At 63.8% G+C, this 48,683-nt stretch carries 42 protein-coding genes, 1 tRNA gene and 2 pseudogenes; 25 read left to right on the top strand and 20 right to left on the bottom strand.

The features are described 5' to 3' along the window. From L981_RS17575 to L981_RS17555, 5 genes are all read right to left on the bottom strand, one after another. Positions 1-445, bottom strand: a 445-nt coding sequence (locus tag L981_RS17575; RefSeq protein WP_043618910.1) for an aldo/keto reductase, incomplete at its 3' end; no start/stop codon positions are given. 165 nt (positions 446-610) lie between these two features. Beyond that, positions 611-1,195 (bottom strand): YigZ family protein, encoded by a 585-nt coding sequence (locus L981_RS17570; RefSeq protein WP_043618907.1) that lies wholly within the window; start codon positions 1,193-1,195, stop codon positions 611-613. 348 nt (positions 1,196-1,543) lie between these two features. Continuing rightward, positions 1,544-5,251 (bottom strand): trifunctional transcriptional regulator/proline dehydrogenase/L-glutamate gamma-semialdehyde dehydrogenase, encoded by a 3,708-nt coding sequence (putA, locus tag L981_RS17565; protein WP_043618904.1) that lies wholly within the window; start codon positions 5,249-5,251, stop codon positions 1,544-1,546. Positions 5,252-5,437: 186 nt separating this feature from the next. Beyond that, entirely contained in the window at positions 5,438-5,752 is a 315-nt protein-coding gene (locus L981_RS17560; RefSeq protein WP_043618902.1) for a YkgJ family cysteine cluster protein, read from the bottom strand. Positions 5,753-5,793: 41 nt separating this feature from the next. Further along, positions 5,794-6,600 (bottom strand): phosphodiesterase, encoded by an 807-nt coding sequence (locus L981_RS17555; RefSeq protein ID WP_043618899.1) that lies wholly within the window; start codon positions 6,598-6,600, stop codon positions 5,794-5,796. A gap of 200 nt (positions 6,601-6,800) precedes the next feature. Here L981_RS17555 and L981_RS17550 point away from each other — a divergent pair, with 200 nt between their 5' ends. Beyond that, positions 6,801-7,835, top strand: a complete 1,035-nt coding sequence (locus tag L981_RS17550) for a proline racemase family protein (protein WP_043618895.1) — start codon at positions 6,801-6,803, stop codon at positions 7,833-7,835. 87 nt (positions 7,836-7,922) lie between these two features. Here L981_RS17550 and L981_RS36045 read toward each other — a convergent pair whose 3' ends face one another. Together L981_RS36045 and L981_RS36040 are read right to left on the bottom strand one after the other, a co-directional pair. Then, positions 7,923-8,261 (bottom strand): tetratricopeptide repeat protein, encoded by a 339-nt coding sequence (locus tag L981_RS36045; RefSeq protein WP_371258883.1) that lies wholly within the window; start codon positions 8,259-8,261, stop codon positions 7,923-7,925. Further along, positions 8,238-8,783: pseudogene (locus L981_RS36040) on the bottom strand (sel1 repeat family protein); the annotation flags it as partial. The pseudogene L981_RS36040 and the gene L981_RS36045, both read right to left, overlap by 24 nt. 215 nt (positions 8,784-8,998) lie before the next feature. Here L981_RS36040 and L981_RS17540 point away from each other — a divergent pair. Further along, entirely contained in the window at positions 8,999-9,622 is a 624-nt protein-coding gene (locus L981_RS17540; RefSeq protein ID WP_043618921.1) for a FecR family protein, read from the top strand. Between the two features lie 35 nt (positions 9,623-9,657). Here the strand turns inward: L981_RS17540 and L981_RS17535 are convergent, their stop codons facing one another. Next, a complete protein-coding gene (locus tag L981_RS17535; RefSeq protein WP_043618893.1) occupies positions 9,658-11,520 on the bottom strand; it encodes a CHASE2 domain-containing protein in 1,863 nt (620 codons plus the stop codon). A 5-nt stretch (positions 11,521-11,525) separates the two neighbouring features. Further along, a complete protein-coding gene (locus tag L981_RS17530) occupies positions 11,526-12,230 on the bottom strand; it encodes a Crp/Fnr family transcriptional regulator (protein ID WP_043618891.1) in 705 nt (234 codons plus the stop codon). A 263-nt stretch (positions 12,231-12,493) separates the two neighbouring features. On the opposite strand from L981_RS17530, the gene L981_RS17525 reads away from it, so the two are divergent. Next, positions 12,494-12,916 (top strand): DoxX family protein, encoded by a 423-nt coding sequence (locus L981_RS17525; protein ID WP_043618888.1) that lies wholly within the window; start codon positions 12,494-12,496, stop codon positions 12,914-12,916. Positions 12,917-13,105: 189 nt separating this feature from the next. Here the strand turns inward: L981_RS17525 and L981_RS17520 are convergent, their stop codons facing one another. Further along, positions 13,106-13,534: an RbsD/FucU family protein gene (locus L981_RS17520; RefSeq protein WP_043618885.1), complete on the bottom strand. Its 429-nt coding sequence runs from the start codon at positions 13,532-13,534 to the stop codon at positions 13,106-13,108. Then, on the bottom strand, positions 13,534-14,766 hold the full coding sequence (locus tag L981_RS17515; RefSeq protein WP_043618879.1) for an ROK family transcriptional regulator: 1,233 nt from the start codon (positions 14,764-14,766) through the stop codon (positions 13,534-13,536). The genes L981_RS17520 and L981_RS17515 overlap by 1 nt, the downstream gene beginning before the upstream one ends. 341 nt (positions 14,767-15,107) lie before the next feature. Here L981_RS17515 and L981_RS17510 point away from each other — a divergent pair, with 341 nt between their 5' ends. The 7 genes from L981_RS17510 (at position 15,108) to L981_RS17480 (ending at position 21,883) form a co-directional block, all read left to right on the top strand. Continuing rightward, positions 15,108-16,133 carry a sugar ABC transporter substrate-binding protein gene (locus tag L981_RS17510; protein WP_043618919.1) on the top strand — a complete coding sequence of 342 codons (1,026 nt, stop codon included), beginning with the start codon at positions 15,108-15,110 and terminating at the stop codon, positions 16,131-16,133. Between the two features lie 201 nt (positions 16,134-16,334). After that, entirely contained in the window at positions 16,335-17,420 is a 1,086-nt protein-coding gene (locus L981_RS17505; protein WP_043618877.1) for an ABC transporter permease, read from the top strand. Then, the gene (locus L981_RS17500; protein WP_043618874.1) at positions 17,420-18,202 is read left to right on the top strand and encodes an ATP-binding cassette domain-containing protein; all 783 of its coding nucleotides are present in this window, start codon (positions 17,420-17,422) and stop codon (positions 18,200-18,202) included. The genes L981_RS17505 and L981_RS17500 overlap by 1 nt, the downstream gene beginning before the upstream one ends. Beyond that, positions 18,199-18,819, top strand: a complete 621-nt coding sequence (locus L981_RS17495) for a nucleoside triphosphate hydrolase (protein WP_043618871.1) — start codon at positions 18,199-18,201, stop codon at positions 18,817-18,819. Before L981_RS17500 ends, L981_RS17495 begins: the two co-directional genes overlap by 4 nt. 186 nt (positions 18,820-19,005) lie before the next feature. Next, the gene (gene pyrC, locus L981_RS17490) at positions 19,006-20,043 is read left to right on the top strand and encodes a dihydroorotase (RefSeq protein ID WP_043618869.1); all 1,038 of its coding nucleotides are present in this window, start codon (positions 19,006-19,008) and stop codon (positions 20,041-20,043) included. A 128-nt stretch (positions 20,044-20,171) separates the two neighbouring features. Continuing rightward, entirely contained in the window at positions 20,172-20,864 is a 693-nt protein-coding gene (locus L981_RS17485) for an orotate phosphoribosyltransferase (RefSeq protein ID WP_043618867.1), read from the top strand. 92 nt (positions 20,865-20,956) lie between these two features. Next, entirely contained in the window at positions 20,957-21,883 is a 927-nt protein-coding gene (locus L981_RS17480) for a carbohydrate kinase (RefSeq protein ID WP_043618865.1), read from the top strand. A 3-nt stretch (positions 21,884-21,886) separates the two neighbouring features. Here L981_RS17480 and L981_RS17475 read toward each other — a convergent pair whose 3' ends face one another. From L981_RS17475 to L981_RS17455, 5 genes are all read right to left on the bottom strand, one after another. After that, a complete protein-coding gene (locus L981_RS17475) occupies positions 21,887-22,099 on the bottom strand; it encodes a helix-turn-helix transcriptional regulator (protein ID WP_034797229.1) in 213 nt (70 codons plus the stop codon). Between the two features lie 3 nt (positions 22,100-22,102). Continuing rightward, positions 22,103-22,657 carry a DUF2975 domain-containing protein gene (locus tag L981_RS17470; RefSeq protein WP_043618863.1) on the bottom strand — a complete coding sequence of 185 codons (555 nt, stop codon included), beginning with the start codon at positions 22,655-22,657 and terminating at the stop codon, positions 22,103-22,105. Between the two features lie 135 nt (positions 22,658-22,792). Beyond that, the gene (locus L981_RS17465) at positions 22,793-23,260 is read right to left on the bottom strand and encodes a hypothetical protein (RefSeq protein ID WP_043618860.1); all 468 of its coding nucleotides are present in this window, start codon (positions 23,258-23,260) and stop codon (positions 22,793-22,795) included. A gap of 159 nt (positions 23,261-23,419) precedes the next feature. Beyond that, the gene (gene pgi, locus L981_RS17460; RefSeq protein ID WP_043618857.1) at positions 23,420-25,045 is read right to left on the bottom strand and encodes a glucose-6-phosphate isomerase; all 1,626 of its coding nucleotides are present in this window, start codon (positions 25,043-25,045) and stop codon (positions 23,420-23,422) included. A 138-nt stretch (positions 25,046-25,183) separates the two neighbouring features. Further along, on the bottom strand, positions 25,184-26,884 hold the full coding sequence (locus L981_RS17455) for a long-chain fatty acid--CoA ligase (protein ID WP_043618855.1): 1,701 nt from the start codon (positions 26,882-26,884) through the stop codon (positions 25,184-25,186). Between the two features lie 339 nt (positions 26,885-27,223). On the opposite strand from L981_RS17455, the gene L981_RS17450 reads away from it, so the two are divergent. The 8 genes from L981_RS17450 (at position 27,224) to L981_RS17410 (ending at position 38,115) form a co-directional block, all read left to right on the top strand. Beyond that, a complete protein-coding gene (locus L981_RS17450) occupies positions 27,224-28,447 on the top strand; it encodes an MFS transporter (protein ID WP_043618852.1) in 1,224 nt (407 codons plus the stop codon). Positions 28,448-28,635: 188 nt separating this feature from the next. Continuing rightward, entirely contained in the window at positions 28,636-29,796 is a 1,161-nt protein-coding gene (locus tag L981_RS17445; RefSeq protein WP_043618916.1) for an AI-2E family transporter, read from the top strand. Positions 29,797-30,122: 326 nt separating this feature from the next. Next, positions 30,123-30,209 (top strand): K(+)-transporting ATPase subunit F, encoded by an 87-nt coding sequence (gene kdpF / locus L981_RS36035; protein WP_043618850.1) that lies wholly within the window; start codon positions 30,123-30,125, stop codon positions 30,207-30,209. A gap of 85 nt (positions 30,210-30,294) precedes the next feature. Continuing rightward, the gene (kdpA, locus tag L981_RS17430) at positions 30,295-32,004 is read left to right on the top strand and encodes a potassium-transporting ATPase subunit KdpA (protein ID WP_043618847.1); all 1,710 of its coding nucleotides are present in this window, start codon (positions 30,295-30,297) and stop codon (positions 32,002-32,004) included. Between the two features lie 13 nt (positions 32,005-32,017). Further along, positions 32,018-34,135 (top strand): potassium-transporting ATPase subunit KdpB, encoded by a 2,118-nt coding sequence (kdpB, locus tag L981_RS17425; RefSeq protein WP_043618844.1) that lies wholly within the window; start codon positions 32,018-32,020, stop codon positions 34,133-34,135. Positions 34,136-34,137: 2 nt separating this feature from the next. After that, positions 34,138-34,707: a potassium-transporting ATPase subunit KdpC gene (kdpC, locus tag L981_RS17420; RefSeq protein ID WP_043618840.1), complete on the top strand. Its 570-nt coding sequence runs from the start codon at positions 34,138-34,140 to the stop codon at positions 34,705-34,707. 22 nt (positions 34,708-34,729) lie between these two features. Then, positions 34,730-37,426, top strand: coding sequence for a sensor histidine kinase KdpD (locus L981_RS17415; protein ID WP_043618836.1), 2,697 nt, complete (start codon positions 34,730-34,732; stop codon positions 37,424-37,426). Then, positions 37,423-38,115, top strand: a complete 693-nt coding sequence (locus L981_RS17410; RefSeq protein WP_043618834.1) for a response regulator — start codon at positions 37,423-37,425, stop codon at positions 38,113-38,115. The genes L981_RS17415 and L981_RS17410 overlap by 4 nt, the downstream gene beginning before the upstream one ends. A 31-nt stretch (positions 38,116-38,146) precedes the next feature. Here L981_RS17410 and L981_RS17405 read toward each other — a convergent pair whose 3' ends face one another. Next, the gene (locus L981_RS17405) at positions 38,147-39,424 is read right to left on the bottom strand and encodes an alpha/beta hydrolase (protein WP_043618914.1); all 1,278 of its coding nucleotides are present in this window, start codon (positions 39,422-39,424) and stop codon (positions 38,147-38,149) included. Between the two features lie 190 nt (positions 39,425-39,614). Then, positions 39,615-40,787: a class C beta-lactamase gene (gene ampC, locus L981_RS17400; protein WP_043618831.1), complete on the bottom strand. Its 1,173-nt coding sequence runs from the start codon at positions 40,785-40,787 to the stop codon at positions 39,615-39,617. 549 nt (positions 40,788-41,336) lie between these two features. Between ampC and L981_RS17395 the strand changes: the two genes are divergently transcribed. The 6 genes from L981_RS17395 (at position 41,337) to L981_RS17370 (ending at position 46,798) form a co-directional block, all read left to right on the top strand. After that, positions 41,337-41,588, top strand: coding sequence for a glycine zipper 2TM domain-containing protein (locus L981_RS17395; protein ID WP_043618828.1), 252 nt, complete (start codon positions 41,337-41,339; stop codon positions 41,586-41,588). 17 nt (positions 41,589-41,605) lie between these two features. Then, positions 41,606-41,956 (top strand): EF-hand domain-containing protein, encoded by a 351-nt coding sequence (locus L981_RS17390; RefSeq protein WP_043618826.1) that lies wholly within the window; start codon positions 41,606-41,608, stop codon positions 41,954-41,956. Between the two features lie 399 nt (positions 41,957-42,355). Continuing rightward, the gene (locus tag L981_RS17385) at positions 42,356-43,717 is read left to right on the top strand and encodes a DUF3300 domain-containing protein (RefSeq protein ID WP_043618822.1); all 1,362 of its coding nucleotides are present in this window, start codon (positions 42,356-42,358) and stop codon (positions 43,715-43,717) included. A gap of 21 nt (positions 43,718-43,738) precedes the next feature. Beyond that, positions 43,739-44,695, top strand: coding sequence for a DUF2950 domain-containing protein (locus tag L981_RS17380; protein ID WP_043618818.1), 957 nt, complete (start codon positions 43,739-43,741; stop codon positions 44,693-44,695). 4 nt (positions 44,696-44,699) lie between these two features. Continuing rightward, a complete protein-coding gene (locus L981_RS17375) occupies positions 44,700-45,932 on the top strand; it encodes a hypothetical protein (RefSeq protein ID WP_245281653.1) in 1,233 nt (410 codons plus the stop codon). Positions 45,933-46,126: 194 nt separating this feature from the next. Beyond that, complete coding sequence (locus tag L981_RS17370) at positions 46,127-46,798, top strand: VOC family protein (protein ID WP_043618815.1); 672 nt, start codon at positions 46,127-46,129, stop codon at positions 46,796-46,798. Positions 46,799-46,878: 80 nt separating this feature from the next. On the opposite strand, the gene L981_RS17365 is transcribed toward L981_RS17370, so the two are convergent. Continuing rightward, positions 46,879-46,954, bottom strand: a tRNA-Thr gene (locus tag L981_RS17365). Positions 46,955-47,030: 76 nt separating this feature from the next. Further along, positions 47,031-48,041 carry a nitronate monooxygenase family protein gene (locus L981_RS17360; protein WP_043618812.1) on the bottom strand — a complete coding sequence of 337 codons (1,011 nt, stop codon included), beginning with the start codon at positions 48,039-48,041 and terminating at the stop codon, positions 47,031-47,033. Between the two features lie 341 nt (positions 48,042-48,382). Between L981_RS17360 and L981_RS17355 the strand changes: the two are divergent. After that, positions 48,383-48,683, top strand: a pseudogene (locus L981_RS17355) (biotin transporter BioY); the annotation flags it as partial.

Here is a 48,683-nt window from a genome sequence, read left to right as displayed (position 1 = left end):
GGCGGATCTTGCCCTTGGCGACGAGCCGGTCGAGCGCACCGAACAGCTCCGGCCGATAATAGACCTCGGTCGGCGGGCAATGCAGCTGCACGAGATCGAGCGTCTCGACGCCGAGATTGGTTAGGCTGCGGTCGATGAAGGCTTCGATGTTCTCGCCCGTATAGCCTTCGGTCACATGCGGACTCAGCCGGCGGCCGGCCTTGGTCGCGACGAAGGGCTTGTCGCCACCGCGTTCCTTCAGCACCGCCGCGATGATCTTTTCGGAGCGGCCGTCGCCATAAACGTCGGCGGTGTCGACGAAGGTCACGCCGGCGTCGAGCGCGGCATTGAGCGCCCGCTTGCCGTCCGCCTCGCTGACATCGCCCCAGGAGCCGCCAATTTGCCAGGCGCCGAAGCCGATCTCGGATATGGTTGCGCCGGTCTTGCCAAGAACTCTCGTCTGCATCGTGCTGTCTCCTGTTGTGCGTCGCGGATCATACGCTGGCTGGGGCGCTTCTAGTATGACTGTTTGGATCGAGTAAATTAGCGTGAGATGTGACGCAGAGATCCGCGCACATCTTTTGGTCGTTCCGATCGGTGCGGCGTCGCGAGGTTTCTCGGACCCGAGAGGCTAGTCGTCTAGCGAAACCACCGCCTTGCCGCGGCTGAGGTCGACGACCATGGCGAGGATCGCTTCTGCCTCGTCCTTGCGCAGCTCGACGGTCAGTAAGGGCCCCTTGTCGGTGAAGCTTTCGCTATTGATCGCCACATCGCGCGCGAGAAGCCGCGCCTTGATTAGCGCCATGTCGGAAAAGTCGAGGCCAACGGTGGCGCGTACGGTCTCGATCATCTCGACCTTTTCCGCGGCCCTGAGGCACAGCGCCGCCGTGCCGCCATAGGCGCGCACCAGGCCGCCGCTGCCAAGCAGGATGCCGCCGAACCAACGGGTGACCACGACAGCGACGCGGTCGAGTTCCTGGCCGTCTATGGCTGCAAGGATCGGCTTGCCGGCCGTACCGCTCGGCTCGCCATCGTCACTGAAACGATAGGCCTGGCCGATGCGCCATGCCCAGCAATTGTGGTTCGCGTTGGGATCGGAATGGGAGGCGAGGAAGTCTTTCGCAGCCTGTTCGTCGGCAATGGGCGCGGCAAAGGCCAGAAAGCGGCTTTTCTTGACGTCCTGGTTTGCCGTTTCGATGCGCTTGAGGGTGAACATGGCTGCTTCCGTTTCTTGAGAAGCTGATAGCGGATTGTTGGGGGCGCCGCCACAATGGTTTGGATCAGCGCCGGGTCTGGCGCGGCGCTGTAATTGAGGCCGCGTGGCTCCCACCGTCATTCCTGTGCTTGTCACAGGAATCCAGTCACGGCGCGTCTGCGCCGTGGGAAGACTCATTTTTGTTGAGACATTCTTTCGCGCCGCCGACGCGGCGCGGCTGGATCCCTGTGACGGGGCACAGGGATGAGGTGGTGTGGACGTGGTTGCCTCCCCCCGCACCGACGGTGGGGGGAGGAGAAGTTCCAGTGCGCCCTCTTGAGTAGGGAAGGCGTGCGTCGAGCTGTGGTTTTAGCCGATCGCCATCAGGCTGGCATTGCCGCCGGCAGCCGCCGTGTTGATCGAGGTCGAGACTTCCTCGAGCAGCCAGTTCAGGCAATAGGCGTCGGGGTTCTTGCCGATCTCTTCGCTCGAGGCTGCCTGGACGAGAACGAGCGGGCCCGGCAGGCCGGCGATCGTCTTGCTGACCTCGCGCACCCGGGCACCGTCACCTTCGACAAGCGCGCCGGCGAACGGACCATCGGCTGCCCAGTCCTTGGACCAGGAGAGGCGTGCGGAGACGCTCGCCGGCAGGTCCTTCAGCGACGCCTGCAGGCCGGAAGCCGCGTCGACGACGACGGTGTTGCCGGTGGCAAGGGCGGCACCCAGCTGGTGGTAGAGACCGGTTTCCGTCGCCGGAACTAGCAGCACGCGGCCACGCGGATGCAGCGCATAGAGGTTGCGCTCGCCGACCGGGCCCGGAAGCTCGGAGGCAAGGCCGAGGGCCGAGTTGCTGCCGGCGGTGCGGGCGGCTTCGGCTTCCGCCTTGGCACCCTTGCCGTCGAGCCACTTGGCGAAGTCGAGCAGAACGGGATCGGTATGAACCGAGCTGTGCTGCGGCGGCACCGGGGCGGTGGCGACGAGACGGCCGAGATAGAGCGGGCCGCCGGCCTTCGGGCCGGTACCGGAGAGGCCACGTCCGCCGAACGGCTGAACGCCGACGACGGCGCCGATGACGTTGCGGTTGACATAGAGGTTGCCCGCCTTCACCCGCGAGGTGACGTGGGCAATCGTCTCGTCGAGGCGCGTGTGCAGGCCGAAGGTCAGGCCGTAGCCGGTGGCGTTGATGTCGTCGATCAACCGGTCGAGATCATCGCGGCGGTAGCGAATGACATGCAGCACCGGGCCGAAGACTTCACGCTTCAAGTCCGAGAGCTTGTCGAGCTCGATGATGGTCGGCGGCACGAAGGTGCCCTGCTCGGTGCCGGAGGCAGGGCCGATCTGCTCGACCTTGCGGCCGAGGCCGCGCATCGTCTCGATGTGCTTTTCGATGATGCCCTTGGCTTCCGCGGTGATGACGGGGCCGACGTCAACCGAGAGCCGGTCGGTACGGCCGATCTTCAGCTCGTGCAGCGCGCCCTTCAGCATCGAAAGCGTGCGGTCGGCAACGTCTTCCTGAAGGCAGAGCACACGCAGCGCCGAGCAGCGCTGGCCGGCGCTGTCGAAGGCCGAGGCGATGACGTCTCCGACGACCTGTTCGGCAAGCGCCGAGCTGTCGACGATCATGGCGTTCTGGCCGCCGGTCTCGGCAATCAGCGGGATCGGCCGGCCGGAAGGCGACAGCCGGTCGGCAAGCTGCGCCTGGATCAGGCGCGCGACCTCGGTCGAGCCGGTGAACATCACGCCGGCGATCTCGGGGGCGGCAACCAGGGCCGCGCCGATGCGGCCGTCACCGGGCAACAGCTGCAGCGCGTCGGCGGGAATGCCGGCCTCGTGAAGGATGCGCACGCCTTCGGCGGCGATCAGCGGCGTTTCCTCAGCCGGCTTTGCCAGCACCGGATTGCCGGCAACGAGTGCGGCGGCAATCTGGCCGGCGAAGATCGCCAGCGGGAAGTTCCACGGGCTGATGCAGACGATGGGTCCGAGCGCCTTGTGGGCCGGGCCGAGCGTGCGGCGCGTCTGTTCGGCATAGTAGCGCAGGAAGTCGATCGCCTCGCGCACTTCGGCGATCGCGTTCGGCAGCGACTTGCCGGCTTCGCGCGAGATCAGGCCGAGCAGGGTCGGCATACGCGCCTGCATCAGGTCGGCGGCACGCATGAGGCACGCGGCGCGCTCGGCTGGGGAAACGGCAGCCCAGCTGCTGGCCGCCTTGGCGGCAAGGGTTGCGGCCTGGCGGGCGTCGGCTTCTGAGGCTTCGGTGACCGATCCGACGACATCGCGGTGGTCGCCGGGGTTGACGACGGCACGCGTTTCGCCGGAGGCGGGGCCGGTTGCCAGCTGCGGCACGGCCTTCCAGTCGACGGCAGCACTTGCCTGCAGTGCGGCAGTCAGCGAGGTGAGGCCGGCTTCGTTGGAAAGGTCGAGGCCGGCCGAGTTGCGCCGCGTGTCGCCGAAGAGGTTGTCGGGAAGCGCGATCTGGTCGTGCGGCGCGCCGACGACCGGCATGGCGCGGACGATCTCGACCGGATCGGCGATCAGCTCGTCGACGGACACCTTCGGATCGGCGATGCGGTTGACGAAGGAGGAGTTCGCGCCGTTTTCGAGCAGGCGGCGAACGAGATAGGCGAGCAGCGTCTCATGGGTGCCGACGGGGGCGTAGATGCGGCAGGGACGGTCGAGATTGCCCTTGCCGACGACTTCGTCATAGAGCGGCTCGCCCATGCCGTGCAGGCACTGGAACTCGTACTTGCCGACCTTGAAGTCCTTGCCGGCCATTTCGTAGATGGTCGCGAGCGACTGGGCGTTGTGGGTGGCAAACTGGGGGAAGATCACGTCGGTCGCGGCCAAGAGCTTCTTGGCGCAGGCGATGTAGGAAACGTCGGTGTAGATCTTGCGCGTGTAGACCGGGAAATCTTCCAGGCCGTCGAGTTGGGCGCGTTTGATCTCGGCATCCCAATAGGCGCCCTTGACGAGGCGGACCATGACGCGGCGTTCGGCGCGGCGGGCAAGGTCGATGATGAAGTCGAGCACGTAGGGGCAGCGCTTGCCGTAGGCCTGGACGACGAAGCCCATGCCGGCCCAGCCGGCGAGGTCCTTGTCGAGGCACAGCTCTTCGAGCAGGTCGAGCGAAAGTTCGAGACGGTCGGCTTCCTCCGCGTCGATGTTGAGGCCGATGTCATACTTCTTGGCGATGACGGCGAGCGCCTTCACCTTCGGCAGCAACTCTTCCATGACGCGCGCGGCCTGCGAGCGGGCATAGCGCGGGTGAAGGGCCGAAAGCTTGATCGAGATGCCGGGGCCTTCATAGATGCCGCGGCCGGCCGATGCCTTGCCGATGGCGTGGATCGCCTGCTCGTAGTCGCGATAGTAGCGCTCTGCATCGGCAGCCGTAGTCGCCGCTTCGCCAAGCATGTCGTAGGAGTAGCGGAAGCCCTTCTGTTCGAGCGCACGCGAGCGGCGCAGCGCCTCGTCGATGGTCTCGCCGGTGACGAACTGTTCGCCCATCATGCGCATCGCCATGTCGACGCCGCGGCGGATGACCGGCTCGCCGCAACGGGCGATCAGGCGGGTGAGGGCGGCGGAAAGGCTGCGGTCGTTGACGGTCGAGGTCAGCTTGCCGGTAACGACGAGACCCCAGGTGGCGGCGTTGACGAACAGCGAGCGGCCGCCGCCGATATGCGACTTCCAGTCGCCGTCGGCGATCTTGTCACGGATCAGCGCGTCACGGGTTGCCGTGTCCGGGATGCGCAGCAGCGCTTCGGCCAGGCACATCAGCGCCACGCCTTCCTGGCTCGACAGCGAATATTCCTGCACCAGTCCTTCGACGCCCGAGCCCTTGTGCTTGGCGCGCAGCGCCTCGATCAGCTTGCGGGCGGTCTTGGCGGCGGCGGCACGGGTGGCCGCGTCGAGCGTTGCAGCTTCGACCAGTGCCGGCAGTGCTTCCGTTTCCGGCCGGCGGTAGGCGGCGGTGATCGCCTGGCGCAGTGTGCTCTGCGGTCGAACCGGCGGGGCGAATTCGGCAAAGGGAGCCTGAGACGCGCCGGTCTCTGCAGTGGTCTTGTGAAGCGGTGTCTGGCTCATCGAGCGCTATCCTCCGGGAAGCGGTTTGAAGGGCGCAGCGCGCGCCCGATCGTGGCCGGAAAATACGCTTCCTTTCGCCGTACATCCATCCGGCAAATTTGATCTTTCGCGGAATGTTTCACCGTCCGGTGCGTGCGGCGCCGCAGAGGATGCGGAATGTTCGCAAAATCACCGGATGATCCGGTGTTATGCGGCCTTGCCGAAGTGCTTCTCGCGGGCCATCAGGCACTCGTCGTCGCCGGGCATGCAGGTGCGACAGACGATCGGCCGGATCGCGTAGATCTTGCAGCCGACATGGTCGCCGAGCTTGCCGCTGAGCGCCAAGCAGCGATCGTCCTCGCAGCGCATGCCGCCGAGGTCGGCGGACACATATTCCGCCGGGATCAGGTCGAGTTCCTCGTCCGTCTCCAGCGAGAAACGCGGCCAGTCGGCCGAATAGGCGCAGCAGGCGCCGCAGCTCTGGCAATCGAAGCTTTCGTCGAGGGATACGGGTTCGGTCATGGCCTCAAACTAGCATGAAGGTCCGCGGTCTGAAATGGCCCTTACGCGATGGCGGCGTCGCGGCGGGCGATCTCGTAGTCCTCCGTATGCACCAGCACGCCATCGTCGGTCACGACGGCGATGCCATAGGCGGCCGGCTCGTCGACCGACAGCGAGGCGTCGGGTGCATCGAAGGGCATCGGCTGCTGGTGTACAGGGCTCTTGAAGACCGAAAACGGGATGCCGCGGCAGGAGCCACCGATCGTCCGGTGCACATGGCCGGCGAAGATGTGCCGCACATTGCCGTGCCGTTGGACGAGGTCGTAAAACTCCGTCTCGTTGGCGAGCCGGATCATGTCCATGCCGCTAAAGCCCGTCCTGTGCGGCGGATGGTGCATGAAGATGAGCACCGGCCGGTCGCCGGCATCGGCCAGTTGCCTGTCGAGCCAGGCGAGCCGATTGGCGCACAGCACACCCGCATGGCTGGTCGGATAATCATAGGGCGGGGCAAACAGCGTATCGAGCAGGAGGATACGGCAGTCGGCAAAATCGATTGCCTGCTGCACGAAACCATTCTCGTCGGTCGCCGCGTCGGCAAAGACCTCGCGGAACACCTCGCGCCGGTCATGATTGCCGATAGTGATGGCGACCGGCGGCGTCAGCTGATCGATCAGCCGTTTCAGGCGCTGGTAGGACGCATGGTCTGCATGGTGGGTGAGATCGCCCATGAAGACCACCCGGTCCGCATCCGCATGGTAGCGGTTGACATGGGCAATGCCGTTGGCCAGCCGCTGATACGGATCGAGGCCGATGATCGTCGTGCCCTCGGGCACCATGTGCAGGTCGGTAAAGATGATCAGCTTTGTCATGGAGTTCCAGAGGGTTGCGTCCGATTGGCCCAAGCTGTCGTGCGGGCGGACTTGCGTCAAGCCGCATCTTTGGGCTCGACAGACGAACAGCGGCTCGCGGTTTTTCTTGCGGGCGCCCGCGGAAAGCGGTAATGCAGGCGCATCTGATATATCAGCCATGATCGCCGTTGAGGCGATGGCAAACGCGTTGGAGAAACGGCATGCGGTGGAAGCGCACGATCCAGTTGCTGGACGTTCATTGCGAGGGCGAAATCGGCAAGGTCGCGATCGGCGGCGTGCCGAAGATCCCGGGCAACTCGATCGCCGAGCAGCTCAACCACATCAATACGGTCGACGACAGCCTGCGCCGGTTCCTGTGCCTGGAGCCGCGTTCCGGCTCGATCGGCTCGGTCAACTTGCTGGTGCCGCCGAAGCGGCCAGAAGCCGACGCCGGCTTCATCATCCTGCAGGCCGACCAGGCGCACGCCATGTCGGGCTCGAACTCGATCTGCGTCACGACCGCGCTTCTGGAATCCGGCATCATCGAGATGAAGGAACCCGAGACCGTCGTCATGCTCGACACCGCCTCCGGCCTCGTCAAGGCAACCGCCACCTGCCGCGACGGCCGCTGCGAGAAGGTCAAGCTGACCATGGTGCCGTCCTTCGTGCATGAGCTCGACGTCGAGGTCGACACGCCGAAGTGGGGCAAGATCAAGCTCGACCTCTGCTATGGCGGCATCTTCTACGCCCTGGTCGATGTCGGCCAGATCGGCACGACGATCGACAAGGCAAACGCCCGCGAGATCGTCGAGGCCGGCATGATCCTCAAGGACCTCGTCAACCGCACGATCCCCGTCGTCCATCCAGAAATCCCCGAGATCAAGGGCGTCGCCTACGTCATGTTCCGCGATGTGGAGCCGGACGGAACGATCCGCACCTGCACCACCATGTGGCCGGGTCGCGTCGACCGCTCGCCCTGCGGCACGGGCAGCTCGGCCAACCTCGCAACGCTGCATGCGCGCGGCAAGGTCAAGGTCGGCGACGTGCTGAAATCGCGCTCGATCATCGGTTCGGAGTTCGAAGTCGGCCTCGAAGGTGTGACGACGGTTGCTGGCCGCGAGGCGATCATCCCGACGATCGCCGGCCGAGGCTGGACCTTCGGCCTGCACCAGGTGGCGCTCGATCCGTTCGATCCGCTGGCCGACGGCTTTGCGCTCACCGATACCTGGGGACCTCAGGCAGGCGAAATCCGCTAGTCGGCTCTTAGGGGCTGTTCCAAACGAAAACGCGGGCCGAAGATCATGGGATCTCCGACCCGCGTGGCCCTTGGGAGGCGTGTTCTATTACTTGACGCGGCTGGCCTTGGGCAGCATGGCTGTCTCAAATCCGTCGCTGACGCTGTGTTCGGCGAGCTTCTGGCCGGCAAACGCATCGCCTTCATTGGCCGCCTTGCGGAAGATTTCCCGTGCCGCGGGGATATCCTTGTTGATGCCTTCGCCGTTCTCGAGCATCAGGCCGAGATTGACCATGGCATCGACGTTGCCGCGGTCTGCGGCCAGCCGGTAGAACTTCGCGGCCTTGGCGTTGTCCTCGGCGACCAGCTTTCCTTCATCCAGGATGACCGCGAGATTGAAGGCGGCGACCTCGTCGCCGGCGAGCGATGCCCGTTCGAACCATGCGATCGCCAGTTCGCCGTTGACCGAGGTTCCCATGCCGTCGCGATAGGAGACGCCGAGATTGTAGGCGGCAAGAATGTTACCGGCGGCGGCCGCCTTCTGGTTCAGCGCGAATTCTGTTGCGATGTCGCCCTCTTCGCCGACCAGGACGGCATAGTTGGTCATGGCGAGCGCATGGCCATGCTCGGCGGCTTCGCCGAGGATGCGCTGCGACTGGATCTTCTGGCCGGCCTTGTCGAGAACGCGGGCCAGCTGAAACTCGGTGCGGGCGCCACTCTTCTGGTTATAGGCCTCGCGGCAGGCCGACAGCGCCACGCCGATCTTGATGTCCTCGGTGGCAACGGCCGGGAAGGCCATATTGCGCTGCAGGTCGAATATGCTGCCTGCCTCGCGGTCGCAGACATCGGCTGCGGAAAGCTCGGCGGCGCGGGCTGAAGGAAGTGCGATCGCAGCAACCGCCAGAAGGCTGACGACGGCCAGGAACACGGCGTTGATGATGCGGGTGCCGGATGCGCTGCGATTTTCCATGAAGCTCTCCCTTCTCTTGACGGTGAACTTATCGCTGTCCGTTGGAGACGGCTGTTCCGGCGGGAACAGCCCGGCAACGAAAGCTCTGGCGAAGTGACGAGGATTGCCGCGGGCCCGGCCTCGCGCCCGCTTGCATCCGGGAGCGCCGGGACTATCCTCGGATGGCGGCAGCGCGCAAAACGGGAGAGATGCAAATGGATGATCTGGCAACGTCGATGCGCAAGTTGCTGGTGAGCCGGCGCGTCGTCGTCAGCGGCCTGTTGCTGACGGCAGTCGGCCGCGGTGCTGCGCCCGCCTGGGCAGACTCGGCCCTTGGCGAAGCAACGGAGATCCGCGGCGATGTTCGGCTGAGGCAGGCGAAAAAGGATAAGCCGCTCGCCGTCGGCGGCCAGCTTTTCGAGAACGACCGCGTCCACACGAACGCCGAGAGTTTTGCAACCTTGAACCTCGGCACGGATACGCGCGTGCTTCTGGGCGCCGAAACCGAACTGCTCGTCGACAGCTTCATTGCCGGACAGGGCGGCACGCTCGAGCTTGGAACGGGTCGCATGGTCTTCGACCGGCCCGAGGGGCTGCCGAAGGTCGATGTCGCCGTGCGCACCGCCTTCGGCATGATCGGCGTGCGCGGCACCAAGTTCTTCTGTGGTCCGAGCCGGGCCGCCTTTGCCGTCTTCGTCGAACATGGAAGCGTTTCGGTCGCGCGCGGCGGCGCCACCAAGATCGTCGCTGCCGGGCAGGGGGTGGAGTTTCATCACCGCGGCGACGCCCCGAGCGAGCCCGTCAACTGGGGTGAGGCACGCATCAAGGAAGCCTATGCCAGTGTCGGCCTAACGCGTTGAGCTGACGCCGGATCGAGATTTTCCGGCGCGCCGCGTCAGTCGGCGACCGTGAACAATTCCATCGCCGAGAACCCGCGGATCTCGTGGCTGCCGAGCGGGCGAAGCGGCCGTTTGCTTTCCTGAGCGGCAGCGGGCCCCACACAGATCGCCGTGCCGAGAAACTTGTTTGCCTCCTGCAGGCGCGCCGCCAGATTGATCGCGTCGCCGTGGGCGGTGTAGTCGAGCTTGCCGCCGGCGCCGACCTCGCCGACGACGGCCGGTCCGGTCTCGATGCCGATCCGCGTCCGGCCGAAACCGTTGGCGGCGAACTGCGGACGCCTGCGCATCTCTTCCGTCAGCGCGTGGATCGCCTTGGCGCAATCGATCGCCCTATCGACATGATCGGCCAGGTCCTCCGGGGCGTTGAAGAACGCGTGCACCGCATCGCCCACCACCTTGTCGACCATGCCGCCATGGTCGGCCACCAGCGCGTTGACTTCGGCGAAGTAGATGTCGAGCAGGGCGATGAGCTCGCGCGGCTTCAGCCTTTGCGACAGGGTGGAAAAGCTCTCGATGTCGGTAAAGAGCGCGGTCACCTGACGCTCCTCGCCAGCCATGCGGGCAAGTCCGGGATTGTCGATATAGCGGGCGACCACCGACTGCGGCAGATATTGCGAAAACTTCTGCCTGGCCGTCGCTTCCGCGCGCCGAACCTCGGCAAATTGCAGCACGCTGGTCACCGCAAGGACGGCAATAAGCGCGATCGAAATGCTGACGGCGTCGATGAGCCAGCCGCTGCCATCGTAGATGACGGCGGCGGCCGTGACGGCGGTGGCGACAGCGCCAAGGCCGAGCGCCGCCGATGTCAGCGGGCGGAGGCGGGTGGCGGCGAAGGCGACGCCGAGGCCGGCGACAAGTGCAGCCACGGCTTCAGCAAGCGGCAATCGGCCGTCGCGCTGGGGCAGGAAGCCGGTCAGGATCGCGTTGGCGATGTCGGCGTGGATCTGCACCGAGGGTTCAAGCGGCATCGAAGCGCTCGGCCTGAGGCCTCCGAGGCTTGGCAGGCTGCTGCCGATCAGCACGAGCTTGCCGGTGAAGCGTTCCGCCGAAGCCTTGCCGGACAGGACGTCCGCCGCCGAAACCGTGCGTTCGCTCAGCCGCTCCTGCGGGCTTGCGACGAAACGCAGGCTTCCGGTGTCGTCGAGCAAGATCGTTTGCCCGTCAATGCGCACCCAGGCCGGCTGGCCGCCGAGGATGGGCGTGCCACCGCCCCGCATCTGCCGGGTCGCTTCGATCGCCAGCGTCGGATAGGCGTCGTTGCCGAGGATGGCATAGGCCTGAACCCGGCGTATGCGCGCATCCTCGTCGCCGACGAGAAACGAGGAGGCCGCCGCACTCGCCTGGTCCATGAAGGCCGGGCACGAGGTTTCGGCGCCGTCGAGAAACCACAGTTCGGGTGCGGTGAAGGGACGGCTGAGCGCCAGCGGCGGCACGGGACGCGGTCGCTCCTGGACAGTATCGGCAACGAGGAAGCCAAGCACGACGGCGGTCTTCGAAAGCGCTGCGGCAAGCGCCGGGTTGCCGTCGGAGGTGGGGTTACAATCGGCGCTGAAGACGAAGTCGACCGCAATCACCTTGGCGCCCGCGGTCGCGAGCTGCGACAGAAGCTCCGCGGTCGCTGCCCGGTCCCACTCGCCCGAGGGGCGCGACTGGTGGGCCTGCCGGTCGATGTCGACGACGATAATATCAGGCGATTGGGGTGCCGGAACCCATTGCGTCAGGCTGTCGAAGAACAACTCGCGCTGGGTTTCGAACAGAGGTCCGGCGTAAAGATAGAGCGCTATGGCCGCAAGCAGGCTCGTGAGGCAACCGCCGGCAAGCGGCGTGAAACGCAAACGCCGGCGCCGCTCAGCGACCATACGGTCTAGTCCTCCTCGGGGTCAGCGATGCTCTGCAAGCGGCCGACCTTGCAGGCGATGATGCCTTCGTTGCGCTTGATCGCGCCGCTTTCCTCCAGCCATTGGATGGCGCGGTTCACCTTTGGCCGGCTGGCGCCGAGCACGCCGGCGATATCCGTCTGGCTCATGGTCAGCCTTAGATTGGCGCTTTCCGGCAATTCGTTGCCGTGGATCTGCCGGAGCGTCGCGAGGAAGAAGCGCGCCACCCGGGCGTTGAGGTCGTAAAGCGCGATTGTTTCCAGCCGCTCGGTCGTATCGCGAAGCTGGGCGCAGAGAAAGCGGATGACCGCTTCGGCCGCTTCCGGGCGATTGGTGACGATATCGAGAAAGGCCTTCTTGCCGATCACATAGCCTTCGGACGCGGTCATGGTCGTCGCATCGGCCGAACGGGTCTGGCCGTCGAGCACGGCCATCTCGCCGAAGATCGCGCCGGCTTCGTGCTGGCGCAGCATGAGCTCGCGTCCCTGCGGCGTGATCAGCGACAGCTTGATGCGCCCGGAGATGACGACAATCATGTAATTGCCCTCGTCGCCGCGCTGGAAGATCACGGTGCCGGCCGGCCACTTCCGGTAGGTTGCGATATCCGCAAGCTCGGCAATCGTGCTCTTGTCGAATTCTTCAAAAATCGGAAACGAGCGCCAGAATGTCGGGCTCCGGTTGATTTCGTTCATGTCATGCCCCCGCGCGGCGTTCCCCAGCCGCGCCGAAATTCTTTGCCCAGCCGCTGCGTCCTTGCAACAGAAAAGAACGGCGCGCCGACGTTGTGGTTCCGCATTGCCTTGCAGTTCTGCGTCGAGAACCGGTCGGTAGAAGGTTGACGATGGGTCGTAGGCGTTTCATTTTTGTGAACGATCTGTCGCTTGCGGAGCGGCTAGATGATTTTGAGAATGCTGATACTTCTGTTGTCAACAACCGTTTCTCACAGGAGCCTTCCATGCCTCAGAATGTTGCCGTCCTCGTCGGACGCATCCTGCTTTCTATCATGTTCATCATGTCCGGTTTCAGCAAGCTGATGGATCCCTCGGGCACTGCCCAGATGATCACCGGCGCCGGCTGGCCGGCTCCGACCGTGCTTGCCTACCTCGCAGGTCTCTTCGAGCTTGTTGCCGGTCTCGCCGTCCTCGTCGGCTTCCAGACGAAGATTGCTGCCTATCTGCTCGCCGCCTTCAGCCTGGTCACCGCCTTTGCCTTCCACAGCGGCGCGATCAATGTTCCGAACTTCCCGCCGGAAGCCAATGGCCTGCTCACCGTCTTCAACGGCCTGATGATGATGAAGAACGTTGCGATCGCCGGCGGCTTCCTGGTGCTCGGCGCTTTCGGCCCCGGCGCGCTGTCGGTCGACAAGCGCGGCGCCTGAGGCTTGGTCTCACCGCAATAACAAAAGCCCGCCGTCCATCGGCGGGCTTTTTTGCGTTTGAACAGGGTCGGAGTGGGGTGCGTGCGGAAAGCCGCGCACACTTTTCCTCATCGCGTTCTCGGCGCGTTCGGTCTTTGATTTTCGCATGTCGTCATCGCAAAGCCGCTGCGCGCTCTTGCGCGACATGCTCTAGGGATAGATCACGCCCTTACGCAGGATGACATTGCCGTAAAGTCGAGGCTCGCTGGTCTGCACGACCGTATGGGCGGCTCTCACCCGCGGATAGAAATCGGCGCCGAGCAGGGGAACGATGTGGCGGTTCGGCTCGTGCCTGCCGCAGCACGCGATGATCTCCTGATGGACGGGGTCGAGCGCGTCCTTGTCCTGTTTGACCGTTGCCCGGAAGATCGCGTCGGCCACGAAATCGTCGATCGGCAAGATGCTCAAGATGGCGTCGAGCACCGGGATCAGCCCATGCCCGTCGAGCCGCACGAGCCGGCGCGCATGTTCCTGGCCGGGATAGTTGCCATCCACCAGCGCGATCTCGTCGCCGTGGCCCATCGCCCGCAGCGTTGCGAGCAGTTCGGGACTGAGGATCGGGTTTAGGCCTTTCAGCATCAGCCGAGCTCCTTGAAGAGGACATTGGTGTCGAGCAGGTAGCGGGAAAAGAGCGGCAGGCTCGCGCCGCCGATGGCGCGCGCGTGGCTGCCGACCATGCCTTCCACCAGTTCGGGAATGGTCACGCCCTGAAGGTCGAGGTCGTAGAGCGCCTTGCGCGTGGCGGAAAGCAGCCGCGTCCGCACCCAGGGCGGAAAGCCGCCGTCGATGACGACGGCGGAGAAGTCGACGATCGAGACGGCGGAGACGACGGCCTGGGCAAGAGCTGCGCCGCAGTCGTCGATCCAGATGTCGAGCGGCTCGCCGAAATCGATCCAGTCGTCGGCCGAATACCAAAGCGGTCGCGGATCGATGCCGCGCTCGCGCAGGAGGTTCTCGAGCACGAAGACCGAGGCGATCTTGAGGAGCTGGATGGTCTTGCCGTCCTTGCCCGAGACCGGCAGCGGGCCGACGGCGCCGGCTGTGCCGGTGCGTCCGGAAAAGAGCGCTGAGTTGAGGACGACGCCGCCGCCGATGAACGAGCCGATGTAGAAATAGACGAAATCCGGATAGCTGGCGCCGACGCCGAAGGCGAGTTCTGCGCCGCAGGCGCTGGTGCCGTCGTTCTGCAGGAAAACCGGATAGGTGGTGCGGGCCGCGACCGCCGCCTGCAGGTCGACGTCGCGCCACTTGTTCATCTCTTCGCGCGGCGCGCCCACTTCCTCCGCCCAGTTCCACAGCTCGAAGGGCGTGGCGATGCCGATGCCGGCAATGCGCTTGCGCTGGTCGGGGCCAAGCTGCTGCTCGAGCTTTGCCATGCCCGAAATGATGAAGTCGACGAGATCGCCGGGCAGCGGATAGGGGTGCACGTGGTGGAGATGCAGCCGGATGGTGCCGACGAAATCCATCAACACCAGATCGGCGCTGCGTCGGCCGATCTTGACGCCGAAGGAATAGACCGCGTCCGGATTGAGCCGCATCGGCGTCGAGGGCTGCCCGACCTTGCCTCTGACGGGATCGCCCTTGACCAGAAGGCCGTCGCTTTCGAGCGCCCGCATGATCACCGAAACGGTCTGCGCCGAAAGCCCGGAGCGCCGGGCAATGTCGGCCTTGGAGAGGCCGCCGTGGCGCCGGACAAGCGACATGACCAGCCGCTCGTTGTAGGCGCGCACACGCGTCTGGTTGGCGCCGCCACTCGGGTCGATGACTTCAGGTTGCGTCGGTCCCCTGTCGGGGCCGTCTGTCAGTGACATGCCACCGTCTCCTCCCGTTGGCATTGGATCATGTGCGCAGGATGCACGCGGAAACCGCATGGGGCATTCCCATCCCGTTCTGCTGCCCGCTTGGCGCAGGTCTCTTGTTTCCACTTGTCGCGGCTGTGTCAATTTGATCGGCGCGCCAATCCTCCGGTGGTGCGCCTTGATCCCAAGAATGCCACATCGAAATAATAATTCAATTTGATTTATTTATTGACACCCCGGAATTTTAGTGTTTGTTTTTATCTCGGAAGCGCCAATTGCAGCGGAGGAGAATGCTGCGCTGGCGTGGCCTGGGCCGGTCCGCCGGCACGATTTTCAATCCTTGGGAGGATTTCATGAAGAAGACTGTTCTTTCCGCCGCCTTTGGCGCGCTGTCGCTTGGCGTCGTCTTCGCCGAACCGGCACACGCTGCCGATGTCAGCGCCTGCCTGATTACCAAGACCGACACCAACCCCTTCTTCGTCAAGATGAAGGAAGGCGCCACCGCCAAGGCCAAGGAACTCGGCGTGGAGCTGAAGGCCTATGCCGGCAAGATCGACGGCGACCATGACAGCCAGGTGGCCGCCATCGAATCCTGCATCGCCGATGGCGCAAAGGGCATCCTGATTGCCGCCTCCGATACCAAGGCGATCGTCGATCAGGTCAAGAAGGCGCAGGAAGCCGGCCTGCTCGTGATCGCGCTCGACACCCCGCTCGATCCGGCGACCGCAGCCGATGCGACCTTTGCCACCGACAACCTGCTCGCCGGCAAGCTGATCGGCCAATGGGCTGCCGCCACCATGGGCGACGGCGCCAAGACCGCCAAGGTCGGCTTCCTCGACCTCACGCCGTCGCAGCCGACCGTCGACGTTCTGCGCGATCAGGGCTTCATGATGGGCTTCGGCATCGACCCGAAGGACCCGAACAAGATCGGCGACGAGGATGATCCGCGCATCGTCGGCCACGACGTCACCAACGGCAATGAGGAAGGCGGCCGCAAGGCGATGGAGAACCTTCTGCAGAAGGATCCCGATATCAACGTCATCCACACGATCAACGAGCCGGCCGCCGTCGGCGCCTACCAGGCGCTGAAGGCCGTGGGCAAGGAAAAAGACGTACTGATCGTGTCGGTCGACGGCGGTTGCCCCGGCGTCAAGTCGGTCGCCGAAGGCGTCATCGGCGCGACCTCGCAGCAGTACCCGCTGATGATGGCGGCGCTGGGCATCGAGGCGATCAAGAAGTTCGCCGACACCGGTGAAAAGCCGAAGCCGACCGAAGGCAAGGACTTCTTCGACACCGGCGTCTCGCTGGTTACCGACAAGCCGGCAGCCGGCGTCGAATCGATCGATACCAAGGTCGGCACGGAGAAGTGCTGGGGCTGATCGCCACCTCGCTTCGAACGTATGAGCCAGTCACCGAAGGGCGGCCCCGGCCGCCCTTCGCGTAAGCGCCGATGTCTTTGACAAGGCGAAGAAAACCGCGCAGCCTCTTGTAGGAGTGCTGATGCCCGCCCGAAGGCGGGCGGGCTGTGCACGAAGCAGCATCGCAACCCCTTGGGAGCGGGGTTCACGGGAGGAAGGTCCATGGGCGAGCCCAACACAGCCGCGCAGCCATCCCAGGAATTCGAAAAGGTCCTGGTCAACAGTTCGACGCAGGTCGCGTCGTTCGACACGCATGACAAGACAGCGGTCCAGAAGATCCAGCATTTCCTGCATTCGACGCCGGCCGCCGTGCCGTTCATCGTGCTGGTCGCGGCGATCCTGATTTTCGGCATCGCCATCGGGGGCAAGTTCTTCTCGTCCTACACCCTGACGCTCATCCTCCAGCAGATCGCCATCGTCGGTATCCTCGGCGCGGCGCAGACGCTGGTGATCCTGACCGCCGGCATCGACCTTTCGATCGGCGTGATCATGGTGCTTTCAGCCGTCATCATGGGCAATTGCGCCGTGACTTACGGGCTTCCCGCACCGATCGCCATCGCCATCGGATTTCTTGTCGGCGGCGCCTGCGGCTTCCTCAACGGTTTCCTCGTGTCCAGGGTAAAGCTGCCGCCGTTCATCGTGACGCTCGGCACCTGGTACGTGATCATGTCGACGAACTTCATCTATTCGGCGAACGAAACGATCCGCGAGGCTGATGTCACTGCTGTCACCCAGATGCTGCATGTCTTCGGCGTCAGCTTCAAGCTCGGTTCGGCAGTGCTGACGCTCGGCGTCATCACCATGGTCGCCCTGGTCTTCGGCCTCTGGTACGCGCTGAACCACACCGCCTGGGGCCGGCATCTCTATGCGGTCGGCGACGATCCGGAAGCGGCGAAGCTCTCGGGTATCCGCACCAGCCGCGTGCTTTTGAGCGCCTATACGCTGGCCGGCCTGATCGCGGCGCTTGCCGCCTGGGTTTCGATCGGCCGCAACGGCTCGATCTCGCCGTCTGCCGCCGTCACCGACTATAACCTCCAGGCCATTACCGCGGCCGTGATTGGCGGCATCTCGCTCTTCGGCGGACGTGGGTCGATCCTCGGGACGCTGATTGGCGCGATGATCGTCGGTGTCGTCTCCATGGGTCTCAACATGCTGGGCGCCGACCCGCAATGGAAGGTCTTCCTCACCGGCGTGCTGATCATCACCGCCGTCGCAATCGACCAATGGATCAGAAAGGTAGCAGGCTGATGGCCCAGGAACCCATTCTCACGGCGCGCGGTCTGGTCAAGCGTTACGGCCGTGTCACCGCTCTCGACCAAGCCGATTTCGATCTCTATCCCGGCGAAATTCTCGCCGTGATCGGTGACAACGGCGCCGGAAAATCCTCGATGATCAAGGCGATTTCGGGTGCGATCCATCCTGACGAAGGGGAGATCAAGCTCGAGGGGCAGACGGTCAACTTCCGGTCGCCGATGGACGCGCGCGCCGCCGGCATCGAGACGGTCTACCAGAACCTGGCGCTGTCGCCGGCACTGTCGATCGCCGACAACATGTTCCTCGGTCGCGAGATCCGTAAACCCGGGATCATGGGCAAGCTCTTCCGCACCCTCGATCGCTCGGCGATGGAACAGAAAGCACGGGCAAAGCTCTCCGAACTTGGACTGATGACCATCCAGAACATCAACCAGGCGGTGGAAACGCTCTCGGGCGGCCAGCGCCAGGGCGTTGCCGTGGCGCGCGCCGCGGCCTTCGGCTCCAAGGTGGTGATCATGGACGAACCGACCGCGGCACTCGGCGTCAAGGAGAGCCGGCGCGTGCTGGAGCTGATCCTCGACGTGCGCGCCCGCGGCCTGCCGATCGTCTTGATCTCGCACAACATGCCGCATGTGTTCGAGGTGGCCGACCGCATCCACGTGCACCGTCTCGGCAAGCGTCTCTGCGTCATCAATCCGAAGGAGCACACGATGTCGGATGCGGTTGCCTTCATGACCGGGGCGAAGGAGCCGCCGCGCGAGGCGCTTGCGGCATGAACGTCGAGCCGATCGCCAACGAAATCCTGAAACGGGCGGCCGGTGCCGCCCGCTTCGTCGTCGCCATCGCCGGGCCGCCCGGTGCCGGCAAGTCGACGCTGGCCGAGGCGCTGGCCGAAACCCTGGTTGCCGGCGGCGAAAAGGCGGCGGTGCTGCCGATGGACGGTTTCCACATGGACAATGCCGTTCTCGAGGAAAAAGGTCTGCTCCCTCGCAAGGGATCGCCGGAGACCTTCGACGTCAGGGCTTTTCTTTCGACGGTCGCAGCCGTCCGCGCCAATGACGGCGAGGTGTTGGTTCCGGTCTTCGACCGCTCGCGCGAGATCGCGATCGCCTCGGCCCGGATCGTTGCGCCCGAAACCCGCATCATCCTGGTGGAGGGCAATTACCTGCTGCTCGACGAGGCGCCTTGGACGAGGCTCGAAGGCGCCTTCGATTTCTCGATCTTCATCAACCCCGGCGTCGAGGAACTGGAGCGGCGGCTTCTAAAACGCTGGTACGATCACGGCTATGACGAGGAGGCGGCAAAGCGCAAGGCCCTTGGCAACGATATCCCGAACGCGCATCGGGTGGTGGAGCGTCAGCGGGCTGCCGATCTGGTGCTTGCGGATTTCTGAGCGATGGCCGGATTGCGGATTGTGTTTGCGGGCGCATTGGTGATATCGAGACGCGGTTCCACCACATGAGAAACCGCCCGTCACCCGCGCACCCGCCGGCTCGCAAAGCCGCGCGCGCGGATCGGGCGCGAGCCCGGGGCTGCGGTTTTCCGTCTGCGCCTGCTCTGACCTAGGAGAACGCTGACCATGCAAGACCTCGTTATCCGCCGCCCGGATGATTGGCACCTTCACCTGCGCGACGGCGACATGCTGAAGGGCGTCATTGCCGATACCAGCCGCCATTTCGCCCGCGCGATCATCATGCCCAACCTGGTGCCGCCGGTCGTCACCACCGCAGACGCCTCCGCCTATCGTGAACGCATCGTCTCGGCGATCCCGGCCGGGGATCGGTTCGAGCCGCTGATGACGCTCTACCTGACCGCAGGCACCAATCCCGACGACGTCGAGGCCGGCCACAACAGCGGCCTCGTCAAGGCGGTCAAGCTATACCCGGCAGGTGCGACGACCAACTCGCACAGCGGCGTGCGCAACATCGACGAGGCGATGCCGGTCTTGGAGCGCATGGCAAAGATCGGCCTGCCGCTCTGCGTGCATGGCGAAGTCACGAGCGCGGATGTCGATATCTTCGACCGCGAAGCCGTATTCATCGAGACCGTTCTCGACCCCTTGCGCAAGCGCCTGCCGGAATTGAAGGTGACGATGGAGCATGTCACCACCAAGGACGGCATCGACTACATCAAGGCGTCGAAAGCGAACCTTGCAGGTTCGATCACCACCCATCACCTGATCATCAACCGCAACGCCATTCTCGTTGGCGGGATCAAGCCGCATTATTACTGCCTGCCGGTCGCCAAGCGCGAGAACCACCGTCTCGCACTGCGCGCGGCCGCCGTCTCCGGCGACAAGCGTTTCTTCCTCGGCACGGACTCCGCACCGCACGTCGATCCGCTGAAGGAATGCGCCTGCGGCTGCGCCGGCATCTACACCTCGATCAACACCATGAGCTGCCTGGCGCATGTGTTCGAGGAGGAAAGCGCGCTCGACAAGCTCGAAGCCTTTGCCTCGCTGAACGGCCCCGCCTGGTACGGCCTGCCGGTGAACGAGGAAACGATCACGCTGCGCAAGCAGACCGAGGCCGTGACCTATCCGAAGAAGATCGAGACCGGCGCCGGTACGGTCACCGTTTTCGATCCGATGTTCCCGCTGCACTGGGCCGTCGTTTGATCGCAACTGCATAATTCCTTGGGTCGGATGGATCCAAAGGCAAAATTATGCAGCAGTTGAAGATGTTGCAGCGACCTTTGCGCGGCTGAACAGACGCGCGGCGCTGCAGAGAATTGAAGGAGAGTTTGATGTTTTCCAATGCGTTTACCGACAAGGCCGTCATGGCAGAGCTGGTCGCCAAGATGCTCTGGGAGATCAAGGCGGTGCATTTCAGCGCCGACAAGCCCTACAAGCTGTCGTCCGGCATGGCGAGCCCTGTCTATATCGACTGCCGCAAGCTGATTTCCTATCCGCGCATCCGCTCGGCGGTGATGGATTTTGCCGCGGCATCGATCCTGCGCGAAGCCGGTTTTGAGAAGTTCGACGTGGTCGCAGGCGGTGAAACGGCGGGTATTCCCTTCGCCGCGATGCTCGCCGAACGTCTCGGCCTACCGATGATCTATGTGCGCAAGGCGCCCAAGGGCCACGGCCGCAATGCCCAGATCGAGGGCCATATGCCGGAAGGCGCCCGTGTCCTCGTCATCGAGGACCTGACGACGGCCGGCGGCTCGATGTTCAAGTTCATCGACGCCATCCGTGCGGCCGGCGGCATCGTCGACCATGGCATCGCACTCTTCTACTACGACATCTTCCCGGAAGCGGTCGGCGAGATGAAGGGCAAGGGCGTCGACCTGCACTGGATCGCCACCTGGCGCAACGTGCTTGCGGTCGCCCGCGAGCAGAAGCTGTTCGACGAAAAGACGCTCGGTGAGGTCGAGGCCTTCCTCAACGCGCCGCTCGCCTGGTCGGGCCGAAACGGCGGCGTCAGCGCCCTGGCGTAATCTTTGGCGCGGCCCCGGTTCTGCCGGGGCCGCGCAGCGTCTTGAGCTACATTTTTTTAATCGATTGAAAATCTGTCGAGGAGGATAAGCCGATGATCGTATGCTGCGGAGAAGCGCTGATCGACATGCTGCCGCGGGACACGACCGCGGGCGAGAGCGCCTTTGCGCCCTATGCCGGCGGCGCGATCTTCAACACGGCGATCGCCCTTGGCCGTCTCGGCATCCAGACCGGCTTCTTTACCGGCCTCTCCGACGACATGTTCGGCGATATCCTGCGCGAAACGCTGAAGGCGGCCAATGTCGATTTCGGTCCCTGCGCGACGCTGCCGCTGCACACGACGCTCGCCTTCGTCAAGCTGGTCAACGGCCACGCAAGCTACGCCTTCTTCGACGAAAACACTGCCGGGCGCATGATCACGTCAGAGCACCTGCCGGCGCTTGGCGACTTCTGCGAGGCGCTGCACTTCGGCGCGATCAGCCTGATCCCTGAGCCCTGCGGCTCGACCTATGAGGCGCTGATGACGCGCGAGCATGAAAAGCGGGTGATTTCCTTCGACCCGAACATCCGGCCCGGCTTCATCAAGGACAGGGAAGCGCACCTCGCCCGCATGAACCGCATGGCGGCGATGTCCGATATCATCAAGTTCTCGGACGAGGACCTCGCCTGGTTCGGCATGGAGGGAAGCCACGACGATCTCGCCGCCGAATGGCTGAGACGCGGCCCGAAGCTGGTGCTGATCACCAAGGGCGCCGATGGCGCCGTCGGCTACACCGCCCGCCACAAGGTCGAAGTGGCCGGTGAGCGGGTGACCGTGGTCGATACCGTTGGCGCCGGCGACACCTTCGATGCCGGCGTACTGGCATCGCTGAAACTGGCCGGCCTCCTGAGCAAGGCGGATGTTGCAGATCTCACTGAGACCGCCGTCCGCAATGCGCTGGCGCTCGGCGCCAAGGCGGCGGCGGTTACCGTCTCGCGCGCCGGTGCCAACCCGCCATGGAAGCACGAAATCGGTCGTTGATCGTCAGTCCGGGTCCGGGCGGTACTCCAGGATATCGCCCGGCTGGCAGTCGAGGGCTGCGCAGATCTTTTCCAGCGTGTCGAAGCGCACGCCCTTCACTTTTCCGGATTTCAGCAGCGAGATGTTCTGCTCGGTGATCCCCACCTGCTCGGCAAGGTCGCGTGAGCGAACCTTGCGTTTCGCCAGCATCACATCGAGATTGACGACGATCGGCATGCTTTAGACGAAGCTCCTGTTCTCCGCTTCGATCCCCGACGCGATGACCATGACGTGGCCCAGTCCGACCACCAGGCCCGCCATCAATAGCACGATCATCGTGCCGCCATTGATGTCGAACATTACCGCATGCCCCGTGGTACCCGGGTTGTCGTAGGTGACGGCCAATATGCCGATCCCATTGCCGACGGTCATGCACAGCGAACCGAAAAGGGCGGTGAGGCCCACCCGCCGCAATAGCACGCCATTACGGCCGGACAGGATCTCGCCGCGCTGGAAGCTGTCGAAAAGCTGCCAGGCGAATGCCAGGCCGGCAATGACGAGCGCGTTGTTGAGCGCGGCCAGGAAGACGACGGTCCCGATGGCGCGATAGGACAGCGTGATCACCTCGACACGGGGGAAGACGATGTCGCGAACGCCCTGTTCGAAGCCTTGCCGGTCGAAGAAGATCTGCCAATGGGTGTAGACGACCGCCGAACAGAACAACGCGCCGCACAAAATGATCATGAGTTTCATCAAGCGGCTGAGCTTGCGCAGCCTCTCGGCGGAGTGCGTCATGAAAAATCCTTTATCGTTCTGCTTGTATTTTTATCGTAAAACAATAAATAATTGCCGTCAATTGTGATCTTGGTTTGTGACGAGGCTGAACGAGCACGGGCGGCCTCGCCCTCTCAGGCACAAGGGAGGCACGCCCTAGGAGCGAATTGCCCAGGCCGCTGCAGCGGCATCGAACCTGAATTTTGCAGAGTCCTGGATCGAAGACATGATGCAGAGCATAGAGTCGATCTTGTTCATCTGACTGATGAGTTCGAGATATCTCGCTTGCTCATCCGAATTGAGCTGCTCCGCGTTCTCCATGATCCAAGGGATAATTTCGCGAGAGGCCTCTTCCGGTGGCGTGTCCTTTGCCGTCAGCATCATTGACCGCGTGAATGTCCGCGCCGCCAGTGTTTTGACCGGTCGCGTACTGTGGCGGAACTGCATGCTCGTCAGTGGGCATCCCTCCATCGCCCGTTCGACGTGGGACTGAACGAGATCGGGGCTCTCTTCGAAGAGGGAAACATAGGTCGCGGCAAAAGGCGTCTTGTCATCATTCGAGATGACATAGGCGCCTGAAGCGCCTGTCGCCAAAAGTGCGGCCGCAAGGATAGCTATACGCATCAACACTCTCCGTTGCGCGCACAACTACAGGTAAATGCCATAAGAATCGGCTAAGAAATAATGCTGCCTTTGATTGTGCGTCTGCCAAGGCCCGTGGCCCGGTGCGCCGAAAGGCTGCGCGGAAGGCGCGATCTGCACCCTCCGCGCTCAGCGTTTGGTTTAACGGGCCGCCTTCAGCAGTGCTGCCACCAACCCTGCCGTGGACGAGTCGTGACCTTCGGCACTTTCCTTGCCTTCGACGACCGGAAGCAGGCCGGTCGCCAGTTCCTTGCCGAGTTCGACGCCCCACTGGTCGAAGGAGTTGATGTTGAAGAGCGCACCCTCGACGAAGACGCGGTGCTCGTAAAGCGCGATCAGGCGACCGAGCGCGAAGGGGTCGAGCTGGTCGTAGACGATCGTCAGCGACGGGCGGTTGCCGGAAAAGACGCGGTGCGGGGCAATCTTGTCGGCCTTGGCGTCTGCCATGCCCTTGGCGGTCAGCTGTGCCTTGGCTTCCGCGAGCGTGCGGCCCTTCATCAGCGCTTCCGACTGGGCCAGGCAATTGGCGATCAAAAGCTCGTGTTGGTGACGCAGGTTCTTTTCATGGCCGTTGGCGGCGATCATGAACTCGGCCGGAATGACGTCGGTGCCCTGATGGATCAACTGGTAGAAGGCGTGCTGTCCATTGGTGCCGGGCTCGCCCCAAACGACCGGGCCTGTCGAATACTCGACCGGTGTGCTGTCGAGCGTCACCGCCTTGCCGTTCGATTCCATGTCGAGCTGCTGCAGGTAGGCGGGGAAGCGCGACAGGCGCTGGTCGTAGGGCAGGATCGCGCGCGAGGGATAGCCGAGCACATTGCGGTGGTAGAAGCCGAGGAGGCCGAGCAGGACCGGAATGTTCTCACGGATCGGGGCGGTGCGGAAATGTTCGTCGATGGCATGGCCGCCATCGAGGAAGCGGCCGAAATTCTCCTTGCCGACCGCGATCATCAGCGGCAGGCCGATCGCCGACCAGATCGAGTAGCGCCCACCGACCCAATCCCAGAAGCCGAAGACGCGGGCCTGGTCGATGCCGAAGGCGGCGACCTTGTCGAGCGCGGTCGAAACGGCAGCGAAGTGATGGCCGACGGCGGCCTCGCCGAGCTTGCCGGCGATGAAGGCGCGGGCGGTCGCCGCATTGGTCATCGTCTCGATGGTGGTGAAGGTCTTCGAGGCGATGATGAAGAGCGATGTTTCCGGATCGATCAGCTTCAGCGTATCGGCGATATGGGCGCCATCGATGTTGGAAACGAAGTGCAGCCGCGGGCCGTCGTGGAAGGGCGCAAGTGCCAACGTCGCCATGACAGGGCCGAGGTCGGAGCCGCCGATACCGATGTTGACGACGTCGGTGATCTTCTTGCCGGTCGCACCTTTCAGCGCGCCCGAGCGGATGCCGTCGGCAAACGCGCCCATGGCGGCAAGCACGCCGTTGACGTCGGGCATCACGTCCTTGCCGTCGACGAGGATCGGGCGGTTGCTGCGGTTGCGCAGCGCCGTGTGCAGCACGGCGCGCTCCTCGGTGATGTTGATGATATCGCCGCGGAACATGGCGTCCCGCTTCTCCTCGACCTTGGCGGCCTTGGCGAGTGCTTCGAGCCCATCAATCACCTTGTCGTTGACGGCGCATTTCGAATAGTCGAGCAGCAGGTCGCCGAGTGTGGTGCTGAAGCGCTTGAAGCGCTCGGCATCGCTGGCGAAGGCGGCGCGGATATCGGTTGCGTTGGTCTCAGAGGCGGTTGCTTTGAGTTGGTCGACAAGCGCTTTCATCGCAGGGCTCCTTGGTCGGACAGGGTGTCGGACAATCGCCTGCGTAGCTATTCGCTTTAGGCCGTTCAAATCAAGCCCGCAAAACCGCCGAAGTGGCGGTTTTCAGGATTTTTTAAATCGTTTGAATTTTGGAGTAGTTTACCCGCGCAGGTCCTTGCGCAGGATCTTGCCGACATTGGTCTTCGGCAGTTCGGTACGGAATTCGACGAAACGCGGGCGCTTGTAGTTGGTGAGGTTGGCGGCGCAGTGGCGCTTGACCTCTTCTTCCGTCAGTGCCGCGTCCCTCTTGACCACGAAGAGCTTCACCGCTTCGCCGGAATGCTCGTCCGGAATGCCGATCGCCGCGCATTCGAGAATGCCCGGATGGGTCATCGCCACTTCCTCGATCTCGTTCGGGAAGACGTTGAAGCCCGATACCAGGATCATGTCCTTCTTGCGGTCGACGATCTTGACCAGGCCGTCCGCGTTCATGAAGCCGATGTCGCCCGAGCGGAAGAAGCCGTCGGGCGAGATCGCCTTGGCGGTTTCATCCGGCCGCTGCCAGTAGCCCGACATCACCTGCGGGCCGCGAATGCAGATCTCGCCAACTTCGCCGATCGCCAGCGTGTTGCCCAGATCGTCGCGGATCTCGACGTCGGTGGAGGGGATCGGCATGCCGATCGTGCCGGTGAACTCGGTGGCGTCGAGGATGTTGGCCGTTGCCACCGGCGACGTCTCCGACAGGCCGTAGCCTTCGGCGATCGAGCACCCGGTCATCTGCTTCCAGCGTTCGGCAACCGGGCGCTGGATCGCCATGCCGCCGCCAAAGGTCAGCATCAGCGACGAGAAGTCGAGCTTCTGGAACTCGGCATTGTTCATCAATGCGTTGAACAACGTGTTGAGGCCGGGGAAGATGTTGGTCTTGTACTTGCCGAGTTCCTTGACGAAGCCCGGAATGTCGCGCGGATTGGGGATCAGGATGTTGTTGCCGCCGGTCGCAAGTCCCATCAGCGAATTCACCGTCAGTGCGAAGATGTGATAGAGCGGCAGCGCGCACATGAAGACGAGGTTGTCCGGGCGAGCGCGCGAGCGGAACGCCGTCTGGAACCAGATCTCCATCTGCGCCATGTTCGACAAAAGGTTCGAATGGGTGAGCGTCGCGCCCTTCGAAACCCCCGTGGTGCCGCCGGTATACTGCAGGAAGGCGACGTCGCTCGGAACAACATTCGGCTTCGTCAATTTGGCTCGTCCGCCCTTGGCAAGCGCGTTTCTGAACGAGAGGTGGCCAGGGATCGACCAAGCAGGAACCAGCTTCTTGACGCGACGGACCACCAGATTGACGATGGCACCCTTGAGGCCGAGCATGTCGCCCATCGTGGCGACGACGACGTGCTTGACGGAGGTCTTGTCTGCCACCTGCTGCACCGTGTGCGCGAAATTCTCGAGAACGAAGATCGCCTTGGCGCCGGAGTCGACGAGCTGGTGCTGCAACTCGCGCGGCGTATAGAGCGGATTGACGTTTACGACGGTAAAGCCGGCTCTCAAGATGCCGTAAACGATGACGGGGTTCTGCAGGATGTTGGGCATCATCACGGCGACACGGTCGCCCTTGGAGAGCCCGATCGACTGCAGCCAGGCACCGATCCTGGCGGATTCGGCATTGAGGTCGGCAAAGGTCAGCGTCTTGCCCATGCAGGTGAAGGCTGGGCGGGTCGAATAGCGGGCGACGGCGTGATCGAAAAATTCGCCGATCGATCTGTAGGGCAGGGGGCCGATTTCGGCTGCTATGCCGGGTGGATAGGATTTCAGCCAGATCTTGCCTGGGCTGGTACCCGTTTGTTGTGCGCTGACTTCCACCATGACCTCTCTCCCTCTGGTCGCCACAGGCTGGCCTGCTCGCGGCCTGAGAAAACCCCTCCCGATCTCCTCATGCCGATGAAGATGATGCTTTTGACACACCTCTTCAAGCTGAGATTCGGGATTATATAACTTTGACGTAAACGTCAACTGAACTTACGGTTAACAGGCGCGGACTGCGCCCTCGAAAAAGTATGACGAGAGCCGTAAAAGCTTTGCCTGCCAAGGCAAAACACTGTATTGCATTGCAGCATATCCCTGTTGGTCCGATCCAACATCCGCCGACATATTCCCCAGTTTATTCTCCGGTCCACTCGGTCCGGACGACGCAGGCCATTGCTCATGTGTGACGAAGCTTACTCCTCCGCCGTCGAGCCGCGCCGTGCCCGTGTGTCTGCTGCCGAAGTGGCGCTCGCCGTCGGCGGCTTTGGCATCGGCACCGGCGAGTTCGCGATCATGGGTCTTTTGCCGCAGGTCGCCGAGGATGTTGCCGTTTCTGTGCCGCGGGCAGGGGCCGTGATCAGCGCCTATGCGCTCGGCGTCGTCGTCGGCGCGCCCTTGATCGCGGTGCTTGCCGCCCGCTTCTCCCGCTTCCGCGTGCTTCTCGCGCTGATGCTGATTTTTGCCGTCGGCAATTTCGCGAGCGCGATCGCGCCGGATTTCTACACGCTGATCGCCGCGCGCTTCTTCGCCGGCCTGCCGCATGGTGCCTATTTTGGCGTCGCGGCCCTGGTGGCCGCCGGTCTCGCTGCGCCGAACCAGCGGGCCCGTGCCGTTGGCCGGGTGATGATGGGCCTGACGATCGCCACCCTCTTCGGCACGCCGCTCGTCGCGTGGTTCGGGCAGGCGCTCGGCTGGCGTTCCGCTTTCGCCATCGTCGGCGGCATCAGTCTTTTGACCGTGGCGCTGACCTTCGTCCATGTGCCGCGCGACAAGGGCAATCCGAAGGCGACGCCGCTTCGTGAGCTGGGTGCGCTTGGCAAGCTGCAGGTCTGGCTGATGCTCGGCATCTGCGCCATCGGCTGTGGCGGCATGTTCGCCGTCTTCAGCTACATTACCCCGGCGCTGACCGAGGTCGCGGGTGTATCGCTTGCCAACGTGCCGATCATGCTGTCGGTTTTCGGCGCTGGCATGATCCTCGGCAATATCGTCGGTGCCCGGCTTGCCGATTGGGCGTTGCTGCCGGCGATCGGCATCGCCATCGTCTTCAACATTTTCGCCTACGTGCTCTTCTACTTCACCATGGGCAATCCGTGGATCGCCATCGTCAACGTGCTCTTCATCGGCGGCGGCTTTGCCGTCGTTCCCGGCGTGCAGACGCGGCTGATGGATGTCGCCGGCGAGGCCCAGACGCTGGCCGCCGCCCTTAGCCACTCCGCCTTCAATCTTGCCAATGCGCTTGGCGCCTGGCTCGGTGGTGTTTCGATCGCCGCCGGTTACGGCTGGACCTCCACCGGTCTCGTCGGCGCCGTTCTCGGCGTCGCCGGCTTCGGCATCTTTCTCGCTTCAGTCTTCGTCGATCGCGCACAGCCTGCGCGTATGGCTGCAAAACCTGCGGCGGAATGACCGGCTTTATCGAAAGAAAGCCAGGGGCTCTTGAACCCTCCTAAATTTTTCTGTCATGTCCCGCCGCTAGCGTCGACCACGGCCCTGAAACTACCGTAAAGCAGGGGCAAAGGGGCGGCGCGCGGCGCTAGACAGGCTGGCAAGGCCTCGGGTTTGTTGTAAAGTCGTCGAAAGACGGAGGATCATTGGTGCAATTGGGCAATCGTGAACGAGAGAATTTTGCCGTGGAGCCGCGGCTCCTTGGGCAAACCGCTATTTCACGCCATGCCCTTGTCGGCCCCATGACCGCTGCCCGCTGGATGCTGGTCTTCGTTCTGCTTGCCGGCGTCTACTTCTTCCATGGTTTCGTCGTTCCGGTTCTGGCCGCCGTCGTCATCGGTTTTGCCAGCTGGCCGATCTATCGCCGGCTGCTCGCCGGTGTGAACGGCAACCGGACGCTGGCCGCCACCATCGCGATCGTCTGCGTCATTTCCTTCATCGTCGTGCCGATCTCGATCGCTGCCGTCTATGCGGTCGACGAGGTGCGCGACTGGGTCGTCTGGGCGGTCGAGACCAATGCCAATGGTGCCGTGGTGCCCGCCTGGCTGTCTGGTATCCCGGTTGCCGGCGCCTGGCTCGGCGAACAATGGGTCAAGCATATCGGCCATCCGGGTGCGCTCGGCGAACTCGTCCAGCTCGTCAGCGGCTCCAACATCGGCAATATCTACCGCGGCGTCCTGGTCGTGGGCGCGTCGACTTTCCATGCCTTCCTGACGCTGCTGTTCATGATGATCACGCTGTTCTTCGTCTATCGCGATGGCCAGTCCTTCTCCGGTCAGCTCGACAAGCTCGGCGAGCGCATCTTCCCGATGCGCTGGGAGCGGCTGTCGCGGGTCGTGCCGCTGACGATCAGCTCGACGGTGACCGGCATGGGCATCATCGCCATCGGCGAGGGCATCGTGCTCGGCGTCGCCTACTGGCTTGCCGGCGTACCGTCGCCGGTCACGCTTGGCATCATCACCGGCCTGATGGCGCTGATCCCGGGCGGCGCGCCGCTCTGCTTCACGCTGGTCTCGGTCTATCTCGTCGCCAGCGGCTCGCCCGTTCACGGCCTGGCGCTGTTCACCTGGGGTACGACCGAACTCTTCATCGTCGACAAGACACTGCGCCCGCGCCTCGTCGGCGGCCCGATCAAGCTTCCCTTCCTGCCGACCTTCTTCGGCCTCGTCGGCGGCGTGAAGACCATGGGCTTCCTCGGCCTCTTCGTCGGCCCGGTGCTGATGGCGCTGCTCGTTGCCATCTGGCGCGAGTGGATGCGCGAAGTCACCGCGCCCACCGAAACGAGCGTGAACCACATCATCAAGGGCTAGGCGTCACGCCAAGCCGGCGGTCGCGGACGTGCGGTCGCCCTTAATCTGTTCGGCATCTCGCTGATAGGCCGATACCGACCGGATCCCGCGCTTATCGAGATCGTATTCCGCCTTCGGTAGCGGACCCTGGCGGGCGTCTTTATCTTTTCCTTATGCCGCCTTCCGACCATCGCAATCGATAATTGACCCGTTGCGGATGCACACTTCGGACCTCAACAGTCCGGAGAATTTGCATGTCCGATGTTCTTTTTCTTGCCGCCGGCATCGGCGGCTTTGTCGTGTTCGCGCTTTATGCGCGCGCGCTGAGCCGGCTTTAGGAGGGCGTCATGTTTGAAGCCCTGCTCGGTCTTGCCGTCGCTGTCGCGCTTGCGGCCTACCTCGTCGTCACCCTCGTTCGCCCGGAACGGTTCTGACCCGGTCGACGGGATCGGACCCGTTGGCCGTTCGCATCAGCCGGGCGCCGTCGCGCCGTCCGGCCGCCCTTAGCGGAGTAATCTCATGTCTATCATCGGGTGGCTGCAGATCAGCCTCCTCTTCATCGCCGTCCTGATCGTCATCAAGCCGTTGGGGCTTTACATGGCGCGGGTCTTCTCCGGTGAACGCAACGTCTTTTCGCCCGTCCTCGGCCCCGTCGAGCGCGGCCTTTATCTTGCCGCCGGCGTCGATCCGAAGAAGGAGCAGGGTTGGCTCGCCTATACGATGTCGATGCTTGCCTTCAGCCTCGCGGGCTTCGTCTCGCTCTACGCGATCCTCCGGCTGCAGGCCTATCTGCCGATGAACCCGCAAGGTTTCTCGGGCATGCCGTCCGACCTCGCCTTCAACACGGCGGTCAGCTTCGTCACCAACACCAACTGGCAGAACTACGGCGGCGAAACCACGCTCAGCCATTTCAGCCAGATGGCCGGGCTCACGGTGCATAATTTCGTCTCGGCTGCGACCGGCATCGCCATGGCGCTTGCCGTCACCCGCGCCTTCGCCCGCTCGAACGCCTCGACCGTCGGCAATTTCTGGGTCGATCTCACCCGCTCGACGCTTTATGTGCTCCTGCCGATCGCCGTCGTCATGGCGCTTGCCATGGTTTGGAGCGGCCTGCCGCAGACCTTCCACGCCGATCTTACTGCAACGACGCTCGAAGGCGCCAAGCAGACGATCTCAGTCGGCCCGGTCGCAAGCCAGGAAGCGATCAAGCAGCTCGGCACCAATGGCGGCGGCTTCTTCAACGTCAACGCCGCCCATCCGTTCGAAAACCCGACGGCCTTCTCCAACTATCTCAACATCTTCTCGATGCTGTCTATCTCGGCGGCGCTCGTCTACACCTTCGGCCAGATGGTCGGCAACCGCCGCCAGGGCTGGGCCTTCATCGCCGTCACCGGCATCCTGCTGATCTCCGGCGTCGCGGTCGTCTACTGGGCTGAAGCCCAGGGCAACCCGATCCTGACCGCCCTTGGCCTCGATGCCGCCCAGGGCAACATGGAGGGCAAGGAGGTTCGCTTCGGCCAGGCGATGACGGCGCTCTATGCGGCTGTCACGACGGGCCTGTCGGATGGCGGCGTCAACGGCATGCACGGCTCGCTGACGGGCCTCGGCGGTCTCGTGCCGATGTTCCTGATGCAGCTTGGCGAAGTCCTGCCGGGCGGTGTCGGTTCCGGTCTCTACGGCATGGTCGTCTTTGCAATCCTCGCCGTCTTCGTTGCCGGCCTGATGGTCGGCCGTACACCGGAACTGCTCGGCAAGAAGATCGAAAGCCGCGAGATGAAATACGCGATGTTCGCCGTCCTCATCCTGCCGGCAACGATCCTCGGCTTTGCCGCCGTCTCCGCGATGCTGCCCTTTGCCGTCGCCAGCATCGGCACGGCGGGTCCGCATGGCCTGTCGGAAATCCTCTATGCCTTCACGTCGGCGGCCGGCAACAACGGCTCGGCTTTCGGCGGGCTCACCGGCAACACGCCCTGGTACAACACGACGCTTGGGTTCGCGATGCTGCTCGGCCGCTTCGCCTATGCCGTTCCGGTGATGGCGATCGCCGGCTCGATCGCGGTCAAGACCCGCGTACCGGCCTCCAAGGGTACCTTCCCGACCGACACGCCGCTCTTCGTCGGCCTGCTCGTCGGCATCATCCTCATTCTCGGCGGGCTGCAGTTCTTCCCGGCGCTCGCGCTCGGTCCCATCGTCGAGCATCTCTCGATGCTTGCCGGTCAGACCTTCTAAAGGAATTCGACACATGTCTTCCAAACCCATCGCTCCCAGTCTTCTGGACCCGGCGATCCTGCTGCCGGCGATCAAGGCGGCGTTCGTCAAGCTCGACCCGCGCCAGCTCGTGCGCAATCCGGTGATCTTCGTCACCGAAGTGGTCGCCGCCGTCGTCACCGGCCTCTTCGTCCGTGATCTCGTAACCGGCGGCGGAAGCGCGCTCTTTTCCGGCCAGATCGCTGCCTGGCTCTGGTTCACCGTGCTCTTCGCCACCTTTGCCGAAGCCGTCGCCGAAGGTCGTGGCAAGGCCCAGGCCGATAGCCTGCGCCGCACCAAGTCCGAGCTGACGGCGCGCAAGCTCGTCGCTGACGAAGGCCGTGAGACCCAGACGATCCCGGCGACATCGCTCAAGGTCGGCGACCTCGTGCTTGTCGAGGCCGGCGAACTGATCCCCGGCGACGGCGAAGTCGTCGAAGGCGTCGCTTCCGTCAACGAGAGCGCCATCACCGGTGAATCGGCGCCCGTCATCCGCGAATCCGGTGGCGACCGCTCGGCCGTCACCGGCGGCACGCAGGTGCTGTCCGACTGGATCAAGGTCCGCATCGGCGTCGCACCGGGCGACACCTTCGTAGACCGCATGATCGCTCTGATCGAGGGCGCCCAGCGCCAGAAGACCCCGAACGAGATCGCCCTTTCGATCCTGCTTTCGGGCCTGACGCTGATCTTCCTCGTCGCCGTCGTCACGCTCTGGGGCCTTGCCGGTTATTCCGGTACCGTTCTCTCGGTCACCGTGCTGGCCGCCCTGCTCGTAACGCTGATCCCGACCACCATCGGTGGTCTGCTCTCGGCGATCGGCATCGCCGGCATGGACCGTCTGGTCCGTTTCAACGTCATCGCCACCTCCGGCCGCGCTGTCGAGGCCGCCGGCGACGTCGATACGCTGCTGCTCGACAAGACCGGCACCATCACCTTCGGCAACCGCATGGCCGCCGACTTCATGCCGGTGCCGGGCGTTACCGAGGCCGAGCTTGCCGATGCCGCATTGCTTGCGAGCCTTGCCGACGAAACGCCGGAGGGGCGCTCGATCGCAGCGCTCGCCACTGGTGAATTTGGCCGCCAGACGCCAGATGTGTCGCTGCCCGCGTCCGACAAGGGTGAGGTCGTGGCGCTTGCCGTCGGGGGCGGCGCAAGCCGGGCCGGTGCTACCCGGATCGACGCGGTCATTCCCTTCGCTGCGGAAACGAGGCTTTCGGGCATCGACTTCGGCGGTCGCCGGCTGCGCAAGGGTGCCGTCGACTCGATCCTGAAGTTCACCGGCATCCGCGACGAGAACGTGCCGAACGAGTTTCGCCGCGCCGTCGACCAGGTGGCCCGCACCGGCGGCACCCCGCTTGCCGTCGCCGACGGTCCGCGCCTGCTTGGCGTCATCCACCTGAAGGATGTGGTCAAGCCCGGCATCAAGGAGCGTTTCGCCGCCCTGCGCGCGATGGGCATCCGCACGGTAATGGTCACTGGCGACAACCCGGTGACCGCGGCCGCCATCGCGTCCGAAGCCGGCGTCGACGACTTCCTCGCCGAAGCCACCCCCGAGGACAAGCTTGGCTACATCCGCAAGGAACAGCAGGGCGGTCGTCTCATCGCCATGTGCGGCGACGGTACCAACGACGCGCCGGCGCTCGCCCAGGCCGATGTCGGCGTCGCCATGCAGACCGGGACGCAGGCCGCCCGCGAGGCCGCTAACATGGTGGACCTCGATTCCAGCCCGACGAAACTCATCGAGATCGTCGAGATCGGCAAGCAGCTGCTGATGACCCGCGGGTCGTTGACGACCTTTTCGATCGCCAACGACGTGGCGAAGTACTTCGCCATCATCCCGGCGCTGTTCATCACCACCTATCCTGCCCTGGCCGCGCTCAACGTCATGGGCCTCGCCTCGCCGCAATCGGCGATCCTGTCGGCGGTGATCTTCAACGCGCTCATCATCGTCGCGCTGATCCCGCTGGCGCTGAAGGGCGTCAAGTACCGGCCGGTCGGGGCGGCAGCCCTTCTGCGCCGCAACCTGCTCGTCTACGGCCTCGGCGGCATCGTCCTGCCCTTCGCCGGCATCAAGCTCGTCGACCTTGCCGTCAACGCACTCAATCTGGTGTAACCATGCTGAACCAACTTCGCCCCGCCATCGTGATGATCGTGCTTTTGACCGCGATCACCGGCCTTGCCTATCCCTTTGCCATCACCGGCGCCTCGCAGGTGCTGATGCCCGCCCAGGCAAATGGCAGCCTCATCGAAAAGGACGGCACCCTCATCGGCTCCACCCTCATCGGCCAGAACTTCACCTCCGACAAATATTTCTGGCCGCGGCCCTCCGCGACCGGTCCGGAAGCCTACAACGCCGGCGCTTCGAGCGGCTCCAACCTCGGCACAACCTCGGTCAAGCTGAAGGATCGCGTTGCAGCCGACGTCGAGCGGCTGAAGGCGGCCGGCGTCAACGGTGAAATTCCGGCGGATGCGGCGACCACGTCAGGCTCCGGTCTCGACCCGCACATCACGCCGGCCTTTGCCGAAGCCCAGGTTGCCCGCGTCGCCAAGGCGCGGGGTCTGAGCGAAGCGGACGTTGCCGGCCTGGTTTCCAGGGCGACGGAGGAACGGCTGTTCGGGGTCGTAGGCGAGCCGCGCGTCAATGTGCTAGAACTGAACCTCGCCCTTGATGCGCCCCGAACCTGATTCCTCACGCCTGAGATCATGAATGCCCGACAGTGAACGCGACGCCAAAAGTCGCCCGGATCCAGACGCATTGCTGGCGCTTGCCGCGCAGGACCGCCGGGGAAAGCTGACCGTATTCCTCGGTGCCGCTCCCGGCGTCGGCAAGACCTATGCGATGTTGTCGCGGGCCCGCCGACTGAAGGACGACGGCATCGATATCGTCGTCGGGCTGGTGGAGACGCATGGGCGCAGCGAGACCGCAGCGCTCATCGATGGATTGGAAATACTGCCGCGCCGCGATGTGAACCATCGCGGCCGCGTGCTGTCGGAGTTCGACCTGGACGCCGCCCTTGCGCGGCGTCCGAGGATCATCGTCGTCGACGAACTGGCCCATAGCAACCCGGCCGAAAGCCGGCACCCCAAGCGCTACCAGGACATCGAGGAACTGATCGCCGCCGGCATCGATGTCTGGACCGCGCTCAACATCCAGCATCTCGAGAGCCTCTCGGACATCGTCGCCCAGATTACCGGTGTTCCCGTGCGCGAGCGGGTGCCGGATACCGTGCTGAAGCGGGCCGACGAGGTGCTGCTTGTCGACCTGCCGCCGGCCGAGTTGATCGAGCGCCTGAAGGACGGCAAGGTCTATCTGCCCGATAGCGCCAAGCGCGCCGTCGACCGCTTCTTCCGCCTCGGCAACCTGACGGCGCTGCGCGAACTCGCGCTCCGGCGTACGGCCGACCGGGTCGACGACCAGATGGTCGACTACCTCAAGCAGAACGCGATCGAAGGCATCTGGGCGAGCGGAGAGCGCCTGCTCGTCTGCATCGGCCCCGATCCGCTGTCGGAGAAGGTCGTCAGAACCGCAAGCCGGCTTGCCGAGGGCTTGAACGCACCCTGGATCGTCGTCTTCATCGAGCGCGCCGACCGCGAGAGCGGCGACGGCGAGGACGTGCGCCGGCTCGACGAAACCTTCCGTCTTGCCGAACAGCTCGGCGCCGAAACCCGCCGCATCGTCGGCAATGATTTCGTCGAGGAAATCCTGAAGCTCGCGCGCCGCGAACACGCGACGCAGATCGTCATCGGCGCGCGCCGCCAATCCTTCCCGATGCGGTTCTTCCGGCAATCGCTTCCCGACGCCCTGGCCGAGCGCGTGTCCGGCATCGGCATCTACCTCGTTACCGACCGCGAGACGACGCCCGTCAAGCGGCGATCAAAGAGGAAGAGGACGCTGCCGCCGGGAACCGGGCGGGCGATCGGCATCGCTGCCGGATCGGTCGCCATTTCGACCGGTGTCGGCCTGCTGCTCGGCCGTTTCGTCGTCCTGCCCAACATCTCGCTGCTTTATCTGCTCGCGGTGCTCGCATCCGCGACCTATGCCGGCCATATCGCGGCGATCGCCGCAGCGCTGTTTTCGGTGCTCGCCTACAATTTCTTTTTCATCAAGCCGACCGGCACCTTCACCATCGCCGAGCCGCACGAGGTTTTCGCGCTTGTCGTCTTTCTCGTGGCGGCCGCTCTCGCCGGCAGCCTCGCCTCCCGCGTGCGCGAACAGGCGAAGGCAGCGCGGCAGCGTGCCGCCGCGACCCAGGCGCTTTATGATTTTTCCCGCAAGCTTTCCGGCACGGCCAAGCCGGACGACGTGCTTTGGGCGGCGGTGACGCAGATGCAGTCGACGCTGAAACGCAGCGCCGCCCTCTTGTTGCCTGAGGAAGGCGACCTGCAGCTGAAGGCAGCCTGGCCGCCGGACACCGAACTCGACGTCACGGACATCATGGCGGCGCGCTGGGCGATGGATAAACGCGAGCCGGCCGGCAATGGCACCGGCACGTTGCCGAACAGCCCCTTCCACTTCCGTCCGCTGACAAGCCCGCATGGCGTTGTCGGCGTCTGTGGCTTCGTCCAGGCGGACAAGCCACTGGAGATCAACGAAGAGCGGGCACTGGCGGCGATCCTCGACCAGACGGCGATCGCGGTCGACCGGGCGCGCCTGTCGCGCGAAAGCCTCGACCAGGCCGCCAAGCTCGAAGGCGAACGGTTCCGCGCTGCTCTTCTCTCATCCATCTCGCATGACCTGAGAACCCCGCTTGCAACCATCACCGGTGCCGTCACCAGCCTGCGCCAGCTCGGCGACCGCATGCCGCCGGAAAGCCGCGACGACCTGTTGCAGTCGATCGAGGAGGAGGGCGGCCGGCTGACGCGCTTCGTCGCCAACCTGCTCGACATGACCCGCATCGAGGCCGGCACCGTCAACGCCAAGCGCGATTGGGTCGATGTCGCCGACGTCGTGCGGGCCGCCGTCGATCGCGCCCGAAAGTATTTCCCGGACCGCGAGATCGAGACCAGCATTGCAGCCGACCTGCCCTTGATGCGCGGCGACAGCGTGCTGCTCGGCCAGGTGCTGTTCAACCTGCTCGACAATGCCAACAAGTATGGTGGCGACGAGCCGATCAGCATCTATGCCCGTACCGAAGGCAGCGAGATCGTGCTGTCGGTAACCGATCTCGGCAAGGGCATCCCGCCGCGGGATCTCGAGCAGGTCTTCGAGAAATTCTTCCGCCGCGGCAAGGCCGACGGCCGCACGCCGGGAACGGGGCTGGGACTGTCGATCGCCAGGGGCTTCGTCGAGGCGATGGGCGGACAGATCAAGGCGGAAAGCCCGGCGCTTCGCCGCCGCGGCACGCGCATTTCCATGCGCTTTCCCGCGGCCAAGGCTGAAATTTCCGAAAAGGACCGTGCATGAGCGTGGAGCGTATCCTCGTCGTCGACGACGAACCCCAGATCCAGCGTTTCCTGAAACCCGCGCTGAGTGCCGCCGGCTATGACGTTCGCGAGGCGATGACCGGTGCCGAGGCGCTGAAGGCAGCCGCGACGATGGCGCCGGATGTCGTCATCCTCGATCTCGGCCTGCCGGACATGGACGGCAAGGAGGTCATCACCAACTTGCGCGGCTGGTCGCAGGTGCCGATCATCATCCTGTCGGCCCGCGACCGGGAAAGCGAAAAGATCGCAGCGCTCGATCTCGGCGCCGACGATTACATCGAAAAGCCCTTCGGCATCGGCGAACTGACCGCCCGCATCCGCGCGGCCCTTCGCCACCGGGTGCAGATGGAAGGCGGCCAGACGCAGCTGTCCGCCGATGGTGTTTCGATCGACACGATCAAGCGGGTGGTGACGAAGGACGGCGAGCCCGTCCGGCTGACGCCGAAGGAATACGACCTCCTGGTGATGCTGGCGCATCACGCCGGCCGCGTCGTGACCCACAAGACGCTGCTGACCTCGGTCTGGGGCGTGGCCCATGGCGAAGACCTGCATTATCTGCGCGTCTTCATCGGGCAATTGCGCGGCAAGATCGAGCGCGACCCGGCCGATCCGAAGATCATCCGCACGGAGCCGGGCGTCGGCTATCGCTTCGTCGGCGACGACGGTTGACGGCGGTTGCCGCCAACGGTCACTGAGACCCTTACTTGATCTTCACCGGCGTCGGCATGTCGGTCGCGAGCGTGTCTCCGACGACCACCTTCTTCTTCTTTGCCGGCTGCGGGTTTTCGAGGATCGACACAGGTGCCGAGACCGTCACGGCCGCGACGTTGCCGACGTTTCTGGCGGTGCCGGCGACGACTGCGGCAATGCCGGTACCGACAGAGATGTCGGAGTCGGTCAGCGTCTGGCCGGTGGCGAGCCGCGTGCCGATGAGCTGGACGATCTCGGGGCTTTCTGCAAACTTTCCGTGGTGCAGGCCGTCCTCGGACTTCACCTTTGTCAGGTCGATGGCGGTGATGCCGGCCTTTTCCAGCTGGGTCCGGTAGGGCTCGGCCGACGGGTCGATTGCGCCGAGGCGCGAGACGTCGCCGGAGATGAAGCTCGAAAGCGCCAGCGCCCGGTCGTCCTGCGAAACGAAGATCGTGAATTTCGGCCGCTTGTGGCCCATCTCGACAAACTGCTTGGCAAAGACGTCGAGGTCGATATCCGGCGAAGCGAGAATGACGTTCTCGATCTTCGATGGCACGTTGCCGTCGCGGATGCCCATCTGGCGCAGCGATTCCATCGTCAGCCAGGTGCCCATGGAATGGGCGAGGATGGTTATGCTCTTGACCTTCGGCGCATCGGAGAGCTTTTTCAGAATGTCTTCAAGCGCCGTGCGCGAATAATTCGTGCTTTCCTTGTCGTAATTGTAGTCGAACACGTTGGCGCGCGAAGGCCAGGTGAAGAGGACCGGCGTTGCCTGGACGTCCGAGTCATGGACGATCTGCGCAAGCCTGTAGACTGAGTCCTCATAGCGGTTGTTGAAGCCATGCACGAAGACGAAGGCATTGCCGCCGACATCGTGCTGCACGAACCAGGATTTGGCCTCGTCGAGCGACCTGAGTTCATTGACCCGCGTGACGGCGAATTCCTTGGCCGGATCCGGTGGCAGCTTCTTCGGCCATTGTACCGTGCCCGACTTGCGTGCCGTTTCCGGCGGGATCGAAACCGCGACATCGGTAAGGAAGGTGTTGGCGTCGCGCTCGCCGGAAAAGAGTGTCGCCGGATCGCCCGAGGGTTCGCGCGTGGTCGCCACAAGCATGTCGACGGTGGAGGCGCCTGGAACCGGCGCGGTCAGCGCGACGGGCGCCATCACGCCCTTGGCATGGCCGCCGCAGCCGGCGAGCAGCGCCAAGCCGGCCAGCACGAATATCGTTCGTCCCCTGCCTGCACGCCCCTGCTGTTGTGAATCCTGAAATCCCACCCACTCGAACATCGGCATCCCCACATACGCCTGAACTCGACTGCAACTAATAGCGCTTTCGCGAAGCGCAGATGACAATACTCGGCGCGAATATGCAAGCGGGCGCTGATTGACGTTTCGCTACAGAGTTGTTGGTGAATGTCGATTCCCGCGCCGCGGGCTTGCCGCGACACGAGGATTTAGCCGTGGGAAAACCCCGCCGCTACTTCGCCGTCGCTTCCAACGCCTTCAGGATCGCGTGGGCCGCCTTGATCCGCTCGGGGTTGGGGAAGTTGCGGTTGGCGAGCATCACGATGCCGATCTTCTTCTCCGGCACGAAGACGACATAGCCGCCGAAACCGTTGGTGGAGCCGGTCTTGTTGTAGAGCGTCGAACCGTCGGGTTGCTTCGGCGGGCTCAATGCCTTGACCGGGTTGCTCTTCAGGGCCATGTCGCGCGAATTGCCGTCGAGCAGCCGCTCCAGCGAGACCGGGTAGGGGTACTGCTCCCAGCCGAGCCCCTGCACCATCTTGCCGCTGTCGAAATACCCCACATGGGTGGCTTCGATCGCCTCGCGGATAGGCCCGTCCAACTGTTCAGGCCGGATGTTGGCCTCGACGAAGCGGATCATGTCTGCCGCCGACGACTTCACCCCATAGGCCTCCGCGTCGAACGTGCCGGCGGTGACGCGAATGGGCTTGTCGGCCTTGCCGTAGCCCCAGGCGTAGCTGCCCATCTGGCTGTCGGGAACGCGGACATAGCTGTGCTTCAGCCCGAGCTTGGGAAAGATCTCGCTTTCGAGAACCGCGCTGAAGTCGCCGCCCATCGCCAATGCCGCGGTGTGGCCGAAGAGGCCGATGCTCGGGTTGGAATAGCGACGCTTCTTGCCGGGCTTGGCTTCCGGCTTCCACGTGCTGAAATAGCCGACCATGTCGGCGTCGCTCTTGACCGCGTCGGGGAACTGCAGCGGCAGCCCGCCGGCGGTATAGGTGCCGAGATGGAGGAGGGTCGCCTTGTCAATCGCCGTGCCCGCAAGGGCCGGCATGAATTTGCCGGGATGGTCGTCGAACGAGAGTTTGCCGGTTACCTGCGCATAGGACGCCAGTGTCGAGGCGAAAGTCTTGCTGATCGAGCCGAGTTCGAACAACGTATCTTCGGTGACGGGAGCCTTCGTTTCCTTGGAAGCGACGCCGTAATTCATGAAGTAGCGCTGGCCGTCAACGGTCACCGCGACGGCGATGCCCGGCACCTTGTGTTCGTGCATGACAGGGCGGATTGCCTTGTCCACGGCAGCGGCAATCTGGGCCCGATCGCCGCCTTCGGCGAGTGCGTTCGACGCCAGGGCTGCAAGGGTTGCAGTAGCAAGGCCTAATTTAATTGTCGCCAATCTGTCCATTCGATGTGTTCTCTCTCGATAGGTGTTTTGTCGGTGGCGCGGGCATTGGGGGGGACGTGCGGCCACGGTCGGAGATGGGGTGTCGGATCGAGCCGGCGCTTTACCAACCCCATTTTCCCGTCAGGTGATGGAGACCTGCAAGGGGAGACCTGCAAGGGGAGCCCAGCAGGACGGCAAAGAGCTAGACCGCCCGGCCCGACGGTACAAATGACGATATTTCGAGGGAGACCCTAGAAAATCTAAGGTGAGATGTCGCGCCGGGGGAGATGATTTTCAGGGGGCGAAGGCGGCGGCGAGGGGACGTTGGCGCGTGCATTCCATAAAATTGCGTGGTCCGTTGTCATTGCGGGCGCTCGGGCGTAGTATTCGCCGGCAGTTTAGGGCCCTGTTGTTGCCAGGCTGCATGTTTAATCCACGAGCTGCTTCTGATCGAACAGAAGAGTCTCCCCGATTCCGGGAGCATATTCGGAAGCTTATTTACATCCGACGCCAATCAATGGCGCCTCCGCCGATCTCTATTGCAATCAGACGGCCATATTGGAGGATAAAATGAGCAAGCAGACCATAACTCTCATTCTTGCCGGCGCCCTAGCCTTATCAGGGTGCCAATCGGCCTATATGTCCAAGAGCGGTTCGACCGGCAACGAATTCGGCTGCATTGCCGGAACCGTTGGTGGGGCCATCGTCGGCGGCCTGATCGGCTCGACCATTGGTTCAGGCACCGGTCAGCTATGGGCCGTTGGTGGTGGAGCAACACTCGGCGCTGCTGCCGGCAACGCGCTGACATGCCGCTATTATTGATCGAGGAACAAAGCAGGATGAAGAAAATCGTTCTTATGAGCGTGCTTGCGCTCGGCCAGATCACACCGGCGATCGCGCAGCAAGCTGCGACGATGAACCAGGGACAGATGAGCGCGCTCGACAGCAACAAGGACGGCGCGGTCGAGCGGTCCGAGTACGAGGCCTTCATGGCGAGCGCCTTCGACAATCTCGACAAGAACAAGGACGGAAACCTTACGTCCGACGAGACGAAGCTGGCGCTGAACGCTCAGCAGTTTGCCGCCACCGACGCCAACGGCGACGGCAAGATCAGCCGGAACGAGTTTCTGGATCGGGTGATGGCGGATTTCAAAACTGCGGATCGAAGCGGCGACGGCAGCCTGAAATGATGCACGGAGCCGGAGCCGGCCGCCATGAAGTTCGGCCGTCCCGGCTGCCGGCATAGGCTCCGGCCCACGGCATCGCGTAAGAAAGGAGGCGTGCACGCTGACATGACCTCATTTTCCGGTTGCATTTGCCGGGCGTTCTGTTTCTCTTAGCTAAAATTCACCGGCAGCTGGCCAGCTGGCTGCCGGTGCTCATGCCGCTCTTCCTGATTGTCCCATTCGGCTTTCTGACAAGCGACCTAGTTCCCAATGCAAGCATCCGTCTTGCGCAAGGGGACGTCGACGACAGCGAAGGGGAATTCTCGCGATTGCTCCGCCGGCCGCATGGCCGGCGCCTTGACGTCCAAGCCGGGGGATCTCCCGGGCTCGTTTGTTGATCGTTGTGCCTGGATAGGAGAGACCATGTTCGACCGACCTCGTTCTTTGCGTGCGCCGACGGTGGCATTGCTTGCCATGCTGACGGGTTCGTTTGCGGTGGGCACTGCGCTGGCGCAGGAGCAGGCCGCCACCCAGGCGGCGAGCGAAGAGGCGCCGCAGCCGCTCAGCGAAGACGAACTCGAGGTCCTCGTCGCGCGCATTGCGCTCTATCCCGACGAACTCGTGGCGCTCGTGACCTCCGCTTCGCTCTATCCGCTGCAGATCGTCGAGGCGGAGCGCTTCCTTGAGGATTCGAAGACCAAGAAGGACATGAAGCCGAAGGACAGTTGGGACGGCAGCATCGTTTCGCTGCTGAACTACCCCCAGATCGTCAAGATGATGAGCGACGACCTCGACTGGACCCAGTCGCTCAGCGACGCGCTCGCCTACCAGCAGCAGGATGTGCTCGTCGCCATCCAGCAATTGCGCGACAAGGCGGTCGCCGACGGCGTCATCAAGTCGGACGACAAGGTGGTGGTGAAGCAGGAAAACAACAACGTTGTGATCCAGGCCGCCGATCCGGAGAAAATCTACGTCCCGCAATACGAGCCGCAGATGCTCTACGATCCGGGCTATCAGCCGGCCCCGATCGCCTATTATCCCGAGCCCTATCCGAATTACTACTATCCGACGGCGACCTTCTTTGCCGGCGTGGTCACGGGCGCTGCCTTTGCCGCGGTCGTCGACTGGGACGACTGGGGCGTCTGGGGCGGACGCTGGAACGGCGGCGATGTCGATATCGACTGCAACAACTGCTTCAACAACGTCAACGGCAAGGTGAAGTTCAACGACGTCGACTGGAAGAATGTCGATCGCAGCAAGATCACGTTCGACAAGAACCAGTTCGCCAAGATCGATCGCACCTCGATGGAGCGGGACTTCAAGTCGGCGAAAGGCAACAACATCGCCAACCGGGCGAAGGTGGCCCGCACCGACCAGGTCGGCGCGGCGGCAAACCGGGCCGGTAGCCGGGTCTCGGTCGACGATGTCCGCAAGAGCAAGGTCGAGGCGCGCCAGCGCGAAAATGTCGGGCGAGCCAACGCAACTCCTGGCGACCGCAAGCCGGGCAACCAGGTCAAGGCAAGGCCTGACGGTGCCGGCAAGATCGGCAATGCCAAGCCCGCGGCCCGGGCCGACCGGCAGGTCGCCAAGCCGAAACCGGGTGGCAAGATCGATCGTGGTGGCGGTGGCAAGCCATCGGCGCTCGGCCAGGTCCAGAGTGGACGGGTCACCAAGGTCCAGTCGGATCGCGGTCGACAGGCGCTCGGCGGCGGCCAGCGCGGTGGTGGCCAGCCGCATCGCGAAATCAAGCGCGGTGGCGGTGGTGGCGGCGGACGGCACCGGTAACCGAAGGAGAGGAGAACGAAAATGACCAAGCGCGTACATCATCTGCTCCTGTCCTCCGTAGCTGCCGCCCTGCTCGTCAGCGGTTCCGCGACGTTCGCGGCGGAGCAGGATGCCGCGGCGCACACGCCGCTCTCCGACTATGCGGCAGCAAGCGATCCGCCGGTGTTCGACACGTCGGAACAGGCCGTCGACGCCTTCAAGTCGGCCGTCGCTTCCGGCGATTTCGACAAACTCGCAAATCTCGTCGGCCTTGATGCCGCCAAGGCCAAGACGAGCGACGGCGTCATGGATGCCTATGCCGATATTCAGGCAGGGGTGAAGAAGAAGGTGGCGGTGCAGGATGTCGAGAACCGCAAGGTTCTGGAGATCGGTGAGGTGCTCTGGCCCTTCCCGTTCCCGATCGCCAAGGGCGACGACGGCAAGTGGGCCTTCGACACCTATGTCGGGCTCGAGGAGATCGCCAATCGCCTCGTTGGCCGCAACGAACTCGACACGATCGCGACGGTCCGCGCCTATGTCGAGGCGCAGGAGGAATACGCGCTCGAGGATCATGACGGCGACGGCGTTCTCGAATACGCGCAGAAGCTGATCAGCAGCGAGGGCAAGACCGACGGGCTCTACTGGCCTGCCGGTGAAGGCGAGCCGCAAAGCCCGGCCGGCGAAGCGCTCGCCGATGGCGCCGTGCTTGCCAAGGCGCGGGCCGGCAAGGGCTATTTCGGCTATCGCTACCGGGTGCTGACGAGCCAGGGCGACAACATCGCCGGCGGCAAGTTCGACTACATCATCAACGGCAACATGATCGCCGGCTTCGCGCTGGTCGCCTGGCCTGTGCGCTATGGGGCGACGGGCGTGCACACCTTCGTCGTCAATCGCAATGGGACGGTCTACCAGGCCGATCTCGGCGACAAGACCGAGAGCGTTGCGCAAGGGATCCGGCAGTTCAATCCGAACGACAACTGGCAGGTCGTGGAGGATTGACGCCATGAGCGCAGCGGTCCCCGGAGACAATCTGCCCGGCAGCCAGCCTGCCGGGGACCCCGCGGCGACGCGGCAAGGCAAGATCGCCGAGTATCTCGCTTCGCATGGCGGGCCGTTCTTCGAGCTTCAGGCGCGGTTGAAGCTCCTGCGCTCCAACGCGCTGCAGTCGGGCAAGCGCGCCTTTGTTTTCGTCGCGCTTGCCTGGGGCGTTCCCTTTCTGCTCGGCCTGCCCGACAGCCTGTCGCTCGATCACGCTCAAGGTTCCTTCCTCACCGACCCGGGCGTGTGGGCGAAGTTCTTCATCGCGATCGCCGCCTTTGTGCTGGCCGAGCAACAGGTCGAACGGGGCCTGCGCATCAAGCTCGGGCAGTTTGCCCGCGCGCCGCTGATCGCGCCGAGTTCGATGCCGGCGGCCGCCCAGGCGATATCCACGGCGCTGAAACGGCGCGACTCCCGGCTCGCCGAATTGATCTGCCTCGGCCTTGCGGCGCTGGCCGCGCTGCTGTCGTTCCTCAATTTCCACACGTCGGACATTTCCTTCTGGGCTGTGCAGCATACGGCCGAGGGCAACCGGATTACGGCGGCCGGATGGTGGTCGATCTGCGTCAGTCTGCCGTTCTTCGTCTTCCTGTTCCTGCGCGGCGTCTGGCGGCACCTTGTCTGGGCGCAGCTATTGCGAAAGATCGCCGATCTGGAACTGCGCCTCGTCGCCGCCCATCCCGATGGCAAGGGCGGGCTCGGTTTCCTGTCGCAGTACCCGAACGCCTACATGTTCTTCGTCTTCGGCATGAGTGCCGCGATCGCCGCCGCCGTCATGAAGCACCTCCTGCAGGAGACGCTGTCGATGACGACCTTCAGCATGATCATGAGTGGGTGGCTGGCGATCGTCATCGCCTTCTTCGCCTATCCGCTGTCGGCCTTCTCCAAGCCGCTGGCAAAGTTGAAGGAAAGCGGTCTCTTGATGCTCGGGGTGCAGGCGACCCGCTTCCAGCGCGCCGCCGAACGCAAGGTGCTCGGCCGCAATGTGGCCGCCGATCCCGGCCCTGAAGCGGACGAGGAGATCGCCGACCCGGGCAAGCTGTTCGACGCGACCAAGAAACTCTCGACCATGCTCATCAGCCGCGACGCCGTCGTGCCGGTCGCTGCCGCCGCTCTCATTCCCTTCGCCGTCGCAGGCGCGACCAGGCTGCCGTACAAGGAAGTGTTTTCTGTCCTGAAGAAACTGTTGCTGCTGTGACGCGCGCAGCTTCGTCGGGGAGGCCGTATCCTGATCAGGCGGGGCCTGTCTGATTGGCTTGTTACCGTGACGTTCGAAAACGGAAAATCCGGCTATCCGTGGGCCAGGATCGGGAAGCGTCTTGACCTCAACTTAAGTTGAGGTCTTATGAACATGTCCGATAGAGCCAATTGCCATGTGACGGATCGGACTTCATGCACATCTCCAGATTGATTCTGCCAGCATCGGACATAGCCAGAAGTGCGGCCTTCTTTCGCGACGTTCTCGAACTGCCGCCGGCCGGGGATTCCATCCAGGTGGGGCGGAGCGAAATTCAGCTGATCCCGGCGGCTGAGGGAGCGCCGCACGGCGTGCACCTGGCCTTCAACGTTCCCTTTGAGCGTTTTGATATGGCCGTCGCTTGGTTGGAGGGGCGGACATCGCTCCAAAGGGAGCCGGGTGGAGACACGTGCTTTGCCCTTGAAGGAGACTGGCAATCGAGGTCGGTCTACTTCGATGGTCCCGACGATGCCGTGCTCGAATTGATCGGTCGCCGCAGGCTGGCCCATCCCGCGGGCAAGCGACCGTTCAGCGGCGCTGACCTGTCCTGCCTGAGCGAGGTCGGCGTTCCATCCGAAGATGTCGAGGGTATGGTGGCCGAGGCGGCCTGGACGTTCGGTGTCGGAACGGTCGGGCCAGCCTCGTCCAGCTTTGCCGCGATCGGCAATGATGAAGGCATGCTGATCGCCGTCGATCCGAACCGGCCGTGGTTTCCGGAGAAGCGTCAACGACCGGGTGCCAATGGACTGGAGATTTGGGTGAACGACGTGAAGTCACCTGGAACTATGTCTGATGCCAAGCACGGCTGGAAAGTCCGAGCAAGATAGGGCATGTCCCGGCCGCTTGGCTGACGACAGGAAGCGGTGCTTACGCTCTCCGGCGAATGTGCTCTGATTTTCAGGAAGAATGGTGCCGCTTACGTGACTCGAACACGTGACCCCATCATTACGAATGATGTGCTCTACCGACTGAGCTAAAGCGGCCCGGAGGCAGTTCCGCGGAAGTCCGCGGAACGAATGTGAGGCGCTGATAAACGCAAAGCGCCGAGATTTCAAGCCATCAGTTGCGAGAACTTGAAAATTCCTTGTTGGCTGTCGCTGCGGGTGTGGAATGCAGGCCGAGGCGGGTGCGGGCCGCGTCGTATTCGCGCTCCAGCCGGTCGACCATGCGGGCGACGGATGTCACTTCCTTGACTGCGCCGATGCCCTGGCCGCAGCCCCAGATGTCCTTCCAGGCCTTGGCGCCATCAGTCGCTGCGCCGAAATCCATCTTCGACGGGTCGGCCTCGGGCAGGTTTTCCGGATCCATGCCGGCGGCCGAGATCGAGGGCTTCAGGTAGTTGCCGTGGATGCCGGTGAAGTAATTGGAGTAGACGATGTCGGCCGCATTGCTGTCGACGATCATCTGCTTGTAGGCGTCGCTGGCGCGTGCCTCTTCCGTCGCGATGAAGGGCGAGCCGATATAGGCCATGTCGGCGCCCATCGCCTGGGCCGCGAGAATGGCGCCGCCGGTCGCGATCGCACCGGACAGAAGCAGCGGCCCGTCGAACCAGGAGCGGATCTCCTGGACCAATGCGAAGGGGGACAGCGTGCCCGCATGGCCACCGGCGCCGGCAGCAACCGCGATCAGGCCGTCGGCGCCCTTGCGGATCGCCGAATTGGCATGGCGATTGTTGATGACGTCATGAAGCACGATGCCGCCATAGGAATGGATGGCGGCATTGACCTCCGGCACGGCGCCGAGCGAGGAAATGACGACCGGCACCTTGTACTTGACGCAGAGCATCAGATCCTGCTCGAGCCGTGCATTGGACTTGTGCACGATCTGGTTGACGGCAAAGGGCGCGGCGCGCCGTCCCGGATTCTTGGCATCGTGATCGGCGAGCGTCTCGGTGATCTCCGCCAGCCATTCGTCGAGTTGCGATTGCGGGCGGGCGTTCAACGCCGGGAAGGCGCCGATCACGCCGGCCTTGCATTGCGCGATCGTCAGCTTCGGGTTGGAAATGATGAACAGGGGGGCGCCGACAACCGGCAGTCTCGTCGTTCCGGAAAGAATTGGCGGAAGCGGCATCGGTTTCTCCATCCCTCGGTAAGGCGCGCCAAATTTTTGACGTTTGCGTAAACGTCAAAATAGATAGCAGCAAGTTCGCCGCTTGCAAAGGGCGGCTTGACCGCGATGTCGCCGCCTCTTTTTCGCGCAGGCGCGGCCAAGCAAAGCGTTTTCCCCCGCCTTGGCCGGCAGCGCCCGTCGCCGGACTTGCGGATTTTGGCAGCAGCGGTTACGCAATTGTTAACAAAACCAACGGCGTGCCTCCAGATTTAACCCTTATGCCCTTGCGGTTGGATCGAGAGCGGTGGTCAACCGCGGCGCGCCGGCAGGTCCAAAGCCCTGCCTACACAGAAGGACTTGATGTGAGCGGACTTGAGACTGCAATCAGAAATGCCCTTGAGCGCTCCGATCGCTCCAATGCGGAAACGCGGGCGCGCATCTATCAATCTGCCCGCCAGGCGCTGGAAACCGGACTGCAGAAGCAGGGTATCGAGGACGGCAACGTCATCGCCCAGCAGCGCCATCGGCTCGAAGCCGTCATCCATGCGATCGAAACGGAGGAGAGAGCGGCGCTGAGGACGCGACAGCCGGCACCGCCGGTGGTCAGCCTCGACGATGCCGCGCGGGCGCGCGGGGCCGCACAGCCGCGGGTCGAGCCGCAAG

It is taken from the genome of Ensifer sp. ZNC0028, from assembly GCF_000799055.1.
In the GTDB taxonomy this organism is placed as follows: Bacteria; Pseudomonadota; Alphaproteobacteria; order Rhizobiales; family Rhizobiaceae; genus Ensifer.
This window is presented reverse-complemented; position numbering and strand designations above follow the sequence as displayed.

Bases quoted from the DNA above. Each gene is read 5' to 3' on its own strand.
- L981_RS17570 (WP_043618907.1), bottom strand. From the start codon at position 1,195: ATGTTCACCCTCAAGCGCATCGAAACGGCAAACCAGGACGTCAAGAAA.
- putA (WP_043618904.1), bottom strand. From the start codon at position 5,251: ATGAGCCAGACACCGCTTCACAAGACCACTGCAGAGACCGGCGCGTCT.
- L981_RS17560 (WP_043618902.1), bottom strand. From the start codon at position 5,752: ATGACCGAACCCGTATCCCTCGACGAAAGCTTCGATTGCCAGAGCTGC.
- L981_RS17555 (WP_043618899.1), bottom strand. From the start codon at position 6,600: ATGACAAAGCTGATCATCTTTACCGACCTGCACATGGTGCCCGAGGGC.
- L981_RS17550 (WP_043618895.1), top strand. From the start codon at position 6,801: ATGCGGTGGAAGCGCACGATCCAGTTGCTGGACGTTCATTGCGAGGGC.
- L981_RS17540 (WP_043618921.1), top strand. From the start codon at position 8,999: ATGCGCAAGTTGCTGGTGAGCCGGCGCGTCGTCGTCAGCGGCCTGTTG.
- L981_RS17535 (WP_043618893.1), bottom strand. From the start codon at position 11,520: ATGGTCGCTGAGCGGCGCCGGCGTTTGCGTTTCACGCCGCTTGCCGGC.
- L981_RS17530 (WP_043618891.1), bottom strand. From the start codon at position 12,230: ATGAACGAAATCAACCGGAGCCCGACATTCTGGCGCTCGTTTCCGATT.
- L981_RS17525 (WP_043618888.1), top strand. From the start codon at position 12,494: ATGCCTCAGAATGTTGCCGTCCTCGTCGGACGCATCCTGCTTTCTATC.
- L981_RS17520 (WP_043618885.1), bottom strand. From the start codon at position 13,534: ATGCTGAAAGGCCTAAACCCGATCCTCAGTCCCGAACTGCTCGCAACG.
- L981_RS17515 (WP_043618879.1), bottom strand. From the start codon at position 14,766: ATGTCACTGACAGACGGCCCCGACAGGGGACCGACGCAACCTGAAGTC.
- L981_RS17510 (WP_043618919.1), top strand. From the start codon at position 15,108: ATGAAGAAGACTGTTCTTTCCGCCGCCTTTGGCGCGCTGTCGCTTGGC.
- L981_RS17505 (WP_043618877.1), top strand. From the start codon at position 16,335: ATGGGCGAGCCCAACACAGCCGCGCAGCCATCCCAGGAATTCGAAAAG.
- L981_RS17500 (WP_043618874.1), top strand. From the start codon at position 17,420: ATGGCCCAGGAACCCATTCTCACGGCGCGCGGTCTGGTCAAGCGTTAC.
- L981_RS17495 (WP_043618871.1), top strand. From the start codon at position 18,199: ATGAACGTCGAGCCGATCGCCAACGAAATCCTGAAACGGGCGGCCGGT.
- pyrC (WP_043618869.1), top strand. From the start codon at position 19,006: ATGCAAGACCTCGTTATCCGCCGCCCGGATGATTGGCACCTTCACCTG.
- L981_RS17485 (WP_043618867.1), top strand. From the start codon at position 20,172: ATGTTTTCCAATGCGTTTACCGACAAGGCCGTCATGGCAGAGCTGGTC.
- L981_RS17480 (WP_043618865.1), top strand. From the start codon at position 20,957: ATGATCGTATGCTGCGGAGAAGCGCTGATCGACATGCTGCCGCGGGAC.
- L981_RS17475 (WP_034797229.1), bottom strand. From the start codon at position 22,099: ATGCCGATCGTCGTCAATCTCGATGTGATGCTGGCGAAACGCAAGGTT.
- L981_RS17470 (WP_043618863.1), bottom strand. From the start codon at position 22,657: ATGACGCACTCCGCCGAGAGGCTGCGCAAGCTCAGCCGCTTGATGAAA.
- L981_RS17465 (WP_043618860.1), bottom strand. From the start codon at position 23,260: ATGCGTATAGCTATCCTTGCGGCCGCACTTTTGGCGACAGGCGCTTCA.
- pgi (WP_043618857.1), bottom strand. From the start codon at position 25,045: ATGAAAGCGCTTGTCGACCAACTCAAAGCAACCGCCTCTGAGACCAAC.
- L981_RS17455 (WP_043618855.1), bottom strand. From the start codon at position 26,884: ATGGTGGAAGTCAGCGCACAACAAACGGGTACCAGCCCAGGCAAGATC.
- L981_RS17450 (WP_043618852.1), top strand. From the start codon at position 27,224: ATGTGTGACGAAGCTTACTCCTCCGCCGTCGAGCCGCGCCGTGCCCGT.
- kdpF (WP_043618850.1), top strand. From the start codon at position 30,123: ATGTTTGAAGCCCTGCTCGGTCTTGCCGTCGCTGTCGCGCTTGCGGCC.
- kdpA (WP_043618847.1), top strand. From the start codon at position 30,295: ATGTCTATCATCGGGTGGCTGCAGATCAGCCTCCTCTTCATCGCCGTC.
- kdpB (WP_043618844.1), top strand. From the start codon at position 32,018: ATGTCTTCCAAACCCATCGCTCCCAGTCTTCTGGACCCGGCGATCCTG.
- kdpC (WP_043618840.1), top strand. From the start codon at position 34,138: ATGCTGAACCAACTTCGCCCCGCCATCGTGATGATCGTGCTTTTGACC.
- L981_RS17415 (WP_043618836.1), top strand. From the start codon at position 34,730: ATGCCCGACAGTGAACGCGACGCCAAAAGTCGCCCGGATCCAGACGCA.
- L981_RS17410 (WP_043618834.1), top strand. From the start codon at position 37,423: ATGAGCGTGGAGCGTATCCTCGTCGTCGACGACGAACCCCAGATCCAG.
- L981_RS17405 (WP_043618914.1), bottom strand. From the start codon at position 39,424: ATGTTCGAGTGGGTGGGATTTCAGGATTCACAACAGCAGGGGCGTGCA.
- ampC (WP_043618831.1), bottom strand. From the start codon at position 40,787: ATGGACAGATTGGCGACAATTAAATTAGGCCTTGCTACTGCAACCCTT.
- L981_RS17395 (WP_043618828.1), top strand. From the start codon at position 41,337: ATGAGCAAGCAGACCATAACTCTCATTCTTGCCGGCGCCCTAGCCTTA.
- L981_RS17390 (WP_043618826.1), top strand. From the start codon at position 41,606: ATGAAGAAAATCGTTCTTATGAGCGTGCTTGCGCTCGGCCAGATCACA.
- L981_RS17385 (WP_043618822.1), top strand. From the start codon at position 42,356: ATGTTCGACCGACCTCGTTCTTTGCGTGCGCCGACGGTGGCATTGCTT.
- L981_RS17380 (WP_043618818.1), top strand. From the start codon at position 43,739: ATGACCAAGCGCGTACATCATCTGCTCCTGTCCTCCGTAGCTGCCGCC.
- L981_RS17375 (WP_245281653.1), top strand. From the start codon at position 44,700: ATGAGCGCAGCGGTCCCCGGAGACAATCTGCCCGGCAGCCAGCCTGCC.
- L981_RS17370 (WP_043618815.1), top strand. From the start codon at position 46,127: ATGCACATCTCCAGATTGATTCTGCCAGCATCGGACATAGCCAGAAGT.
- L981_RS17360 (WP_043618812.1), bottom strand. From the start codon at position 48,041: ATGCCGCTTCCGCCAATTCTTTCCGGAACGACGAGACTGCCGGTTGTC.